The following is a 46,361-nucleotide window of genomic DNA, read 5'->3' on the forward strand; positions in this document are numbered from 1 at the left end:
TCGTCGAGCGTTCCCGGCATGTCCAGTTCGGTGCCGTCGGGGAAGCGGTAGCGCGCGGCGACGGGGAGTCGTTCGAGGGTCAGATGGTCGTGGATCGATGATCCGGTGGCGTCGAAGAGTTCTTCGAAGACGTGGGGCATCGTGACGAGCGACGGCCCGGTGTCGAACACGAACCCGTCGTGCTCGATGACCCCGAGTTTGCCGCCGACGTCGTCGAATTGCTCGAGAACGGTGACGTCGTGACCGGTCGCGGCGAGGCGCATCGCGACGGAGAGTCCGCCGACGCCCGCGCCGATCACCAGGACCCGCGTCATCGACGGACCTCGATGGGGCGTCCCTTCCAGTGCAGGTCTCCGCGCTGTCGGGCCAGCGTCGAATCGACTGCGAGACCGGTGAAGACGAGGATGGACAGCGGATGGGCGAAGGCGTCCGGCCATCCGCGACCGCCGGTGCAGCGCGCGGACACCACCCGTGAGGCCACCCCGGCCAGGTATCCGACGAGACCCGTCCGGGAGCCGAACAGTGCTGCCGCCGCGGGGAGTACATACATCAGGCACAGCATGCCGGTGACGCCCAGCGTCCCGCCCGGCGACCCGAAGGCCGACCACAGCGACTTGCGATAGCCCGCGCGGACCTCGTCCCAGCCGCGATACATACGGCAGGTGGCGACGTCGCTTCCCTCGGCCACGACGCCGCGACCGCCGGCCGCCTTGATGGCGCGCAACAGCGCGATGTCCTCGAGGACCACGTCGTGCACCGCCTCGTGGCCGCCGGCTCGGCGGTACGTCGCGGCATCGACCACCAGGAACTGACCGTTTGCGGCGGTGAGGGATTCGCGCGGTGAACGCTCGGCTAGACCGAGGGGCAGGGTGCTCAGCCAGGACCACTGCAGCAGCGGTTGCACCAGTCGCTCGCCCGCGCCGACCGCGATCTGCCGGGGATACGGGCTCACCAGATCGAGTCCGGCGTTGCGGAGCAAGGCGAACGATGAGGTGAACGCGTGGGGCTCGACCACGACGTCCGCGTCGAGAAAGACGTGGACCCCGCCGGGGGACGCCTTCTCCGCGAGTTGGGCGCAGGCCCAGGTCTTTCCGAGCCACCCGGGAGGGGGCGCCGAGCCGGGGTGGACACGAACCCGGTCGTCCATCGAGGCCAGGCGGGCGAGCACGGCGTCGGTTCCATCTGCCGAGCCGTCGTCGAGCACGTGGATCCGGGCCGGTCCTGGCCAGCGATCCGCCGCCTCGAGGACGGCCAGTAGGCAGCGTTCGGCGTTGTGCGCCTCGTCGCGCATCGGGATGAGAACCGACAGTGGTTCCGGCGCCGGGATGTCGGCGAGATCGGGCCGGCGGACCCGGCGGGCGTTGTCGAGGGTCAGGGCCAGCGACGCCAGCGACAGCGCGGTTCCCGTCGCGACCAGCGGCCGCAGCAGGTCAGACACCCGCACGGCGACCCCTGATCTCGACGACGAGCAGCGGGATGGCGATGACGCCCATGAGGAGACCGCCGGTGAGGGCGACGGACGGACGGCCGAAGAACACCGCGTGCGCCATCACCGAGGAGAAGTAGGTCCACAGGTACGCGGTGATGGGCACGGCGTCCATACCGGAAGACCCGGTCGGGGCCGGGTCGTCACGGCGCATGAGGAGGTCGAGCATGCCGACGATGAGAAACGAGACCAGCAGCCAGCCCGCGAAATTCGTCAGCGGGATGTCGGCGACCCCGGGCAGCGACGGCGTCGGGTACCGCCACACCCAGTTGCCCTGGTCGACCATCTGCGGGTCGAGGAACACATCCCACGCCGTGAGTGCATACGCACCCACGACGGCGGTGGCGGGCCGAACCCACCGTCCGGCGATGCCCATCGCACGGACGAGTCGTCGGGTCACGACCAGCGCGGGCCACGACATCATGATCCAGGCCAGCGGGACCAGGACCGGCACGCCGAGGACCTTCAGTCCCAGCCCGTCGGTGTACTCGTATGTGCCGAACGGGAACCCGGTGCTCACACCGACGGATTCGGCGATCAGCCCGCCGCCACCGGCCACCACCGCGAGGGCGACCGCGGCGGCGGCGCCGCGGGTTGCGGCAACGTGGACGAGCGAGGCCGACGCCAGGAGCAGCACGCTCGCGACGGTCAGCGGCAGGGTGCCGCCACCGGTCAGCGGAAACGCGATCTGGACGCCGATCGTCGCGGCCAGCAGGATCCACGCCAGGGTGACCAGGCCGCGGTTCCAGGGCGCGGTGCCGTCGGTTCGCCGCGATCGCGACGATTGGTCCGCTCGGTGCGAAGTGGAGCCGTCCAGGAGACTCACGCCGGTTTCCCCTCATACGTGCCGACGACCTCGGTGACGGCGAAACGGGCGAACAGTTCCTCGGCATACCAGCGCGACGGTGCGGTCCGCCGAACCGCCGACAGATGTGCGGGGGAGCGGTAGGCGAAGCCGGTGAGGTCCTGCGCCGAATCCCAGATCGAGAACGTGCCCTGCACCCCGAGCGGGAGCTCGCCGACGCCGAGGGCCAATCGATTGCCCTGTGCCCCGGCGAGTTCCGTTGCCACCGGCGGGACGGCACGCCAGAACGATGCCATCTTCGTGGGCCGGAGGCGTGCCCGGGTCAACGCGGCGACTGGGCCCGTCCAACCCGGTCCGGGCGCGTCGTGGTCCGTCGACGACCGCGCCGTCTCGAACGGGTCGACGCGCGACCAACGGCCTTTCGACCGGAGTGGTCGCATGGTGATCCGGAGTTCCTCCGTGCTGGACTCCCGCCATCGGCGGAACACGACGGAATCGCTTGCGGCCGAAGCAGCGTCGGCGTCGTGCCAGACCGTCAGCGCGGCCCAGTGTCTCAGGTCGGCGCTCTCGAGGGTGAAAGTGCGTGCGGTGCCGGTGCCCAGCAGTTTGGCGAAACGCAGACCGGGGGTACGGCGCAGCGCCCGTCGACCCGACGACATCCGGCCGAGCGCCGGTAGCACACGGTCGACACCCCAGACGCGGAGTTCGACCGTCGGCCCGGCGGGAGCGGTCATGCGCGCCGCCACACGCAACGTTCGATGAGGGCGGTCAGTGCGTGCCGGCTCGCCGGGTCCATCGGAGCGGCGTCGACGATGCCGAGCGCTTCCGCGTGCAGGTCGGCGATACGCTGTTCCACTCGTTCGACGGCGCCGGTGGAGTACAGGACCTCACGCATCCGCGCGGCACCGTCGGCGTCGAGGTCCGGATTGCCGAGACCGTCGGCGAGCACGCGGCGCTCCATTCGTCCCGCCGATTCCTCGGCCGCCGCGATGAGCATCGTGCGCTTGCCTTCCCGTAGGTCGTCGATGGCAGGTTTGCCGGTGACATTCTCGTCGCCGAAGACGCCCAGGATGTCGTCGCGGAGCTGAAATGCCTCGCCGGCGGTGAGACCGATCCGATCGTAGGCCTCGAGAAGCGCCGACGGCGCGCCGGCGAGCGTGCCGCCGAGTCGGAGCGGCTGGCCGATCGTGTACCGCGCACTCTTGTAGCGCAGGACGCGAGCCGTGCGATCGGCGTCGGTGGTGTCCTCGGTCTGACTCAGCATGTCCAGGTACTGGCCCGCGTAGGCCTCGTCGCGCATCAGCGACCAGGTGTCGCGGACCGCGCGTCGGGTGTCCGCGGACACGTCGTCCACCGCGGCAGCGGCGAGGTCGTCGGACCAGGACAGGCACATGTCGCCGACGAGGATCGCGACCGCGGTGCCATGGCGCTCGGCGTCCCCGCGGCGTTGCGCGCGCAGATGGTCGTCGGCGAAGTGCCGGTGCACGGTGGGGAGGCCGCGCCGGACGTCACTGTCGTCCATCACGTCGTCGTGCACGAGGGCGGCCAGATGGAACAGTTCGATGGCGGCCGCCATCTCGACGATGCCCGCGACGGTCCGGTCTCCGGCGGCGCCTCGGGCGCCCCAGAGGCAGAACGACGCGCGCAGGCGTTTACCTCCGCCGATCCGCGTCGAGACGACATCGATCGCCGGCGTCAGTTCCCCGCCGACCTGCTGCAAGGTGGTGGCGTGGCGGCGAAAGTGCGCTGCCAGCACCTCTTCGACGAGTTCGAGATCCGTCGTCGAGGTGCGGATCGGGTGCAGATCGGGAGCCGGGGATGCCGACTGTGCAGGCGGCGCCGACGAGTGGGTCATCTCGGCGGTCGGTGTCATGACGGAGCCCTTCGAAAGTCCGGGGGGGAGCGGTCGGTTACCCCGTCTTCGGAGCCGCGATCGCGAGCGGATGGGTGACGGCCGCGGTACCGGTAGCGTGAGACCCATGGCTGTGGATGCAACGGTGCCCGTGGTGGCAGTCGGTCTCGTCGGTGGTTTCGCGGTCGCGCGCTACAGCGGGCGACGCGAACTGGGCGGAGTCGTGCTCGGCACGGCCGGTGCCTGGTGCACGCGCCGGTGGGCGGTGACGAAGGGCCCCGTGGTCGCCGGCGGCCTGTTGGCCGGCTACCTGGCGGCATTCGGCGGATCTCATCCACTGGCGAAGAAGATCGGTGCGTGGCCGTCGGTCGCGGCCGTGACGGTCGCCGCGGCCGGCGCCACCGCCGTCGCCACACGCTGAGCGGCACGATCCGCCGTTGACGGCCGGTCACCGGACGCCGGCGTTACCATCTCCACCCATGACCGCAGGTTACGGGCGCGCACGGCAGAACGAGATCTACACGGCCGGGGTGCACCGGCGAAAGCCGCGTGTGCCAACGGATTTCGCCGAGCTCGAGCGACGTGCGAGACGTGCGATGTCGGCGCGTGCGTGGGCGTACATCGGCGGTGGCGCCGGTGAGGGACGCACCATGGCCGCCAACCGCGCGGCACTCGACCGCTGGGCGATCGTGCCGCGCATCCTGCGGGATGTCTCGCAGCGCAACCTCGAGGTCGAATTGTTCGGTCGCCGCATCCCGGCGCCGGTGCTGTTCGCGCCGGTCGGCGCCGGTTCGCTCGCCGCACCCGACGCCGACGCCCTCATCGGCCGTGCGGCCGCGGAACTCGGTGTCCCCTACATCTTGTCGAATCAGGCGAGCGTCTCGATGGAGGACGTCGCGGCCGCGATGGACGACACGAGCGCCGGGGCGCCGCGCTGGTTCCAGCTGTACTGGTCCACCGACGACGACCTCGTCGACAGCCTCCTGGAGCGCGCGGCGGCCATCCGCGCCGAAGCCGTCGTCGTCACCCTGGACACGACGATGCTCGGGTGGCGGCCGCAGGACCTGAACCTGGGTTCGCTGCCGTTCGCGCAGGGTGAGGGCATCGCCCAGTACACGTCCGACCGCAGGTTCGTCGACATCGTCGCCGAACGGCTACGTGGCGCTGCTGACGAACGTCCGGAGATCTCCCTCGGCGCAATCGCGACCCTCTTCTCCATCACCCGCAACGCCCCGGGCCGGTTTCTGCAGAACCTGCGGTCGCCGCAACCGCGTGCCGCGGTGCAGACCTTCCTCGACATCTACTCGCGACCGTCGCTGAATTGGGACGATCTTGCCGGCCTGCGCGCCCGCACCGCTCTTCCGATCATGCTGAAGGGCGTGCTGCACCCCGACGATGCGCGTCGTGCCGTGGACGCCGGGGTGGACGGCATCATCGTCTCCAACCACGGCGGTCGGCAGGTCGACGGCGCGATCAGCACGATCGACGCCCTCGACGCCATCGCGCCGGTCGTCGACGGTCGCATCAAGGTCCTCATCGACTCCGGGATCTACACCGGTTCCGACGTGTTCAAGGCGCTCGCCCTCGGGGCCGACGCCGCCTGCATCGGACGACCGCATATGTACGGCCTGGCGCTCGCGGGAGCCGACGGTGCCCGCGACGCGGTCGCCGACATCATCGCCGAACTGGACCTCACCCTCGGACTGTCCGGGCACACCGACGTCGCCGACCTCGACCGCGAGGCGCTGCGCCGGATGTAGGCCGTCTGGCGTCTGCCCGAGAGAGACCCACTGCTCCCTGAGGAGCGCCCGGAGCCTGCGGAGGGTGCGTCACGAAGGGTCTGCCCGCAACGCGCCAGGCCCCTTCGTGACGCTCGCAAGCTCGCTCCTCAGGGGGCGGGTCGTGACGCTCGTAAGCTCGCTCGTCAGGGGGCGGGGATGCTCAGACCAGCGGCCGCCCGGTGCGCATACGCCAGCGGACGTCGGCGAGCAGGACGTTGAACGGGAAGGCGCGCACCCACTTCGGGGCCCGCGTGATGATCGCGCGCAGGACCGCGTTGTGCTTGTCGAAGTACAGCTCCTGCCACGGCGAGAGTTGCACGCGCATCTTGCGGCGGAAGTTCTCCGGCAGGAAGCCGATGGCCATGATCTCGAAATGCCAGCCGAAGAGCCGCGAGATCACCGGGCCGAGGAACTCGGCGCGCGCGATCGACATCAGGTACTCGCGGATGGTGTCGTCGATCTCGAGCGTCTCGACCGTGTCGTTCCAGTAGGTCTCGAAATCCTCGCGGGTGGCGGGCCACATCTCGCGGGGGACCTGCAGCGTCGTGCCCAGAACGGCGCCGGCCTGATAGCGCTCGTCGGTCACCTCGGTGACCCCGCCGAAGATGCGATGGACGTCCTCGGTGCCTCGGTACAGACACGCGGCGACCCACAACTGCAGCTTCGGATCGAAGGCGTTGTACTTCACCGGGCTGTCGGCGGTCGAACGGACCTGCGCGTGGGCCTTGCCGATGGCCTTGCGGTAGGCCTTCCTGTCCTTTGCGCTACCGAGTCCGGCGACGGCGAGGTAACTCAGCGTGGTGCGACCACGCTTCATCGGATGCTTGAACAAGTTGCCCGAGTCGACGCGGCTCTCGTACACGCCGTAACCGACTGCGGGGAGGCTGAGCTGCATGATCACGTTTGCGGCGCCGGCGATCACGCCGATGCCGAGCGGATCGAGGTCGCTGGTGGGGAGCGCGTCGAGCTCTGCGCGGGACATACGGGCGGAGGAGGGGAGGAACTCGGTGTCGGGGCGCTCCGCGGTGAGAAACTCCTGCACTTCGGCGGTCACATCCGTCACCGGTTGTGCTGACAGTGCCGAACTTCCACTGGTGATAGGCTCCGTTGCCATCGAACACCCCTCCTGCTCGAATTCTGGAAACGTCTGTTTCCCGTTTTATGACACACCTAACTTACCGGGGTGTCAAGATTGGAATCATGGGACGAGCACCATCGACGCCGGACAGCCGTTCCGGTGCGGACTCCGACGCGGCCGGCACGCTTCGGGCCTATGGCGGCGAGGGCGGCGACACCCGGGTCGCGCGGCGTCGATCCGCCCTCATCGATGCAGGACTGGATCTGCTCGGCGCCGATGACGTGGGCGCGGTGACCGTGCGCGGCGTGTGCCGGCAGGCCGGACTCACCGCCCGTTACTTCTACGAGAGCTTCGAATCCGTCGATCAGCTGGTCGGCGTCATGTACGACGAGGTCATCGAAGAGATCGCGCAAGCCAGTCTGGCAGCCTTCTCCGAGGGGGCCAGCATGCGTGCAAAGGTCGCCGGTGCCGTGTCGGCGATCGTCGACGTCATCGACGCGGACCGCCGCAAAGGCAGGCTGCTCTTCTCGCAGGCGCTTCTGAGTCCGGTCATCGCGGCCAAGCGCATGGAGTCGACGACGTTGTTCGCCGGCCTCACCCTGCAGAGCACGTCGGCCATTCTCGACGTCCACGTCGGGCCGGCGGCAGCGGTCGGCGTTGCGCACTATCAGGTCGGCGGTCTGAGCCGGTTGCTCGCCGCGTGGCTCGAGGGCGAGGTCGAACTCGGCAAGGCCGACGTGGTGGATCTGAGCATCGCGCTGCTCGTCTCACCCGCCGAGATGCTCGAGAAGAGCCTCTCGCGTCGCACCGGCGATGCGGAGTAGGTCCGCATGTCGGGATATGTTTGATGGCATGAGTGGCGGAACCGGCGAAGCAGACATCCGTCCGGCGACGCGGCCACTGGGCGGCTGGCGGGATTACGGCGAGCCCGAACTGCCGGTCCCGTTGGCGGCGGCGCTGGCGGCGTTCGCCGAACAGGGCTATCACGGGACCTCGGTCCGGGAGATCGCCGCGCGGGCGAATCTGTCGGTGCCGGGCCTCTATCACCACTACCCGTCGAAGCAGTCGTTGCTGCAGGGTCTCCTCGAACGCACGATGACCGACCTTCTGGCACGCTCGGAGGCCGCGATCGTCGAGGCGGGGCCCGAGCCGATCCGGCAGTTCGATGCCGTCGTCGAGTCGCTCCTGCGGTTCCACATGTATCGCCGCGAGCAGGCGTTCGTCGGTTCCACCGAGATCCGCAGCCTCGACGACAACTACCGGCCCACCTACATCGGACACCGGGACCGCCAGCAGCGGATGGTCGACGTGATCGTCTTCGCCGGCGTCGAGGCGGGTGAGTTCACCACCGAGTATCCGAAAGATGCGGCGCGTGCCGTGGCCACCATGTGCGTCGGGGTGTCCACCTGGTTCAAGCTCGACGGGTTGCTGGGTCCGGATGAACTCATCGCCCGCAATCTCCAGATGGCCCGGGCGCTGGTCGGATATCGCGCGCCCTGACGTCCGTCGCGCAGAGCGCCCTCGCCTGGGGCGCTTGACCCGGCGGGTATCGCCTGGCAAGGTATGCAACGCCGAGCGATCGATCGGTCGGTGTTCGGGGATCCCCACCCTGCTCTCGCGTTAAGGAGTCACCATGTCCATAGACCTGCGGCACGACGACGACGTGCTCGACGTCGTCGCGAAGACCGAGGCCTTCGTCCGCGACTACGTCCTGCCCATCGAGGACGAGGCGGCCGGTGACATCACGGCGGCCGGTGGTGACGACATCCGTCGCGAGATGAACGCCAAGGCCAAGGAGGCAGGGGTGTTCGGCCCGCATGCCCCCGTCGAGTACGGCGGACTCGGTCTCAACATGTGCGACCGCGCGCCGGTGTTCGAGGCGGCCGGGTATTCGACGTTCGGTCCGATCGCCCTGCACATCGGCGCGCCGGACGAGGGCAACGTGCACATGCTCGCGCACATCGCGAGCGAGGATCAGCGGCAGAAGTACCTCGCCCCGCTGGCCGCCGGAGATCTCCGTTCGGCGTTCGCGATGACCGAACCCGCTCCGGGCGCCGGGTCGGATCCCAACGCGCTGCGCACGGAAGCCGTCCGCGTGGACGGTGGCTGGAAGATCAACGGCGAGAAGCACTTCATCACCGGCGCCGACGGTGCGGGCTTCTTCATCATCATGGCGCGGACCTCGGGCGCGCCCGGTGACCGCGGCGGGGCCACCATGTTCCTCGCGCCCGCCGATGCACCAGGGTTGACCGTCGGGCGTCACATCAACACTATCGACAAAGCGATGATCGGCGGTCACTGCGAGGTGACCTTCACCGACCTCTTCGTTCCCGACGAGGACATCCTCGGCGAGGTGAACGAGGGCTATCGCTACGCGCAGGTCCGGCTCGGGCCGGCTCGGATGACCCACGTGATGCGCTGGCTCGGCTCGGCGAAGCGCTGTCAGGACGTCGCAGTCGACTACGTCTCGCGCCGTGAGGGATTCGGTGGCCGCCTCGGAGATCTGGGCATGATCCAACAACTCGTCGCCGACAACGAGATCGACCTCGCCGCCACTCGCGCGTTGCTGCTGAAGGCCTGTCACGAGCTCGATCTGGGCAACCACGCCTCGGACGAGACATCGATCGCGAAGACCTTTGCTGCCGAGGCGTATTCGCGGATCGCCGATCGCAGCATCCAGATGTGTGGCGGTCTCGGCGTGTCGGCCGACCTCCCGCTGGCCCGTCTGTCGCAGGAACTCCGGCCCTTCCGCATCTACGACGGTCCGTCCGAGGTCCACCGGTGGGCGATCGCCCGTCGCGCCGTCGGGCGCGCGAAGAAGGCCCAGCAGGCGCTCGAGACGAAGGTATCGGCGGGTGCCCGATGACCGCCACGGACGCAGCGCTCGACCAGGATCGCCTGCGCCGGTTGTTGATCGACAACGGGGTCGAACCCGCAGGTGAGCTGACCATCGACCTCATCAGCGGCGGCAAGTCCAATCTCACCTACACGGTCACCGACGGCGTGACCACGTGGGTGGCGCGCCGGCCGCCGACTGGTGGACTCACCCCGTCGGCTCACGACATGGGCCGTGAATGGGCGGTCGCCAGTGCGCTGCAGTCGACGTCGGTCCCGGTCGCGCGGACCGTCGCTTTCGACGCCGACGGCTCGGTCATCGGTGCGCCGTGCACCGTGGTGGAGTTCGTGGACGGCCGCGTCGTCCGGACCGCGGCAGACCTCGACGCCTACTCCGACGACGAGGTCGCCCGCAATCTCGATGCCCTCGTCCAGACGCTCGCCGACCTGCACGCGGTGGACTATCGCGAGGTCGGGCTCGGCGAGTTCGGTCGGCCCGCGGGTTTCGCCGCCCGCCAGGTGAAGCTGTGGGCGCGGCAGTGGGGGCACGTGAAGACGCGTGAACTCCCCGACGTCGAGCGTCTCGTCGACGCGCTCGCCGCGCGAGTTCCGGAGCAGGCACGAGAGTCGGTGGTGCACGGTGACTTCCGGGTCGACAACACGATCATCGACGCCGACGATCCGGCCCGGATCGCGGCGGTCGTCGACTGGGAGATGTCGACCCTCGGAGATCCGCTCACCGATGTCGCGCTGATGTGCGTCTACCGCACCGGCGCCTTCGATCAGGTTCTCGGCTTCGCCGCGGCCTGGACCAGTGACCGTTATGCGTCGGTCGACGACATCGCCCAGAAGTATTCCACCGCAACGGGTGCCGACCTGGGCGACTGGGACTTCTACCTCGGCCTGGCGAACCTGAAGCTCGGCGTGATCGCCGAGGGGATCACCTACCGCGCACTCTCGGGGGCGTCGTCGGGCGAGGGCGCCGAGAAGGCGGGCGAGGCGACGGCGGCGTTCATCGCCGACGGTCTGCGCCACATCAGCTGATCGAGCAACGGCGTCAACAGAACACAGTCGCGCGGTGCGCGCATCCACAGGGGGTAGTTCAATGGGTGAATCGGCCAACAACCGTTCCGCGCTGGTGACCGGGGCGTCGAGGGGGATCGGTGCAGCCATCGCCGACCGGTTCGCCGTCGACGGCTGGGACCTGACCATCAGTGCACGTGGTCGAGAAGCGTTGGAGAAGAAGGCGGCTGAGCTTCTCGAGCGTGGCGCCGGGCGGGTGGAGGTCGTACCCGCGGACATGACCGACGCCGACGCCATCAGCGCGCTCGGTACGGCTCATGCGGAGGCATTCGGGCGGTTCGACGCGCTGATCGTCAACGCCGGGATGGGCTCGAAGGGTGCGATCGCCGACCTCCCGGTGAAGCGTTTCGACCGGCTCTACGAAGTGAATGTCCGCGCTCCCTACATCCTCCTGCAGTCCGCGCTGCCCGCCCTGCGCGCCACTGCAGAGGCTCACGGGGCCGCGAAAGTCATTGCCGTGGCCTCGATCACCGGCGTCTATCCGGAGCCGGAGTTGTCCGCCTACGGTGCCACCAAGGCGGCGCTCATCTCGTTGTGCGAGACGTTCAATCTCGAGGAGTCACGCAGCGGGGTCAGCGCGACGACGATCGCACCGGGCTACGTCAACACCGACATGACCGACTGGCTCAAAGACCGCATTCCCGCCGACGAGATGATCACGGCCGACGACATCGCGGTGATCGCCCACTCGATCACCCATTTGTCGCGGTACGCGGTCCTGCCGAACGTCGTCATCACCCGACCCGGCGAGAACCTGCACCGGGCCTAGGCTTCGAGCCTGGGGTCGCGATCCGGGATGAGCGACCCACCGTGCTCCCTGAGCTGAGGAGCGCGCGGAGGGTGACCCGCCCTGCTCCCTGAGGAGCGACCGGAGCTTGCGGAGGGGTTGACCCATCCTGCTCCCTGAGGAGCGCCCGGAGCTTGCGGAGGGGTTGACCCATCCTGCTCCCTGAGGAGCGCCCGGAGCTTGCGGAGGGGTTGACCCATCCTGCTCCCTGAGGAGCGCCCGGAGCTTGCGGAGGGCGCGTCACGAAGGGTCGAGTCACGCATCTCACCAGGACCCTTCGTGACGGCCTCCGCAAGCTCCGGCCTCCTCAGGGAGCAGTGGTTGGGCTCGCTCCGAGCACAACGGGTTCTGTCGTAGTCCTCGACGGCCGCCAGGCCGCAGACGCTGAGGCGCGCCCGGAGCTTGCGGAGGGCGCGTCATGAGGGGTCACCGGAAGGTCGCGATCCCGCCGTCGCGGTCCGACAGGTGACCGTGCTCGTTGAACGACACCACCGAGACGCCGCTGCGGCCGACGATCAGTTTGCTGATCGACGCGTTGACCATCGTGCGGGCCATCGCCGGCCAGGTCTCGTCGGGGATGCCCCACAACTGGGCGATCCACTGGGTGATGGTGCCGGCCGAGGACACCACGAGCACCGTCTGACCCGACCCGGCGAGCTCGGTGGCGCGGGCGGCCGCGTCGGAGACGCGCGCCTTGAACTGTGGGTAGCTCTCGGCGGGGCCGCCGTCGAGGCCGGGAGCTGCGTCGTGCTCGCCGGCCGCTATCCAGGCCGCGAGCCCCTTGTCCAGCTGTTCCTGGTAGCTGCGGCCGTCGCGATACATCTCCGGCGTGGCCTCGCCGACCAGTGCGGGCAGTGAGTACTCGTTCCACCCCGGGTCGACGTGCGGCTGAGGTTGATCGGTGTCGAAAGCTCCCAGCACGCCGCTCAGCGTCTGCCGCTGGCGCGGGAGGTCGCCACTGGCGGCTGCGGTGAAGGTGTCGATCTGCCCGGCAAGAAATCCACCGGACAGCGCGGCCTGTGTGGCCCCGGCCGTGGTGAGACCGCCGGGTCCGTTGCTCAGATCGTCGGTGGCGTCGGCGATGCCGTACGCCAATGCGTTCGCCTGACCGTGACGAACCAGATAGATCACACCCATTCCTGCACCCTATGTCGGCTTCGATGAGTTCGAGGCGTCGGGCGGGTCAGTATCAGCGACCCCGAGATGTCTGGAGTGCGCCCGTGACGCCGATGCTGTTCGTGAACCTGCCCGTTGTGGATGTGGCGAGGTCTCGTCGGTTCTTCGGGTCGCTCGGCTTCCACTTCGACGAGATCTTCTGCGACGCCGGGAGCGCGTGCATGATGATCAACGACTCGGCGATGGTCGTGCTCATGCAGCGACGACGATTCGCCGGCTACGCGGCCACCGCAGTCGCCGACCCACTGCAGGGCCGCGAGTCGTTGCTGGCCATCTCCGCTGACAGCCGCGCACACGCCGACCGGCTCGCCGAAGCGGCGCTCGGGTGCGGCGGCCGAGAACTCCGCGCAACCGAGGACCTGGGCTTCATGTACTGCCGCAGTTTCTGTGACCCGGACGGTCATGCCTGGGAGATCGTGTGGATGGACCCCGCGCAGATCCCGCAGACGTCGGACGACTGAGCGGCGCCCCGCGAGAACCGGACGGTCTCAGTGCCAGGGGCTGGGCGTCGTGCGTTCCGGTGCGTCGTACGGGGTCGCCGGCAGACCGAAGCGTGCGAAATCGCTCTCCATGTCGTCGCTGAAGAAGGCGACGACATGGCTGACCTTGGCTGTCTGCGGGTCGATCTCGAGCACCTGGAGCTGGAACGGTCGGTGGACACCGTCCGGTTCGCGCATGTACAGCCCGTAGGCCGGCTGCCCGTTGGCTGTCGTGGGCAGCATGATCTGATCGCCCGATTTCTCGGCCGGACAGTTGCGACGGATGAGCGTCGCGATGTTTTCTGCGCCCTGGTACCAGCCGGTGAACGGCGGCATCTCCCAGATCGCCTTGTCGGTGAAGAGCTCCACCATCGCGTCGACGTCGTAGCGTTCGAAGGCCGACACGTACCGGGCCAGCAGCTCGCGCTTGGCGTCGTCGTCGAGTGTCGTCGACGCTCCCGCACCGGCCGAATCCTCCTGTGGCCGAGCGTTCTTGAGCTGCTCGCGGGCTCGCTGCAGAAGGCTGTTGACGGTGGCGGTGGTGACGCCGATGGTGTCGGCGACCTCGGCGGCGCGCCACTGCAGCACGTCGCGGAGGATGAGGACGGCCCGCTGTCGTTCGGGAAGATGCTGCAATGCGGCGATGAAGGCCAGCCGTACCGACTCGCGGGCGCCGACCACGTACGCGGGGTCCGCGTCGTCGGCGGGTGCGATCTCGTCGGCCGTGCCGGAATACGGCTCGAGCCAGGGCACCTCGTGGTTCTGCAGCAGGTCGTCGGTGGGGTCGAAGGCGTCGCCACCGAGGCCGGAGGGGAGGGGGCGTCGCTGTGAACTCTGTAGAGCAGTCAGACACGTGTTGGTCGCGATCTTGTGCAGCCACGTGCGCACGGACGCCCGATGGTCGAACTTCCCGTAGCCCCTCCATGCGCGGAGGAAGGTTTCCTGGGCGAGATCCTCGGCGTCGTGGTGGGACCCCGTCATCCGGTAGCAGTGAGCGATGATCTCGCGGCGGAACGGCTCGCTGACCTCGAGGAACTCGGCGTCGGTCGCGGCGCTGGACTCAGCCGCGGGGCTGGTTGTGGTCATGCTCACAATCTACCGGGGTGCACCGACAGCCTCGACCCGAGTGGCCAAGCCGACCACGGTCCGCTTCTCCTTCGGTTCGCAGGTCGAGCGACCGGACGCCGAGCGACTTCGGATCAGGGTGAGTGCAACCCCTGTCCGCGTCGCGCCACGGGCCTATTCTCGCCGGTGGACGCGTGTGCGACCGGTCGTCGGTGCCCGTGACCAGGGGTCGGACGGGCTTGCCGGTACGGGGCCGCGTTGCTAGCTTGATCCGCATGACAAGTGCCGACCACAGGCTCACGGAGGTCACCTACGTGACCACCGCGCTGGGCTGTCGTCTGCCGCTTGCCCGCGTTCTCTGTTGTCGTCGAATGCGCTGACCGACCCCCGCCGAGTCAATCTCCTCCCCGGGGCGTCGCTTCTCGAGTCTCTGCTCAGAGCACCAGCTTCCGGCTTACGCCCCACGATCCGCGGGGTCTTTCGACGAGGACGATCATGACCGCCACACTGCCCGAACTCTCCACCCGTACCCTGCGCAACGCCCCCGCCTCTCCCGTCCGGCGTCAGCCGGTCACCCGCGCGGTGCGTCGTGCGCCACAGGGCACGCGCCAGCCCGTACCGTTGACATCCGTACCGTCGGCCCGGCCCAAGGGTCCGAATGCCGACCGACGCGGACCAGTGAAGGGGGACCAGCGGGTGCACGTCGCAACGCCGCGCCTGGAGTTGTCGACCAAACCCGCGGCGCTCGTCCTCCGGGCCGCCCGGTTGTCCGGCCCGCTGTTCCGCGACGATGCGGCCGAGCGCACCGGGCTCAGCATCTCCACTGTCAATCGCCAGGTCAGTGCGCTGTTGAAGGCGGGATTGATCCGCGAACGGGCCGACCTTGCGCCCTCGGGCGCCATCGGGCGGCCGCGGTTGCCCTTCGAGGTCAACATCTCCGAGTTCCTCACCCTCGGTATCCACATCGGATACAAGGTCACCGCGATCACCACCCATGACCTGCTGCATCGTGTCGTCGGGGCCATCCAGATCCCTACCCCGCATGCCGATTCACCGGAAGAAGCACTCACCGCCATCGGTGTCAGCGCACGGCGTTTCGCCGAGCGCTGGACGGGCCGGCGGGTGCTGTGGGTCGGTGTCGCGCTCGGTGGGCGCGTGGCCGAGGGCGGCATCGTCGACCACCCCCGACTCGGCTGGGAGGGCGCGCCGGTCGGCCGGACGATCGCCGAGGCCGTCGGGCTGCCGGTGTCGGTTGCGTCCCACGTCGAGGCCATGGCAGCCGCCGAACTCGTGCTCAACCCCGACGACCAGCAGTCGAGCTTCCTGTACTTCTACGCGCGCGAGATGCTCGGCATCGCGTTCAGCGTCGGCGGGACCGTGCACACGCCGACCGCGGGACCGCCGGTGATCGGTCACTTCCCGACCGGATCGACCACGTTGCTCGACCCGAACCGGACGGGGCGCCTGGAGCCCGCGGTGAGCGACACCGGTGTCGTGGAAGCTGCACGCGCACTGGGCCTCTCGGCGACCGATGTGGAAGATGTCCACGCCCTGGCCCGTAGCGGTGACCTCACGGCACGTCGTCTGCTCGAAGAGCGGGCGGAGGTGCTCGGACGTACGGTCGGACTGATCGCCGACATCTTCAATCCCGATCACATCATCCTCGGTGGACAGGCGTTCACCGATTACGCGGCCGGCCTGCCGACGGTCGCGAAGGCCGTGCGCGAGACCTCGATCGTGAGCAAACGGGATGTGCGCGTGTCACATTCGGGAGCGACCGTGCAGCAGCAGGCCGCCGGCGCGGTGTCTCTCGACGCGATATACAGCGACCCGCTGCAAGCAATCACGTTGACTGCCTGAGCGGGTCGCGTCGACGAACCTCGGTCGGGTGGTGGTCTAATCCGAGGTTCGCTTGTTGTAGGCGCGCAGCGCGAACGGCGCGAAGATGAGCGTCAGCGCGACCGTCCAGATCAGGGTGGCGAGGACCGGATATTGCAGCGGGAGAGCCGCATCCGGACCGAATGCCGGGCCGTTACCCCACAGCACACGCAATGCCTGGACCAGTGACGACATCGGGTTCCATTCGGCGATCGTCCGAAGCCAGGTGGGCATCGGCTCGGTCGGGACGAACGCGTTCGACAGGAACGTGATCGGGAACAGGACCGAGAACATGAAGCCGTTGACGGCCTCGACCGTCCGGAGCCACGAACCGATGAGGATGCCGAACCAGATCATCGCGAAGCCGAAGAGCAGGAGCAGCGCGAATGCGAGGACCGCCTCACCGAACGAGCCCCTGATTCGCCAGCCGATGGCCAGGCCGGTCACGGCCATGACGACGATGCCGATCGAACTGTGGAGCAGGCTGGCGATACTGCGTCCGATCAACACCGACGACCGTTGGATGGGCAGTGACCGGAACCGGTCGATGATGCCCTTCTCGAGATCGGCGGTGATACCTGTGGACACGATGAACGCGGTGAACACGATCGTCTGACCCATGATGCCCGGGAGCAGGAACTCCTTGTACGACGCCGAGTCGGTCTGGATCGACGCGCCGAACACGTACGCGAACAGCAGCACGAACATGATCGGCTGAATGGTCACGTCGGAGAGCATCTCCGGCATTCGTTTGGTGTGGATCATGTTGCGCTTCACCATGATCCAGGCCTGTTGCCAGATCGTGGTGGGGTGGATCCGCGGCTTGTCCGCGACCACAGCGTGGGTCTGTGCCGTGGTGGTCATCAGGAACGCTCCTCGTCGGTGGTGTTGTCGGTGTCGTCGGTGTTGCTCGACTCCTCGGCGCGGTGGCCGGTGAGGGAGAGGAAGACGTCGTCGAGGCTCGGCCGGGAGAGTCCGAAGTCGTCGACGGAGATGCCACTCTCGTCGAACCAGGCGGCGACGCGGGGCAGGTCGCCCAGGCCGGCTGCGGCTGTCGTGAGCCGGCGGGCCGCCACGTCGACGAACACCTCCGCCCCGTTCTTGCGCAACAGCGACTCGGCGGTCGTCAGGTCGTCGGCGTGCGAGACGGTCAGCACCAGGCTGGCCGAACCGGCCTGCTCCTTGAGCTGCAGTGACGTGCCGTGCGCGATGATGGTGCCCTTGTCGATGACGACGATGTCGTCGGCGAGTTGGTCGGCTTCCTCGAGATACTGCGTGGTGAGCAGCAACGTGGTTCCGTCGGCGACCAGATCGCGCAGGACGTCCCAGAGTTCGGAACGGCTGCGCGGGTCGAGGCCGGTGGTCGGCTCGTCGAGGAAGAGCACCGGTGGCGTGGCCAGCAGGCTGACCGCGAGGTCGAGTCTGCGGCGCATTCCGCCGGAGTAGGACTTGACCTGTTTGTCACCGGCCTCTGAGAGGGAGAACTGCTCGAGGAGTTCCTCCGATCGACGTGCGAGGGTCTTGCGTCCGATGCCGTACAGACCGCCGATCATGCGGAGGTTCTCGCGGCCGGTCAGGATCTCGTCGACCGTGGCCGCCTGGCCGGTGAGGCCCATGTTCTGGCGGACCATCCCGGGCTGTTCCCGCACGTCGTAGCCGGCGATGCGGGCTGTCCCGCTCGTGGGCGGCGACAGGGTGGTCATCATTCGGACGGTGGTGGTCTTGCCGGCGCCGTTGGGGCCCAGCAGGCCGAGCACGGAACCCCGCGGCACGGTGAAACTGACGCCGTCGACCGCCGTGAAATCGCCGAAGCGTTTCACCAGGTCGATGGCTTCGATGGCGACATCGGCCGTCGCGACTTCTCCCGGTGCGGTGGTGGGAACTGTGACTGAGCTCATGTTTCTCCACGGTATAGAGGGGGTGTGACAGCCGCGACCGAATTACGTGGCGCGCGGGTGACGTCAGGGAACAATTCAGGGCATGTTCGGGGTGTGGCGATCTCGTACTCGAAGTCAGACCGTCTGCCCGCACCGAATTCATCGGTTGCGGGGCTGCGAATCCGACGGTCGGACCGAAACCGAGCGTAAGACTTCAAGTTGAGTTGAAGTCAACCTTTTTGAGATCCGTGCCTGCGGACGCCGGAGACCGATATCTCCGCATCTGCGGATAAGATGTCGTCGTGACCGCTATTCGGATCAAAGACGCAGCCACTCTGCTCGGCGTCAGTGACGACACGGTTCGACGATGGGTGGCCACCGGCGTCTTGGAACAGTCCGATGGCGGACCGGTCGCCACCGTTGATGGCGCACGGCTCGCCGCGCTGGCCCGCGAGCGCGCGGTGGCACCGGACGACGGGGCATCGGTCGGACGCTCGGCGCGCAATCGGTTCACCGGTCTCGTCACCGATGTCCGCACGGACGCGGTGATGGCTCAGGTGACCCTGCAATGCGGTCCGTTCGAGGTGACGTCGTTGATGAGTGCGGACGCAGTGCACGAACTCGATCTACGACCCGGCGTCGTGGCCACGGCCGTCGTCAAGGCGACGACGGTGATCGTCGAGACCAACAGGGAGGCCAGATGAGGAGGTCCATCGTCGCAGTCGCCGCGGCCGGACTGCTGATCGTGGCAGGGTGCTCGTCTGCCGGCGGGTCTGCGGCCTCGACCCTCGACATCTCGGCGGCGGCGTCGCTGAAGACGACGTTCACGGCGATCGCCGATGAGTTCGAGGCACAGCACGACGGCGTCACGGTACGACTGTCGTTCGACGGATCGTCGACGCTGGCCAACCAGATCCAGCAGGGGGCGCCGGCCGATGTGTTCGCGAGCGCCGACGAGAAGAACATGCGCAAGCTGGGTGATCTCGCCGTCGAACCGGCGGTCTTCGCCACCAACACACTCGTGATCGTCACGGCGCCGGGCAATCCCCGCGGGATCCGGTCGTTCGCCGATCTGAACAAGCCTGACGTCACGACGGTCATCTGCCAGTCGGCTCAACCGTGCGGCGCCGCGACCGAGACCGTCGAGCGAAACACCGGTGTCACCATCGACGCCGCTTCGGAGGAACAGTCGGTGAGCGCGGTGCTGACCAAGGTGACGACCGGCCAAGCGGATGCGGGCGTGGTGTATGTGACCGACGCGCGCGGAGCCGGGGACAAGGTGGCCACCGTGACAGAGCCGGCATTCGCCGCCGTGGTCAACTCCTACCCGATCGCGGTCCTCGCCGGCGCCGGGGATGGCGAACTCGCCACGCAGTTCGTCGACCTCGTCCTGGGCGCGGACGGTCAGCGCATCCTGCGCGACGCCGGGTTCGGGGCGCCTTGAGCACGGTCCTTCGTTCCCGACGGGACCCGGCGGGGTTGCCCGGTTGGACGTACGGCTTGGCACTGATCGGCGTCGTCTTGATCGTGCTACCTCCGCTGGCGCTGCTCCTCCGTTCGCCGTGGGGCACCTTCGTCGATCAGATCTCGTCGCCCTCGTCGCTCGACGCGCTGCGGTTGTCACTGATCACCGCCGCGTGCAGCACCGTCATCTGCCTGATGGTCGGGGTGCCGATGGCACTGGTGTTCGCGCGATATGACGGTCCGCTGATCCGGGTGCTCCGCGCGCTCGTGTTGTTGCCCTTGGTCTTACCGCCCGTGGTCGGTGGTCTTGCCCTGTTGTACACCTTCGGCCGGCTCGGGATCGTCGGGGAACATCTGCACGCGGCCGGCATCGACATCGCTTTCACGACAACGGCGGTGGTACTGGCCCAGAGTTTCGTCGCACTGCCCTTCCTCGTGATCAGCGTCGAGGGCGCGGTGCGCGTCGTCGGGACGCGATACGAGGAGGTCGCCGCGACCCTGGGTGCGGGGCCGACTCGGACGCTCTGGCGGGTCACGCTCCCGTTGGTCCTGCCGTCTCTGTTCGCGGGTCTCGTGCTCGCGTTCGCGCGGGCGCTGGGCGAGTTCGGTGCGACGATCACGTTTGCCGGCAACGCGCCCGGGGTGACCCAGACCGCGCCACTGGCGATCTATGTGTCGGCCATCGACGACCCACAGGCCGCGATCCCGTTGTCGCTCATCCTGGTTGTCGTATCCCTGATCGTGGTCGTCGGAGTGCACAGCCGCCGTTCGCGCGTCGGGGGTGGTTTGTGACCGGCGCGGATCTGGAGGTGATCATCGACCTCGAGGTGCCCGCGTTGCGGGTCGAGCACCGGTTCGCCGCGGGCGCGACCACCGCGGTCGTCGGGCCCAACGGCGCCGGCAAGTCGACGATGCTGCGCGCGATCGCCGGGCTGGTGCGCGGCGACGATCGGTCCCGGATAGTGCTCGGCGACAGGGTGTTCTGTGACGCGACGACCTTCGTGCCGCCCAGTCGGCGCGGAATCGCATTACTGTCGCAGGACGCGCGGCTGTTCCCGCATCTGACGGTCGCCGACAACGTGGCGTTCGCGCCCTCGGCGCAGCGTCTCTCGAGGTCGGAGATCAGGGCACGAGTGGAACGCTGGCTGACGGCAACGGAGGTCACCGCCCTCGCCGACCGTAAACCGCACCAGCTCTCCGGCGGCCAGTCGCAGCGGGTTGCCATCGCCCGAGCGCTGGCGGCGCAGCCCCGAATCCTGCTGCTGGATGAACCGTTTCGGGCCCTGGACGTCGATGTCGCGAGCCGATTGCGGGCGCTGTTGCGCACACTTCTCGCCGATCGGGGCCGCACGACGATCATGGTCACCCACGACTCGGTGGACGCTCTCGGGTTGGCCGACGACATCCTGGTCTTCGAGGACGGTCGCGTCGTCGAATCCGGTTCGACGCGTGCGGTTCTGGCACGGCCCACCAGTCGTTTCGCGGCGTCGCTGTCCGGGCTCAACCTGTTCGTGGGCCTCCTGGACGCGGGCGACGCCGTCGTCGACGCCTCCGGCAATCGGGTCGTCGGCGGTGTCGAGGTCGATGGACCCTCACCGGGGGCCGGGGCAGCGGCCACGTTCTCGCCACGGGCCGTCGCCGTCTATCTCGAAGCGCCGCATGGCAGTCCGCGTACGACGCTGGCCGCGACCGTCCGTGACGTCGCGCCCCGGGGTGACCACGCCGTGATGACCGCCGAGGTGGGCGAGCAGATCGTCGCCGCCGAGGTGACCTGGGCGGCGGTCGCCGACCTCGGACTCGTCACCGGACTAGCGGTCTACCTGGTGGTCAAGGCGAGCGAGGTGCGGATCAGCGGCGTAGGGCCCGGTTCGCTCTGACCGGCGAACCTCATTTCGACCGATGGACTTCGATCGAAGTCTTTCGGTCGAGTTGAGGTCTGGGGGTTGGGCTTGGGTCAGGGCTCGTCCTTTCAACCGGCTATCGTGTGGCCGCAGAACAGGCCGGCGAAGAATGCGATGCCAGACGGAAGGCAGATCGCAGTGTTGACGAGGTAGCTGGTCGTGTCCGACACCGACCGTGAGAAGCGTGCTGAGAACGCTTCCGCCGGCTCGTGACCTTCGGCGTGCCTATGCCGTCCGACATACTGACGACTCATCGATCGGACTGTCCGTCCATCAGGGTTCCGGGCGAGGGACGTTGGCTTCTGACGTCGTGATTCGATTCCATACTGCTCCCTGCGATTTGACGATGCGCGCCGCGTCATCGTCGCGCCGAACACGAACTCCGACATAGGGCTCGACCGCCGGACTGCGATCGAAGTCGAAGAGTCGGCGTGAGGTTCACCGGTAGCTCTCGGCGCCGTGGTCAGGACGTGCTGGTGAAGTAGGCCAGGACCAATCCAAGTATGAAACAGAGGATCGGGTAGGTGACGAACATCGAGAACCTCCCACTGAAGTAGGTCCTCAGTTCCCGCCACTTGTTGTTGTCGTCGTCCGCAGCCAACGGTCCTCCATCTCGGTGATCTCGCTGATTACCCGGTCCCAATCGGCGATCGGGACGGTACCCGTGAACAGGGACAGCATCGAGTTCCCATCCGATCCGCGGTAGGCCAACTGCGATCGGCGAAGACGCAACTCGCGACCCTCGGCTGTGTAGTTTCCGTCGTCTACACAGAGATAGCCGTCTCGGTGCGCACTGTGGTTCAGCACTGTAGCGTTCTGCAGTGCTGCGATGTTCAGCGTGGTATCGAGCGTGTCCAACCGAAGGACGTCAATGGGGCCCAGGTCGAGATATTGGACCACTACGTTCGAGACGAACTCTGGAACCGGAGTCTCCGAACGTAGGAGGACTCGACTTGCGCTAGCTTCGTGAGCGGTCTCGGTGTCCATGTCATACCAGGCCGGTGCCGGCGAGAAATCCAGCGCCGGCGTCGAAGCGCGAAGCGTCGCCGTGCTGCCGAGGTTGGCGATTGCGTATTCGACCGTGGAGATCAAGAGTCGCCTCGAGCTGAATTCCTCAACTGGACAATGCGCCTCCGGCCAGCAACCCCACGAAAAATGCAATCCCGGATGGCATGCATACGAGCGGAGTTCGGATCATATAGCTCACTGTGCTATCTGATAGCCACGTGGATAGTCCTTTTCTTGCTACCGAGGTGTCGGGGTGCCACGCCGCCTCCGTGTCCGGTGCGCGATGTCTCGGACGGTGTCTCTTCCCCGAAGGTCGCAACGGCTCAGCCATCAGTCGAACCACCCTTTCATAACTTTTGCTGCATCTGCCCCGGCCTTGCTGCCGATCGCAGCCCCGATCCCGGCGCCGATCGCAGTGCCGACGGGACCTGCGAAAGTGCCGACCACCGCCCCGGCCGCAGCACCTGCGATAATCCCGCCGCCGACCGACCCCGCGACCGCGGCTGTCGCATCTCCGCCGTCCTGCTCGTCGCGAGCGTACTTGCTGTACTCGTCGTAGCCTGTGACTCCCAATCCCAGGAGAAACGAGCCCTTGGCCATCGCCTTGCCGATGGTATTCATGCGCGTGACTTCGGCAGGAGTCATCCCCGCTTGGCCGATTGCCCGTCGCGGCCGACTGTAGGCCTCTGCGATATCTTCACCGCGTCGTTGAATCGCTGAGATTGCGGCTGTTGCCGCCGGACCGGCAAGAGAGCTTCCCGGAGCGAGTCCCAACGCGTTCTTGAGATACTCGAGTCTTGACGGGTCGACGTCTGTGGGCTGCCCGGCCTTTAGCTCATCCAACTGTTTCGGGGTCAAGTCCATTGCGCGAAGGAAGCGCCCCCGCTGCTCCGGAGTTGCCGTGCCATTACGCACGGCGGCGGCGTCACTGGCCGCGAGACTCGCATCGACGATCCCGCGGTTGACCGCGTTCGCAGCGGGTGTCATGCCGCCGAGTTCACCGAGTGCGGAATTGATCGAGTCTCGGGTCGCGGTGACCGCGTTATCGGCCGCGGTGCCGAGACCGATCAGCGCGGCGTGGTGTTCGTAGGCTCGTCCCGCGTCGTACTCGGCACCCTCGGGTGCGCGACCGGCGTCGAAGTTGACGGTGTACTCGCGGCTTCCGCGGTCGAGGATGTAGCCGTCGGAGTCGGCAAGGGTGGTTCGGGTCTCGAGAGCCTTCATCGCGTCGCGGATGCTGCTCTGTCCGTTCGCGAGTACGGAAGTCAAATCACCGAACTCATCGGCCACACCGCGAATCCACCGGGTGAGGCCCTCGGCGCGATCATCGGCAGGACCCCGAGCCATCCCGGTCCACTGAGCACGCGTCAGGTTGAGAACGGGTTCTCCGGCCTTTGGTGCCTCGACTTCCAGGTGTGCCTGCAGTCGAGTGATCCCATTCGCGATCGACGTCATGACCTCGGGGTTCCAGGACATGACGTCGTTGTAGCTGGGTGGCACGGTCTACTGGACCGAAAGCAGGACGTTCAGCGGGACCACGTGATCTGTCTGCTGACCCCCGCGGGCGGGGTACGCCACGGCGTCCTTGATGGTGCTTGCACTCGCCTGATCGGTCTCGACGGTGGTGTCTTTGGCGCCGAGCACCAGTTCGGAGAACGAGGACACCGTGCCGGACACATTGGCCAGCGCGGATGCGATCCGTTCGTCGGCACCCGCCGCCACCGCGGACATGTCGCTCGAAGCTCCGCGGAACTGGCCGGCGAGCTGGCTGAAGGTCGCTGTCGTACCGTCCAGTCCGGCATGGGAGGTGAGCTCCAACGCCATCAGACGGGATGCGCATCTCGAGATCTCCGTCGCTGACGCCCCGACAGCCGCTGGATCGACGATCATGTCCGACAAAATTCCCCCTTTGACTTCGCGAACCACCATAAATGTTCGACGATGACGATAGCCGGGCAGGGCGCAAACAGCTCGCCACCGTCCACAGCCATGAGTCGCTGTGACCGGCGAACCTCAACTCGACCGATGGACTTCGATCGAAGTCCATCGGTCGAAATGAGGTTCGCCAGTGGGTCAGTCGTTCAGCGGCCCGTCGCGGTGTGCTTCGAGGACACGGGCCTTGAGGTGTTTGTACCCCCGAACGCGCAGTGTCGGTATCGATTTGAGGTAGAAGCGGTCGTCACCGCCGAGCTGGTCGGCGATCGCGTCGTCGATGAGTGTGGTTCCGGGACGGGCGGATCCGGCGAGGCGCGAGGCGATGTTCACCGGCTCGCCGAAGACGTCTCCGAGTCGGGCGAGGACTGAACCGCGCGCCATGCCGACCCGCAACGGCGGAAGACTGTCGTCCGTGGAGAGCTGATGGATCTCGAGCGCGGCACTCGCGGCGGCGGGGGCGTCGTCGAAGGTGAACATCACCGCGTCGCCGAGGGTCTTGATGACGCGGCCACCATGATCCACGACCACGTCGAAGGTGTCGTCCTCGAACGAGCCGAGCAGAGACTCCAGGTCATTCAGATCGATGCGCCGGGAAAGGCTTGTATAGCCGACGATGTCGGCGAATCCGACGATCAGATCGATCTCCTCGTCGTCGGAGTGATCGGTGTGACGCTCGATCGCCTGCGCCATGTGCCGACGCCAGATGAGTTGCTGGATCTGGCCGAGCGCGAGACTCATCTGGTCGAAGTCCCACGGCACCGCGGGGTCGTCGACGATGTCACGCAGCAGGTCGGCCTCCCACTCCGCGAGCCGGGACATCGTCTGTCCGATCGCCCGGGCCATCGCGATCTGGCTGGTCTCCGGCATCGCCGCCGAGGAGGATGCGAACATCCGGAGCGCGGCGAGGTCGCGATCGGAGAAAACCTTGTCCGAGGACGGTTGACGCACGAAACCGAATGCATTCCAAGCCTTCTCGGCGAAATCAGCGGACAGTCCGAGTTCGGCGACCAGTTCGTCGCGAGTGTAGCGGGGGCGGTCCCGCGCTTCCGAGGCGTCGTTCATCCGATCCGAGTCCCATCTCCGGCGTCGGCTCAGCATAGCGGGCAGACCGGTCCGGCAGGGTCGGTCTAACGCGCGGAGAGCATCCGCATCGTCGCGTCCGATACCGTGCGGATCACGTCGTCGAGAGACAACGGGCCACCCGGGCGGTACCAGCGCCACACACTCCCCAGGACGCCCAGTACGAGACGCGCCTGGAGCATGGCGTCTCCGTCGACGAAATCGCCGGCGTCCATTCCACGCTTGATCAGGTCTGCCCAGTTGCTCTCGATCTCTGCGACCAGTTCGCGCGACCGGACACGTTCGGCCTCTTCTCCGTTCGACCGGCGAGGAGTACCCAGGATGACCATCTGGTTCTGGACTATTCGCCGCTGCAGGACGTCTACGGGTTCGCCGCGCAGCGATGTTGCGACTGCTGAGCGGAGGGCTTCAACCGGGTCAGGAATACCGGCGGTCCCTGCTCGGAATCGCTCAATCGAATCGCCGAGTTGGTTGCGCATGATGGTCAGAAGACAGTGTGCCTTCGACTCGAAATAGTGGTAGAGCGCTGTCTGTCCGATGCCGACCTCGTCGGCGATGGATGCCCACTTCGTGTGTTCGTAACCGACTGTGCCGAAGTGCTCTGTCGCGACGGTCAGGATCTGCGCGCGCTTGGATCTGGGACCGTCATCCACAGTTACCGACATCGTGACCCTCCCTTGTGCCGGACGTTACAACGTGGACAGCGTCGGGTTCATCTGAGCCGCGACCCGATTCAGCGCACTCCCTCGGCGCGGATCAGAGCGCGAGCACGCCCTTCATGAGGTACGCCATCCGCGCGGCGAACTGCGGACTCTCCGAGCCGCGTCGCATGCGCACGGCGTCGTTGACGATCGAGAGCGCCGCGTGCACGGCGACCGCGCCTTGATCCCGCTTGATCTCCGGATCGACTTGCATGAGCAGATCCACCCAGCGCGCCACATAACGTCGCTGCACGTCGACGAGATCGGTGGCGCTCGCTTGTCCGGCGAGCGCGGGGGAGTTGTTGAAGCTCACCGACAGATCCGGGGTGCTGGTGATCACGTCGACATACGAATCGACGAGCGAGGCAAGCAATTTCGCGGGGTCCGAGGTGGCGCCGTAGGCCGCCATCACCCCCGCCTCCAGGCGCGCGCCGCTACGCTGTCCGATGGCGACGAGGATGGCCAGCTTCGACGGGAAATGTTTGTAGACACTGGGACCCGCGATGCCGACGGCGCCGCCGATCTCGTCGACGCCGACATCGGTGTAGCCGCGGTCGGCGAACAACTCGGCGGCGGCGTCGAGGATCTCGTCACGCCGCGAACCGGGCACAGAGGTGACCGTCGGCGACGTCGCGAACGGCGGTGCCGCGGTGGGGCTCAGGGCGAGAATCCGACGGATGAGCTTCTCGATCTCGCCTCGTGCACGCGCCCCGGACATGCGGGTGTGGTGCACGGTGAGGCTGCCGCTGACGCTCAGCACCGCCCACGCCAACTGCACGGCCTCACGGTCGGTCAGATCCGTGCGCCGGGCGGCGAGCGCCGACGCCCAGTGGCCGATCACCTCGCGGGTGCGGACTGCCACCAGTTTGTTCTGTTCGGTGGTGAGGTAGTTGCTGGTCCACCGCCACAGCGATGCCGCTTGGGGACGCTGGACGGCCAGGTCGCAGACCGTCGAGATCAGCGAGTTCGCGTCGACGCCGTCGGCGAGCGCCCGGTCGGTGCAAGACTCGAGATCGTCGACGCCGGCCAGGACCGCCGCGGCCAGCAGCGACTGCTTGTCGTCGAAATGCCGGTACACCGACGGCGCGGTGACCCCCGCCGAGCGCGCGATGTCGGCCAGCGAGACCTGCGCATACCCACGCTGGAGGAAGAGCGCGGCCGCGGAGTCGACGAGCTGTCGTTTGCGGTCGGCGCCCCTGGTGCGGGTGGCGGGTTTGCGGTCAGGCATGGTGAACAGACCATAGCGCACATTCGACAGAACGCCAGAGCTCTTGACCACCGGGTATAGCCAAACTAGTTATTCCGCGTTAGCCTCGGTGGGTAACCAACCAGTGGTTCGTGTGAAAGGAACACTTTCGTGCCTGATCAAGCATTCATCTACGAGGCGATCCGTACGCCTCGTGGCAAGCAGCGCGGCGGTTCGCTGCACAGCGTGAAGCCGGTCGACCTGGTCTCCGGTCTCATCAACGAGGTCCTGTCGCGTCACGGCGGCCTCGATCCGGCCGACGTCAACGACGTCATCCTCGGTGTCGTCTCCCCGGTCGGCGAGCAGGGCGCGGTCATCTCGCGCACCGCCGCCCTCAACAGCGGTCTCCCCGAGACCGTCCCGGGAACCCAGATCAACCGCTTCTGCGCCTCGGGTCTGGAGGCCGTCAACCTGGCCTCGGCCAAGGTCGCCTCCGGCTTCGACGACCTGGTTCTGGCCGGTGGCGTCGAGTCGATGTCGCGCGTCCCGATGGGCAGCGACGGCGGTGCGCTGTTCACCGACCCGGCCACTGCATACGACCACTACATCGTCCCGCAGGGCATCGGTGCCGACCTGATCGCCACCATCGAGGGCTTCTCGCGCGAGGATGTCGACGCCTACGCGGCCGAGTCGCAGGCTCGTGCCGAAAAGGCATGGAACAGCGGCTACTTCACCAAGTCCGTGGTTCCGGTCAAGGACATCAACGGCGTCACCGTCCTCGATCACGACGAGCACCGTCGACCCGGCAGCACCGTCGAGAGCCTCGGCAAGCTGAAGGCCGCCTTCGCCGCCCTGGCCGACATGGCCGGCTTCGACGACGTGGCACTGCAGAAGTACCCGAGCGTCGAGAAGATCAACCACGTCCACACCGGCGGCAACAGCTCCGGCATCGTCGACGGTTCGGGCCTCGTGCTCGTCGGCAGCGAGGAGGCGGGCAAGCGCAACGGCCTGGCCCCGCGCGCCCGCGTCGTGTCCTTCGCCGAGATCGGCAGCGAGCCCACCATCATGCTCACCGGCCCGACTCCGGCCACCGAGCTGGCGCTGAAGAAGGCCGGCCTGACGGTCGACGACATCGACGTGTTCGAGCTGAACGAGGCCTTCGCCTCGGTCGTCATGAAGTGGATGAAGGATCTGAAGATCCCGCACGAGAAGGTCAACGTGAACGGTGGCGCGATCGCCATGGGTCACCCGCTCGGTGCAACCGGCGCGATGATCTACGGCACCTGCCTCGACGAGCTCGAGCGCACCGGCGGCCGCTACGGCCTGATCACCCTCTGCATCGGTGGCGGCATGGGCGTCGCGACCGTCATCGAGCGTCTCTGACTCTCCCGGCGACCACCACTTCACGAGAAAGAACTCTGCGAATCACCATGAGTGACAACATGATCAACTGGGAGAAGGACGCCGACGGCGTCGTCATCCTGACCATGGACGACCCGAACCAGGGCGCCAACACGATGAACGCGCTCTACCAGGAGTCGATGGCCGCGACCGTCGATCGCCTGGAGGCCGAGAAGGACGACATCACCGGTGTCGTCCTCACCTCCGCGAAGAAGACCTTCTTCGCCGGTGGCGACCTCAAGGACATGACGAGCGATCGCAGCGGTGTCTCCAAGGAGGAGATCGCCACGCAGATCACCGAGACCACCAACGCCATGAAGAAGGTGCTGCGTCGTCTCGAGACCCTGGGCAAGCCGGTCGTCGCGGCCATCAACGGTGCCGCGCTCGGCGGCGGCCTGGAGATCGCGCTGCACACCCACTACCGCATCGCCGCGGACGTCAAGGGTGTTCAGATCGGCCTGCCCGAGGCGACCCTCGGCCTGCTGCCCGGCGGCGGTGGCGTCGTGCGTACCGTCCGTCTGCTCGGTATCCAGAACGCCCTCATGGGTGTCCTGCTCCAGGGCCAGCGCTTCAACCCGACCAAGGCCAAGGAGACCGGCCTGGTCAACGAGGTCGTCGGCTCCATCGAGGAACTGATCCCCGCCGCGAAGGCATGGATCAAGGAGAACCCCGAGGCTCAGCAGCCGTTCGACGTCAAGGGTTACAAGATCCCGGGCGGTGCCCCCACCAACCCGGCGTTCGCCGCCAACCTCCCGGCGCTGCCGGCCCTGCTGCGCAAGCAGATCAAGGGCGCCAACATGCCGGCTCCGCGTGCCATCCTGGCCGCCGCGGTCGAGGGCGCCTACGTCGATGTCGACACCGCCGACATCATCGAGACCCGCTACTTCGTCTCGCTGGTCACCGGCCAGGTCGCACAGAACATGATCAAGGCGTTCTTCTTCGATCTGCAGCACATCAACGGCGGCGGCTCGCGCCCCGAGGGTTACGACAAGTTCACCCCCAAGAAGGTCGGCGTCATCGGCGCCGGAATGATGGGCGCCGCAATCGCTTACGTGTCGGCGAAGGCCGGCATCGAGGTGGTCCTCAAGGACATCGACCTCGACGCTGCCAAGCGCGGCAAGGGCTACTCGGAGAAGCTCGAGGAGAAGGCTCTCGCCAAGGGCAAGACCACCCAGGAGAAGAGCGACGCACTGCTCGCCCGCATCCACCCGACCGTCGACGCCGCCGACTTCAAGGGTGTCGACCTCGTCATCGAGGCCGCCTTCGAGTCGGTCGAGGTCAAGCACAAGGTGTTCCAGGAGATCGAGGACATCGTCGAGCCCGACGCCGTCCTGGGGTCCAACACCTCGACCCTGCCGATCACCATCCTCGCCGAGGGTGTGAAGCGGTCCGAGGACTTCATCGGAATCCACTTCTTCTCGCCGGTCGACAAGATGCCGCTGGTGGAGATCATCAAGGGCGAGAAGACCTCGGATGCCGTGCTGGCCAAGGTCATCGACTACACCCTGGCGATCCGCAAGACCCCGATCGTCGTCAACGACAGCCGTGGCTTCTTCACCAGCCGCGTCATCGGCACCTTCGTCAACGAGGCCATCGCGGCTGTCGGCGAGGGCGTCGAGCCGGCGTTCATCGAGCATGCGGGCACCCAGGCCGGCTACCCGGCCGCGCCGCTGCAGCTCATGGACGAGCTGACCCTGACGCTGCCGCAGAAGATCCGCAAGGAGACCGAGGCAGCGGCCAAGGCCGAGGGCAAGGACTTCCCGCAGCACGGCTCGAACGCCGTCGTCGACTGGATGGTCGAGAACGGCCGTACCGCCAAGAAGGACGGCAAGGGCTTCTACGACTACGACGAGAACGGCAAGCGCACCCAGCTCTGGCCGGGCCTGCGTGAGCAGTTCAAGTCGGGCACCACGGAGATCCCGCTCGAGGACATGAAGGAGCGCATGCTCTTCGCCGAGTCCCTCGAGACCGTCAAGTGCTTCGACGAAGGTGTGCTCACCTCGGTCGAGGACGCCAACATCGGTTCGATCTTCGGCATCGGCTTCCCCGCCTGGACCGGTGGTGTCATCCAGTACATCAACGGTTACGAGGGTGGCGTGCCCGGCTTCGTCGCGCGTGCCAAGGACCTCGCCGGCAAGTACGGCAAGCACTTCGAGCCGCCGGCCTCGCTGGTCGAGAAGGCCGAGCAGGGTGTCACCAAGCTGACCAACGAGAACCTCGCTGCGAAGTAGGGCTTTCGCTGGGTGACCGGCAGACAACAAGGGCCCCGGCCGGATTCGTTCCGGCCGGGGCTTTGTTGTGTCAAAACCGTTCCCGCGTCGCCATTTCCATGCCGCTGATCTGATCTGATCAGCGGGATGGAAACGGGACCGCGGGAAGTCAGTCGTCGTCCGACGGGACCTCGGCACCGCCGACGCTGAGGACGACGCGGGCGCCATACGGCACCGACTCGACGAGGCGCAGCTGGGCCAGTGCCGGGTGGGCATCGAGCAACCGACCGGCGTTGGCCAGCGCGCGCAGCGCGGCGGTCTCCGCGCGTGCCGCCTCGAGCTTGGCCTGCCCGCGGGTCTTCGCCGTGATCACCTCGAGGGCCGCGGTGCGGACCTCGGCCGGGACGATGACGTCGCGAATGACGACCTCGAGAACCTCCAGACCGACGGTGCCGGCTACCTCGGCAGCCGCGGCGCGGATCGGCGTGACGTCGACGGTGTCGCCGCGACGGACGAGGTCGTCCGAACCCACGCCGGCGCAGACCTCGCGCAGCGCGACCTGCGCGGCCAGGTAGACCGCGCCGATCGGGTCGGCAGACCTCTCGACGAAGGCCACCGCGTCGATCACGCAGGCGCGCAACGTCATCGAGACACGGACCGACATGGAGTCGGCGGTGAGTACCTCCTGCGGCGCGACGGGGATCAGTCGCTCGCGCAGGTCGATGTCGAACGTGGCGTCGGGCTTGCGCACACGGTGGCGGCCGGCGGGCAGCGCCTGGACGGCGGTACCCCGGTAGGCCAGCACCGTGTGACCCGGCGAGACGGCGATTCGGTTGTGGAACAGCATGGCGATCCTCCTTCCGTTGCGTCGCAATGCTTGTCGGGTCGGGTGTGGGTTCGGATGGCGACACCGCTCGCGGGTGGGCGAGCCGGTGGGGTGCGCCGCGGAGTCGCGGACGACTCGGACGACGACCACAGGACCGGCCCGGCCCGTGCTCCCGGGAGCGGTGCCGTGTCAGGACTCGAACCTGCTCGGGATGTATCCCTTGCCATCTGAAGGCGGACGAGAATTCCGACGCGCAGAAACACTTCGCGGTACCCCGCTCCGGTCTGCTGGTCCTCGTGCCGAACGGGAACTATGCCAGCGTTGGATGGTGTGGCGCAACGGAATAACGGCGAGTGGCGGGGGTGACCCTTCGTGACGCGCCCTCCGCAAGCTCCGGGCGCTCCTCAGTCTCTGCGGTCCGGCAGCCGTCGTGGACTTCGAAAGAACTGTTGTGCTCGGAGCGGGCCCGAATACTGCTCCCTGAGGAGACCGGAGCTTGCGGAGGCCGTCACGAAGGGTCCTGGCGAGATGCGTCGCCAGAGCCTTCGTGGCTCGTCGCTGGAGCTCCTCGCACCTCAGGGATCAATGGTTGTGTCGTTCTTCGGATCAGGGACCAGGATGAGTCGGTGATTCTTTCGGGCCAGGGGGGCGGGGATGGAACCGTAGGGGGTCGTCGCACGTCCAAGTGCGCGTGATCCCGATACCCACTGATCGTTCAGGCCTCATCCTGCGCGAGCACGCGGTGCGCGCCGGACTCTCCGACGCCGACCTCGACGAGGCGGTGACCCGCGACCACCTGGTGTGCCTCGGACCCGGCGTGTTCGCGCTCGCGGTCGGGTATCTGCTGTGGGCGCGTGCGTGACAGCTGGGCCTGGCATCGGCCCAACGGTCAATGGATCACCGGGCGAGGAAGGCCCCCACCGTCGCCTCGAACGCAGCCTTGGCCTCGATCATCACCCAGTGCCCGCACCTCGGGAAGATGTGCAGCTCGGCGTCGGGGATCAGACGCATCGGGACCATCGCCATGTCGGGTGGGCTGACACGGTCGTCGCGGCCCCAGGTCAGCAGCGTCGGGCAGGCGACCTTGTGCATCGACGCCCAGTACGGCGGGTTGTCGGACGCGGCCATGAACTGCTGCTGCATCTCGAATGCGGCCGAGCCGTACATCATCTGCGCCGTCTTCTGCGCGTCGGGGTTGATGGCGGCCTCCCAGCGCTCGGCGATCAGTTCCTCGGTGACCAGGGCGCGATCGAAGACCATCGAGGTGAGCCAGCGGACGAGCTTGTCCTTGTCCGGGGCGTCGGTGAACTCCTGCAGGAGTCGGAGGCCCTCACTGGGGCTGGGGCTGAACACATTCGGGCCGATGCCGCCGATCGTCACGAGCTTCTCGACGCGCTCGGGCTTCTTGATCGCCAGGTTGACGCCGACGACGCCGCCCATCGAGTTGCCGATCATCGCGGCCTTGTCGATGCCGAGCGCGTCCATGAACCGGATGACCGAACCGCCGGCGGTCAGCACCGGGTGGCCTTCGACGGCGTCGCTGACGCCGAAGCCGGGGAACTCGAGAACGAAACAATGGTGCGTCTGTGCGAAGTGTCCGAGGTTCCCGCGGTAGTTGCGCCAGCCGGTCACGCCGGGGCCGGACCCGTGCAACAGGATCAACGGCGGCGCGTCGGCGTCACCGGCCTCGTGATAGCGCAGCGTGCCCTGGTCGGTCGTCAGTTCCCGTTTGGTCGCATCGAAGGTGACATCCACGTCGACCAGACTAGAACGTGTTCTAATCCGTTGTCACCGGGTGGGCGTGATCCGGCCGATCCGCTGAGGTCAGATGCCCGACCCCGATGATGTCGTGCAGGATGCGGTGCACGATCGCGTCGCCGACCACCTCGTAGTGGACCATCCGGCCGGCCTTCTCCGAGCGGACCCACCCCTGGTCGCGCAGTTTGCGGATCGACTGCGACGCGGCGTTCTCGGTGATGCCGATGCGGGTGGCGAGCTCGGCCACGGTCGACCCTGGGTGGGCATGCATCTCCGCGACGAGCCGGAGCCGATTGGGATCGCTGAGCAGCATGAACCGTGCAGCCCAGGAGTCCGCGTCAAACGAGTCTGGGTCGAAGTCGGTCACCGGCTCTCCTCGTCCTCTCGGTGTTGCTGCAGGTATACCGCCCATCGTTCACCGCCGCCCCCGGTGGCGGCAAATGTGTGTCTGGGAGAACATATGTCCGTGCGCACAGATGTAGGGGGAGCGTCGTCGGTCGTTCGCGGAGTCGCCACGGCCGGAGCTGCTGTGCTGCTCGCGACTGTCGTACTCGCCGGCTGCTCGGCGTCGGATCAGCCCAGGGTGGCCGATCAGATCGTGCTCGGGGAGGGCCAGGCGCTCGGCGACTTCAACCCGATGCTGGGCTACGCGCAGCTCGGTGTCTCACCCGTCTACGACAGCTTGCTCGTCCCCGCCGCGGACGGCGACGACCGTGTTCCCGACCTCGTCCCGGCCTTGGCCGAGTCCCGGCCGGAGCGCCTCGCGCCGCGGACGTGGCGGGTGCCGCTCAAGAGTGGCATCTCGTTCTCCGACGGCACCGATTTCGACGCCGCCGACGTCGTCGCGACGTACCGGGCGGTCGTCGATCCGCGGGTGGCGTCGTCGATCTCCACCGACTTCGCGCCGATCGTCGCGGTCGAGGCCGACGGGCCGCGGGCGGTGACGGTCCGGATGAACACCGACGCCGATCCGTCGCCCTACCTCCTGGTGGGCGTCGTACCGTCGGAACGGGTGGAGGACGCGCCGGCCGCGGAGTGGGCGCTGAACACCGAGCCGGTGGGCACCGGGGCCTACCGGCTGGAATCGCTCGAACCGGACCAGGCCGTTTTCGTTGCGCGTGAGGATCATTGGGGCAATCGGCCCGCGGTGCAGCGCCTCGTCTACACCCACGTGCCCGACGACAACACCCGCGCACAGCGGATCGCGGCCGGCGAGATCGACGGCGCGAATCTGCCGCCGAGACTCGCCGAGGGCCTCGAGGGCCGTGACGGCATCGACGTGATCTCGGTGAAATCCGCCGACTGGCGAGGCATCTCGATGCCGAGCGCGAACCCCTTCACCGCCGATCCGGCGGCGCGCCTCGCCATGAACCTGGGGGTCGACCGGCAGGCCGTCGTCGACGATGTGCTCACCGGCGACGGCGAACCCGCGAGCACCCCGGTCGCTCCGGTGTACGGGGCGAGCGTCTACGACGAGGGCGCGCAGTTCGAGTTCGACGCCGACGGTGCGAGGGCGGCACTCGACGCCGCGGGGTGGCGGACGGGCGCCGACGGCGTACGTGTCCGCGGCGCCGATCGCGCATCGTTCCCGCTTCTCTACAACGCCCAGGACACCCTTCGCCGCGACCTCGCGGTGGCGTTCGCGGCGGCGATGAAACCGATCGGCATCGAGGTGCTCACCCGCGGTACCAGCTGGGACGACATCGACTCCGAATTGGGCACGGCAGCTGTGGTTCTGGGTGGCGGAGCGACGCCTTACAGCATCGACGCGCAGATCTACGACACGCTGCACACCCGGTTTCCGGACTCGTCGCCGTACTCAAACCCCGGTGACCTCACCGCCCCCGGGCTGGACGCCCTGCTCGACGAGGCCCGCGCGAGCGCGCCCGGGCCGGACAACGACCTGCGCTACCAACGCATTCAGCAGGCCTATGCGGCCCAGCCGTCTTACGTCTTCCTGGCCTTTCTCCACCACACCTATGCCGTCCGCGGCGAGGGCTGGCGGCACGACGCACCGATCCTGGAGCCCCATTCGCACGGGGTGACCTGGGGTCCGTGGTGGAACATGCCGTCCTGGCAGCCGGTCTCGTGACCGCGCTCACCTCGTCGGTAGGGTCTGCACGCGACGTCGACGCGGACGATCGCTCCCGGCTCGACCGGCCTCGGCGTGAGCGATCGCGTGGACGCGACTCGCGGGCGCGCCGCGCCGGCCGGCTCCTGCTCCGGCGCGTCCTGCTGATGATCCCCACGACGATCCTGGTGTCGCTGGGCATCTTCGCCGTCGCCGCGGCGTCGCCCTTCGATCCGCTCACCGCTCATCTCGGTGACGACTACCAGTCGGCGACCCCCGCCCAGCGGGAGGCGATCGCGGCCGCCTACGACCTGGACCAGCACTGGCTGAGCGCCTGGTGGAACTGGTGGGTCGCGCTCGTCCATGGCGATCTGGGCTGGTCGTCGACCCAGGGCCAGGCGGTGGGAGATGTGATCGCGCAACGACTTCCGTTCACCCTCGGGATGTCGGCGGCCGCGCTGGTGTCCGCCGCGCTGATCGCCGTCGTCGGCGGTGCCGTCATCGGCATGCGGCGGGGAGGGCTGTTGGATCGGGCGTGTACGGCGCTGGCGGCAGTGCTGGCCGCGACCCCACCGTTCGTGGTGTCGCTCGTGCTGGTCAGCACCTTCGCGGTCGCGCTCGGCTGGTTCCCGACCTCCGGCGCCCGACGCCCCGGCGACGACTACTCGCTCGACGGGCTGGTCACCCATGCCGTGCTGCCGTACCTGGCCCTGACGGTGTCGATGGTTCCGTGGTTGCTGCTGACCATGCGCGCGGCCGTCGTCGAGGCCACCGGTTCGGACGCGGTGCGGGCCGCTCGGGCCCGTGGCGTGAACGGGTGGACGCTGCTGCGAGGACACGTGGTTCCGGTGTCGGTGCTGCCCACCCTCGCACTCCTCGGTACCCGACTGCCCGAACTCATCGCCGGGGCGGCCATCGTCGAGACCGTCTTCGGGTGGCCGGGTCTCGCCGAAGCCCTGGTCGATTCGGCCGTCGCCCTGGACTTCTCGTTGCTCGCTGCACTCGCCGTCGGTTCGGCCGTGCTCGTCCTCCTCGGGTCGGCGCTGTCCGACGCGGCGGCGGTGGCGATCGATCCGCGGATCGGACTGACCGCGTGACGACGATCGGTGGCGCGTCGACGATGCAGCTGACGAGCCGTCGGGCGACGGTCGGTCACCGCGTGGCCCTCGTCGCGCCGTGGGTGATGCTGGCAGTTCTGGTCGTGACGGCGGTCGGGTGGCCCGTGGTCGCAGGCGACCAGACCGCCGATTTCGCTCGATCACTGCTGTCCCCGGGTTCCGGGGCGGTACTCGGGACCGATCATTCCGGGTACGACCTCGGTGTCAGAACCGCCGAGGGACTGCGGATCTCGCTGCTGATCGCCGCGGCGTGCGCGGTCCTGGCGACCGCCATCGGCGTCATCGTCGGGCTGACCGCGGTGACGGTCGGCGGGTGGTTCGACGCCGTGGTCATGCGCGTCGTCGACGGCGTCAACGCGTTGCCCCACCTGGTCGTCGGAGTCGTCATCGCCGCGATGTGGCGAGGCGAGCCGGTCGCGATCATCGCGTCGATAGCCCTGACCCACTGGCCCGCCGTGGCGCGGGTGGTGCGCGCCGAACTACTGGAGGCGATGTCGTCGGGCTGGGTGGAATCGGCCCGCCTGGCCGGTGCATCCCGCACGTTCATCGCCGTACGCCATCTCTCGCCTGCGGTGAGCGGACAGGTACTGGTGGCGATGACCGTGCTGCTGCCCCACGCGGTCTGGCACGAGACCACGCTGTCGTTCCTGGGCGTCGGGCTCTCCCCGGATGCCGCGAGTCTGGGCACGCTCCTCGGTCAGGCGCGCGGTGACATCCTCACCGGTGCGTGGTGGACGCTGGTGGTGCCGGGCGTCGCCCTGATGGTCACCGCCCTGGCGTGTGCGGCTGCGGCGTCGTCGCTGCGCCGCGCCACGTCGCCACCTGCCGGTGAGGTGTGGCGATGAGCACCGGGCTCGACGGGGTCACGGTCGACATCGTGACGGGAAGTGGATGGAACCGGTCGGCGGTCCGGGTCCTCGACGACGTCACGTTGCCGTTGCCCGCGGGGACGCTGACCGCTCTCGTGGGAGAGTCCGGCTGCGGTAAGTCGATGGTCGCGGCGGTGCTGTCCGGTCTGCTCCCGCCGGGCGCTGCGGTGACCGGACGGCTGCGGGTGGGCGGCCAGGAGTTCACCGACCACCAAATGCTCGGTGACGACCGTCGGTGGCGCGAGGTCCGCGGGCGTCGCGTCGGTTTCGTGCCCCAATCGGTGGCCACCTCCTTCACCCCGGTGCGCAGCGTCGGAGCCCAGCTCGACGAGGTGATCGGCATCCTGGGCGGTACGCGTAACGCCGTCGAGCTGTGCCGGCTCGTACAGCTCGACCCCGAGGCGCTGCGGTTGTATCCGCACGAGCTCTCCGGCGGGATGGCCCAACGTGCCGCGATCGCCGCGGCCCTGGCCGGTGACCCGGACACGATCGTCGCCGACGAGCCCACCTCCGCACTCGACGCCGAACTCGCCGGCGACATCTGGGAACTCCTCGCCGACACCGCACGGCGCGGTGCCGCGGTCCTCGTGATCACGCACGACGTCGAGACCATGTGCCGCGGGTGCGATGCGGTGGCCGTCATGCGTGCGGGGCGGATCGTCGACCATCGTCGTCTCGATCAGATCGCCGACTCCGACGACGCCTATGTCGCCGGGTTCTTCGAGAGGGTGCCGTGACCACGGGAGACCTCCTCGTCGGGAGGGGGCTCACGGCGCGCTTCGGGGACGCGGTGGTGTTCGACGCGCTCGACGTCGGCGTGGCAGCCGGGTCGGTGACCGGCGTGGTCGGGCGATCGGGAAGTGGCAAGACGACGCTGCTGCGCATCCTCGCCGGGCTCACCGCACCGGCCGAGGGATCGGTCCAGTGGCATGGCGACCGGCGGCGCCCCGGGGACGTCGGCCTGCTCGCCCAGCATCCGCGGCTGGTGACCAATCCGCGGTGGACGCTCCGCCGGATCGTCACCGAACCCGCGACGATCGCGCGACGCGACTGTGATGTCGAGAGTGCCGCGATGCGCGTCGGGCTGGACCCGGCGCTGCTCGACCGCTACCCCGCTCAGGTCAGTGACGGCCAACTGCAGCGCGCGTGCCTCGGACGGCTCGTGGTGCAGGAGCCGCGGATCGTTCTCTGTGACGAACCGACCGCGATGCTCGATCCGCTCGCGTCACGCGCCGTTGCCTCGCTGCTCGACGACCTCGTCGCCGCCGGGGCCGGTCTGCTGCTGGTGAGCCACGACCGGCGGCTGGTGGAGTCGCGCAGCCGGGATGTCGTCGACCTCGACCGGCGCTGATCACATCTGCAGGCGGATGGCGTCGTCCTCGCCGAATTGGTCCTCGAGGACCTCGGGGGAGTAGTCGAGGTCGATCTCGGCGACCGGGCGCCCCCGGGCGGACTCGATGGCGGAGAGCCGGCGCTGGGCGCGGTCGGCGGCATAGGCCAGGAACTCGTCGTTGTCGAGGCCGAACGGTTGGACCTCGAACTGCTGGTTGACCCACTCGATCATGCCCAGGGCGAGCGGCAGCAGCTCGTTCATGCGTTCGCCGACGGCGTCCCAGAGCGAGTCATCGGCGGCCACGTGCCGGCGGCATGTGAAGGTTCCCCACGCCATGTGCCGGCGCTCGTCGTCGCCGATGAACCGGATCAGCTTCTGCATCCCGGGGAAGATCCCGTGCTGGGTACAGACCTTCTGCCACGCGTGGTAGCCGGTGAGTGCCAGGCTGCCCTCGATCACGTGGTTGTAGGTGACGCTGGCGCGGATCTGGTTCCGCGGCGACGGGTCGTGGTCGAGGATGTGCAGGGATGCCGGCAGCTCCTCGTAGAACAGCTGGTGGTAGTACGGATTCGCGCTGACGAAGTTCTGTAGGTCGCCGGTGAGGCCGACGGCGTCCATCCATCGCCGGAACACCTGCGTGTGCTTGGCCTCCTCGAAGCAGAACTGCGACAGGTACATCTCGTCGCCGAAGCGGCCCTCGGTCGCCATCGCCTTCATGAACGGCTGGATGTCCTGGGTGACCGCCTCCTCGCCCGCGATGAACTGACTCACCAGATAGGTGGCGCTCCGGCGCTGCTCGTCGGTGAGCTCGGCCCAGTCCTGAGCGTCTTGCGAGAAGTCGATGGCGACCGGGTCCCAGAACCGGGCATTGCCTTTCACGAAGAGCCGCAACGGAAACGAGTCCCAGTTGAGACCGCCTTGTCGCAATGACGAGAAGTCCTGCCGGCCCTCCGCTTTGTGTTCGATGAGAGTCATGAGATCACCAGCCAGACACTTCGGAAGTGGAATACCCCGACGCTAACCCGTTCCTCTATCCGGAGACATGAGATCGGCCAACTCTGTTGTGGTGGTTGGTTTTCTCGGTGCGGCGTCGACCTGCGGCCACCCCCGCTGGAACGTCACCCCCAATCCAGTGCCATGGATTGTGTGAAACGCCTGCGAAGGTGTCATCGGTGGACCACCATGTGATCTACGTCGCATAAGCAGACGGCGATATCTGACGCCCCGATTCGGGGTAGCACGAGCGAGGAGCACGAATGAAGACCAAAGGTGCAGTTCTGCGCAATCCGGGCGAAGAGTGGAAGATCGAGGAGTTCGAGCTCGGTGATCCGGTCGCGGGAGAAGTCCAGGTCAAACTCGTCAGCTCGGGTCTGTGCCACTCGGATCACCACCTGCGGACCGGCGACAGCCCGGCACCCATGCCGGTGCTCGGTGGTCACGAGGGCGCCGGCATCGTCACCAAGGTGGGCCCGGGTGTCACCCGCCTCAAGGAGGGTGACCACGTCGTCACCGCCTTCATCCCCGCGTGCGGCACGTGCGAGCCGTGCTCACGCGGTCAGCAGAACATCTGCGACGAGGGCGCGCGACTCCTGACCGGCCTGTCCATCGCCGACGACACGAACCGCGCGTACACCCACGACGGGGTGCCCCTGGTGCAGATGTGCATGCTCGGCACCTTCGCCCCGTACATCACGGTCAACCAGGCGTCGCTGGTCAAGATCGAGGACGACATCCCCCTTCAGACGGCTGCGCTGCTCGGTTGCGGTGTGGCGACCGGCTGGGGTTCGGCCGTCGAGATCGGCGGCACCCACGCCGGTGACACCGTGGTGGTCGTGGGCATCGGTGGTGTCGGTATCAACTCGGTGCAGGGTGCCGCGGCGGCCGGTGCACGCAACGTCATCGCCGTCGATCCGGTGCCGTTCAAGTTGCAGATGGCCGAGAAGCTGGGTGCGACACACACGTTCCCGTCGATGGAGGCCGCGCTCGAGGCGATCGGTGACATCACCTGGGGCAAGATGGCCAACACGACCATCCTCACGGTGGGTGAGATCGACGGGTCGATGATCGCCCCGGCCCTTGCTCTCACCGGCAAGGCGGGACAGGTCGTCGTCGTGGGCATGGGCAACTTCGCCTCGATGGACGCCCAGATGAACCTCTTCGATCTCACCCTCATGCAGAAGCGCGTGCAGGGCGCCATCTTCGGCGGTGCGAGCCCCCGCACGCAGGTCCCGGCGCTCCTGAACGAGTATCGGGCCGGCAAGCTCAACCTCGACGACCTGGTGACCAACACCTACCGACTCGACCAGATCAACGAGGCCTACGACGACATGCTGGCGGGCAACAACATCCGCGGCATGATCGTCTACGGCGACGACGACTACTGAGCCTGACCGATCAGCGACGCCAGGTCACCGTCCGGTGGCCTGGCGTCGCTGGTTCACCAGCAGATTGAGGAAGCGCACGCCCAGGCCGAGAAGCAGCAGGGTGCTCGCCATCTGGATCGACACCGCGACGCGCGCACCCTGCGAATCCGGCGCGATGTCGCCGAAACCCGTCGTGGTGAACACGGTGAGGCAGAAGTACAGGGCGTCGACCCGGGTGAGCGACTCGTTGAAACTGCCGGGATCGTACTCGGAGAACAGGAAGTACGTCGTCGCGAATGCGACGATGTAGAACCCGGCCAGCGCCACCAGCATCTCCATCGCGGTCGCGACGGGTCGGTCGGAACCGGCGAACTTGCGGACCTCCCAGACACAGAACGCGATCAGCAACGCGGCCCCGACGACGAGCCCGAGATAGTTCAGGTCGCTCTCTTTGTCGATGGGCAGCAGGAAGTATCCGGCGAGTAGGACGACAGCGGCTCCGATCGGTCGCAGCAGGGCGACCGTGAGTTCGCGTCCCCGGACCAGACCCAGTGATGCGGCCGTACCCGGCGGACCCTCGTCGCGCGGACCGGGTCCGCCGGGCGCGTCGTTCACCAGATCCGCACGCGTTCGGCCGGGTCCAGGTACAGCGAGTCCCCGGGCTCCACGTCGAAGGCCTCGTAGAACGCGTCCATGTTGCGGACGACGCCGTTGCATCGGAACTCCGGCGGCGAATGCGGGTCGATCGAGAGGCGCCGGATGGCTTCGGCATCCCGGGTCTTGGTCCGCCAGATCTGCGCCCAGCTGTAGAACACGCGCTGCGTTCCGGTCAGGCCGTCGATGATCGGCGGTTCGGCCCCGCCTGCCTCGTTCGCGATCTGGTACGCGACGAGCCCGATCGACAACCCGCCGAGGTCACCGATGTTCTCACCGATGGTGAAGTCGCCGTTGACCTTGTGCTCGGGATCGAGTCCGGTCGGCGTGAACTCACCGTACTGGTCGATGAGTTTGCGTGTCCGCGACGAGAACTCGGTACGGTCGGTGTCGGTCCACCAGTCGACGAGGTTGCCGTCGCCGTCGTACTTCGCGCCCTGATCGTCGAATCCGTGCCCGATCTCGTGACCGATGACCGCGCCGATGCCGCCGTAGTTGACCGCGTCGTCGGCGTCGGGGTCGAAGAACGGCGGCTGCAGGATCGCGGCCGGGAACACGATCTCGTTCATGCCGGGGTTGTAGTAGGCGTTGACCGTCTGCGGGGTCATGAACCATTCGTCGTGGTCGACCGGTGAGCCGATCTTGGCGAACTCGCGGTCCTGCTCGAACGACGCGGACCGGGCGACGTTCCCGATGAGGTCGCCGCGGTCGACGCTCAGCGAGCTGTAGTCGCGCCACTTGGCCGGATAGCCGATCTTGGGGGTGAACTTGCCGAGTTTGACCAGCGCCTTCTCCCGGGTCTCCGGGGTCATCCACGGCAGGTCGGAGATGTTGCGGCGATAGGCCTCGACCAGGTTGGCGATCAGCTCGTCCATCCGTGCCTTGGCCTCGGGCGGGAAGTGCTTGGCCACATAGAGTTTGCCGACCGCGAATCCCATCGCGGCCTCGACGAACCCGACGCCCCGCTTCCACCGGTCGCGGTTGGCCTCCGCGCCGGTCAGGATCCGACCGTAGAAGTCGAAGTTCTCGTCGACGAACGGTGCGGACAGGTACGACGCGGCCGAATGCACGAGCCGCCAGGTCAGCCAGGTCTTCCACTCGTCGAGGGGGCGATCCGTGAGGAGGCCGGCGACGCCCGACAGGAACGACGGCTGCGCGACGACGACCTCGGCGAAGGTCGCGTCACCGCTGGTGCCCAGTCCACCGAACCACTCGGTGAAGGGGAATCCGTCTGCGGTGGTGGTCAACTCGTCGAGCGACATGAGGTTGTACGTGAGCTCGGCGTCGCGCCGCCGGACCACGTCCCAGTGCTGAGCGGCGATGGACGTCTCGAGGTCGAGGACCGTCGCGGCCCGGGCTGCGGCGTCGTCGAATTCGGCGAGAGCGAACATGCGCTCGACGTGCGCGACGTACGCAGTCCTGGTCTCGGCGTGCTTGTCCTCCCGGTAGTAGGACTCGTCGGGAAGTCCGAGACCGGACTGCGTCAGGTGCACGAGGTATCGGTCGGACTGCTTCGCATCCGTGTCCACGTAGTAACCGATGAGGCCACCGGTGCCGTGGCGCTGTAACCGTCCGATCCGGCGGGCGAGCGACTCGAGCGAGTCGATGGCCGCGATCTTCTCCAGTTCCCCGGTGATCGGGCCGATCCCGAGGGCCTCGATGTGGTCGGTATCCATGAACGACGCGTAGAGGTCGCCGATCTTCTGCTCGTCGGAACCACTCTCCGGGTTCGACGAGGCGCAGTCGGTGATGATGTCGCGCACGTTTTCCTCGGAGTTGTCGCGCAGCACGTGGAAGGCGCCGTCGACGGAACGGTCGTCGGGGATGACGTGCGACTCGAGCCACTTGCCGTTGACGTGAGCGAACAGGTCGTCCTGGACGCGGACGGAATCGTCGACCCACTCGAGGTCGAGTCCGGAGCTGAGGTCGGTATTCGATGCAGTCACGCGCTCCATCCTGTCACCGGATCGTCCATTCGTCAGCCGCCTCCGCCGTGGGCGAAATCGGAGAGTCCCTGGTCTCGCCGGGCGAGACCTTCGTGACGGCCTCGAGCGTGTCGCCCCGCCGCCTTAGGAGCGAGCTTGCGAGCGTCTCACCCCGCCCCCTGAGGAGCGAGCTTGCGAGCGTCTCACCCCGCCCCCTGAGGAGCGAGCTTGCGAGCGTCTCACCCCGCCCCCTGAGGAGCGAGCTTGCGAGCGTCACGAAGGGTCCTGGTGAGATGCGTGGCAGACCCTTCGTGACGCGCTCTCCGCAAGCTCCGGGCGCTCCTCAGGGAGGGGGGTTGGTCGTGCTCTCTGCAAGCTCGGGGCGCCCCGATTGTGACCGACAGACTTCAACTCGACTCCTAGACGTCGATCGAAGTCTGCCGGTCGAGTTGAAGTCTGCCGGTCGCCGGACCAACGCCCTCTGGCTCTTTCGGGTTAGAGGGAGCGGGATGCTCCCTGCTCCCGAACATGCGTCGTCCGATCATCCCGGGACGGCAGTGGCGGGTGGAATCACCATGGAGTTGTCAAGGAACACATGCAGTCCCGGACATGAGTCGGGTGCGGAAGGTGCTGCGCGAAAGAGTGCGGTCGGGGTGTCGGTCAGGTGGCTGTTCAGGCGGCGTCGTCGAGTCGCATGGTGCGGCGGTTGTAGGCGGGTAGTGGTCGGCGCTGCGGGTCAATGCTGGCGGGTGGGACGAGCCAGGGGTGTCGGTCGAAACCCATGACGATGTCCCAGCCGTGGTGGTGGACCTGTGTGTGGCAGCGCTGGCACAGCAGACACCCGTTGTCGAGGTCGGTGGGTCCGCCGTCGGCCCACGACTCGATGTGATGCACCTGCGTATGGGACGGCGGTGCACCACATTTGACGCAACACGCGTCGCGCACGATGACCGCTTTGCGTAAGTGTGCCGGATACAACCGACGGGTGTGACCCATCTGCAGCGGTACGCCCTCACGGTCGAGGATGATCTCGGTCAGGGATCCGTCGCAGGAGACCTGTTTCGCGGTGGCATGGCTGACCGATCCGGTCCACGGCAGCTTCGCCGGGTCTCCGGTCGCAGGGATCGTCAGTATCAGTTGCGTGCGTGGGCTTCCGGCGGTGTCGAGGGTGGCGCCGATCGCGGCTTGGTCGAGGATCAGTTCGAAAGCGTCGGCGCGGCGTTGCTCGGCGGTACGGCGGTCCTCGGCACCGTCGGGTTCGGGCCGCGGACAGGACCGTTCGTCGATCATGGTCAAGAACTTCTCACCGACCACCTGGGTGAGGTCGGCGCGCACCTCGACGCGGCCGTCGTCGGTGGTGTGGGCGGTGACCGCGTTCAGCGATGGGTCGTCGGCCGCGGGAAGGCCGGTGTCGGAGTCGTCGGCGAGAGCTTTGGCGATCGCGCGGGCGTGTTCTAGGACCTGTGTCGGGGTCGCGCCGGACAACGCTTGTGCGATGAGTTCGCTTTCGTGTTGGGAGCGGTCACCGTCGGAAAGCGCCTCACCACAACGCTTGTCGATCTGGTGCATGCCTCGGACGATAGCGTCGACGACCTCACCGGACAGCCGCCCGTCAGCGGCATGACGAGACAGCGCGGGCAACCCCGGCAGGGCATCGACACCTCGCATGGTGCGGTGGGCAGCGGCGGGTGCGTGGCCGCTTTCGATCAGTAACTTCTTGGTGGTGCTGCCTGCTTTCTGCGCGACGCGGAGGCCATCGAGTTGTGCTGCGTGGGTGACGATCTGGTGGTCGACGATGTTGCGGATCAGGCGCAGCGCGTCGATGGCGTCGAATGTTGCTCTGCCTGTTGGGTCGTCGGAGGGTGGGGTGGTCTCGATGAGTTGATCGAGGAGAGTGGCTAGCTCTGGCATGACTCCAAGGTACCGGAACATGCGTTCGATTACGAGGAGTTTCCACAGGCTCCGAACACCAATTTTTCGACTGTGCAGTGCTTTTCGCCGACTCTGCGTCGATTGGCGTTGACTGTGCAACCCCCGTCGACCGAGGTGCACTCCAGTCGCATCCCTGTCCGTTCGGGGGGAAATGTGTTGTGTCCTCAGTGGATCGGGGGTCTGAGAACTCTCCCGGGCCGCATCCGCAACCCGCCGTGGCTGGGGCGCTGCGTCCGTCGGGGTCACTCAGCGGCGGCGGGTCACCAAGTGGTTTCGACTCGGCGCCTCGCTTCGCTCGGTGCCGGCTCAACCAGCGGGGGGCGAGTGCCGGCTCGTGAACGGTTGGGGCGCTGCGTCCGTCGGGGTCACTCAGCGGCGGCGGGTCACCAAGTGGTTTCGACTCGGCGCCTCGCTTCGCTCGGTGCCGGCTCAACCAGCGGGGGG

46 protein-coding genes (1 of these 46 only partly in view) are annotated in these 46,361 nt (G+C 67.5%); 22 read left to right on the top strand and 24 right to left on the bottom strand.

Annotated features, from left to right (window positions below):
* The 5 genes in view from ACFVHY_RS06645 to ACFVHY_RS06665 are tightly spaced (each overlapping or abutting the next) and all read right to left on the bottom strand, a layout consistent with a single transcriptional unit that may run on beyond the window.
* A protein-coding gene (locus ACFVHY_RS06645) for a phytoene desaturase family protein (RefSeq protein WP_390269908.1) crosses the window boundary here: on the bottom strand, positions 1–314 show its start. The gene continues 1,183 nt to the left of window position 1, outside the view; the window shows 314 of its 1,497 coding nt (coding positions 1–314); the start codon lies at positions 312–314; the stop codon falls past the left edge of the window.
* The gene (locus ACFVHY_RS06650; protein WP_390269911.1) at positions 311–1,444 is read right to left on the bottom strand and encodes a glycosyltransferase; all 1,134 of its coding nucleotides are present in this window, start codon (positions 1,442–1,444) and stop codon (positions 311–313) included. The genes ACFVHY_RS06645 and ACFVHY_RS06650 overlap by 4 nt, the downstream gene beginning before the upstream one ends.
* Positions 1,431–2,312 carry a carotenoid biosynthesis protein gene (locus ACFVHY_RS06655; protein ID WP_390269914.1) on the bottom strand — a complete coding sequence of 294 codons (882 nt, stop codon included), beginning with the start codon at positions 2,310–2,312 and terminating at the stop codon, positions 1,431–1,433. Before ACFVHY_RS06655 ends, ACFVHY_RS06650 begins: the two co-directional genes overlap by 14 nt.
* Positions 2,309–3,025 carry a monooxygenase gene (locus tag ACFVHY_RS06660; RefSeq protein WP_390269917.1) on the bottom strand — a complete coding sequence of 239 codons (717 nt, stop codon included), beginning with the start codon at positions 3,023–3,025 and terminating at the stop codon, positions 2,309–2,311. The genes ACFVHY_RS06655 and ACFVHY_RS06660 overlap by 4 nt, the downstream gene beginning before the upstream one ends.
* Positions 3,022–4,164, bottom strand: a complete 1,143-nt coding sequence (locus tag ACFVHY_RS06665; RefSeq protein WP_390269920.1) for a polyprenyl synthetase family protein — start codon at positions 4,162–4,164, stop codon at positions 3,022–3,024. Before ACFVHY_RS06665 ends, ACFVHY_RS06660 begins: the two co-directional genes overlap by 4 nt.
* A 106-nt stretch (positions 4,165–4,270) precedes the next feature.
* On the opposite strand from ACFVHY_RS06665, the gene ACFVHY_RS06670 reads away from it, so the two are divergent.
* Entirely contained in the window at positions 4,271–4,564 is a 294-nt protein-coding gene (locus ACFVHY_RS06670; RefSeq protein WP_175401103.1) for a hypothetical protein, read from the top strand.
* A gap of 58 nt (positions 4,565–4,622) precedes the next feature.
* Positions 4,623–5,903, top strand: coding sequence for an alpha-hydroxy-acid oxidizing protein (locus ACFVHY_RS06675; RefSeq protein WP_390269923.1), 1,281 nt, complete (start codon positions 4,623–4,625; stop codon positions 5,901–5,903).
* Between the two features lie 181 nt (positions 5,904–6,084).
* Here the strand turns inward: ACFVHY_RS06675 and ACFVHY_RS06680 are convergent, their stop codons facing one another.
* Positions 6,085–7,038 carry an oxygenase MpaB family protein gene (locus ACFVHY_RS06680; RefSeq protein ID WP_078113284.1) on the bottom strand — a complete coding sequence of 318 codons (954 nt, stop codon included), beginning with the start codon at positions 7,036–7,038 and terminating at the stop codon, positions 6,085–6,087.
* A gap of 86 nt (positions 7,039–7,124) precedes the next feature.
* Here ACFVHY_RS06680 and ACFVHY_RS06685 point away from each other — a divergent pair, with 86 nt between their 5' ends.
* The 5 genes from ACFVHY_RS06685 (at position 7,125) to ACFVHY_RS06705 (ending at position 11,689) form a co-directional block, all read left to right on the top strand.
* Positions 7,125–7,826, top strand: a complete 702-nt coding sequence (locus ACFVHY_RS06685) for a TetR/AcrR family transcriptional regulator (RefSeq protein ID WP_058252281.1) — start codon at positions 7,125–7,127, stop codon at positions 7,824–7,826.
* Positions 7,827–7,854: 28 nt separating this feature from the next.
* The gene (locus ACFVHY_RS06690; RefSeq protein WP_390269926.1) at positions 7,855–8,502 is read left to right on the top strand and encodes a TetR/AcrR family transcriptional regulator; all 648 of its coding nucleotides are present in this window, start codon (positions 7,855–7,857) and stop codon (positions 8,500–8,502) included.
* A 133-nt stretch (positions 8,503–8,635) separates the two neighbouring features.
* Positions 8,636–9,868 carry an acyl-CoA dehydrogenase family protein gene (locus tag ACFVHY_RS06695; RefSeq protein WP_390269929.1) on the top strand — a complete coding sequence of 411 codons (1,233 nt, stop codon included), beginning with the start codon at positions 8,636–8,638 and terminating at the stop codon, positions 9,866–9,868.
* Positions 9,865–10,881, top strand: coding sequence for a phosphotransferase family protein (locus ACFVHY_RS06700; RefSeq protein WP_390269932.1), 1,017 nt, complete (start codon positions 9,865–9,867; stop codon positions 10,879–10,881). The genes ACFVHY_RS06695 and ACFVHY_RS06700 overlap by 4 nt, the downstream gene beginning before the upstream one ends.
* 61 nt (positions 10,882–10,942) lie before the next feature.
* Entirely contained in the window at positions 10,943–11,689 is a 747-nt protein-coding gene (locus tag ACFVHY_RS06705; protein ID WP_390269935.1) for an SDR family NAD(P)-dependent oxidoreductase, read from the top strand.
* A gap of 444 nt (positions 11,690–12,133) precedes the next feature.
* Here ACFVHY_RS06705 and ACFVHY_RS06710 read toward each other — a convergent pair whose 3' ends face one another.
* Positions 12,134–12,844 (bottom strand): histidine phosphatase family protein, encoded by a 711-nt coding sequence (locus ACFVHY_RS06710; protein WP_390269938.1) that lies wholly within the window; start codon positions 12,842–12,844, stop codon positions 12,134–12,136.
* 83 nt (positions 12,845–12,927) lie between these two features.
* On the opposite strand from ACFVHY_RS06710, the gene ACFVHY_RS06715 reads away from it, so the two are divergent.
* Positions 12,928–13,344 (top strand): VOC family protein, encoded by a 417-nt coding sequence (locus ACFVHY_RS06715; RefSeq protein ID WP_390269941.1) that lies wholly within the window; start codon positions 12,928–12,930, stop codon positions 13,342–13,344.
* 27 nt (positions 13,345–13,371) lie between these two features.
* On the opposite strand, the gene ACFVHY_RS06720 is transcribed toward ACFVHY_RS06715, so the two are convergent.
* Positions 13,372–14,448 (bottom strand): sigma-70 family RNA polymerase sigma factor, encoded by a 1,077-nt coding sequence (locus tag ACFVHY_RS06720; protein WP_390269944.1) that lies wholly within the window; start codon positions 14,446–14,448, stop codon positions 13,372–13,374.
* A gap of 675 nt (positions 14,449–15,123) precedes the next feature.
* Here ACFVHY_RS06720 and ACFVHY_RS06725 point away from each other — a divergent pair.
* Entirely contained in the window at positions 15,124–16,287 is a 1,164-nt protein-coding gene (locus tag ACFVHY_RS06725; protein WP_137810916.1) for an ROK family protein, read from the top strand.
* Between the two features lie 36 nt (positions 16,288–16,323).
* Here the strand turns inward: ACFVHY_RS06725 and ACFVHY_RS06730 are convergent, their stop codons facing one another.
* Together ACFVHY_RS06730 and ACFVHY_RS06735 are read right to left on the bottom strand one after the other, a co-directional pair.
* On the bottom strand, positions 16,324–17,169 hold the full coding sequence (locus tag ACFVHY_RS06730; protein ID WP_058252273.1) for an ABC transporter permease: 846 nt from the start codon (positions 17,167–17,169) through the stop codon (positions 16,324–16,326).
* Positions 17,169–18,203, bottom strand: coding sequence for an ATP-binding cassette domain-containing protein (locus ACFVHY_RS06735; protein ID WP_058252272.1), 1,035 nt, complete (start codon positions 18,201–18,203; stop codon positions 17,169–17,171). The genes ACFVHY_RS06730 and ACFVHY_RS06735 overlap by 1 nt, the downstream gene beginning before the upstream one ends.
* A gap of 281 nt (positions 18,204–18,484) precedes the next feature.
* Here ACFVHY_RS06735 and ACFVHY_RS06740 point away from each other — a divergent pair, with 281 nt between their 5' ends.
* The 4 genes from ACFVHY_RS06740 to ACFVHY_RS06755 are packed head-to-tail and all read left to right on the top strand — an operon-like array spanning position 18,485 to position 21,523.
* Positions 18,485–18,886, top strand: a complete 402-nt coding sequence (locus ACFVHY_RS06740; protein ID WP_137810905.1) for a molybdopterin-binding protein — start codon at positions 18,485–18,487, stop codon at positions 18,884–18,886.
* On the top strand, positions 18,883–19,626 hold the full coding sequence (gene modA / locus ACFVHY_RS06745) for a molybdate ABC transporter substrate-binding protein (protein ID WP_390269949.1): 744 nt from the start codon (positions 18,883–18,885) through the stop codon (positions 19,624–19,626). The genes ACFVHY_RS06740 and modA overlap by 4 nt, the downstream gene beginning before the upstream one ends.
* A complete protein-coding gene (locus ACFVHY_RS06750) occupies positions 19,623–20,438 on the top strand; it encodes an ABC transporter permease (RefSeq protein ID WP_390269952.1) in 816 nt (271 codons plus the stop codon). The genes modA and ACFVHY_RS06750 overlap by 4 nt, the downstream gene beginning before the upstream one ends.
* Positions 20,435–21,523 carry a sulfate/molybdate ABC transporter ATP-binding protein gene (locus ACFVHY_RS06755; RefSeq protein WP_390269955.1) on the top strand — a complete coding sequence of 363 codons (1,089 nt, stop codon included), beginning with the start codon at positions 20,435–20,437 and terminating at the stop codon, positions 21,521–21,523. The genes ACFVHY_RS06750 and ACFVHY_RS06755 overlap by 4 nt, the downstream gene beginning before the upstream one ends.
* A 585-nt stretch (positions 21,524–22,108) precedes the next feature.
* Here ACFVHY_RS06755 and ACFVHY_RS06760 read toward each other — a convergent pair.
* From ACFVHY_RS06760 to ACFVHY_RS06785, 6 genes are all read right to left on the bottom strand, one after another.
* Positions 22,109–22,639, bottom strand: coding sequence for an acetyltransferase (locus ACFVHY_RS06760; RefSeq protein ID WP_390269958.1), 531 nt, complete (start codon positions 22,637–22,639; stop codon positions 22,109–22,111).
* 246 nt (positions 22,640–22,885) lie between these two features.
* Entirely contained in the window at positions 22,886–24,031 is a 1,146-nt protein-coding gene (locus ACFVHY_RS06765) for a hypothetical protein (RefSeq protein WP_390269960.1), read from the bottom strand.
* A 27-nt stretch (positions 24,032–24,058) separates the two neighbouring features.
* Positions 24,059–24,445 carry a hypothetical protein gene (locus ACFVHY_RS06770; protein ID WP_390269963.1) on the bottom strand — a complete coding sequence of 129 codons (387 nt, stop codon included), beginning with the start codon at positions 24,443–24,445 and terminating at the stop codon, positions 24,059–24,061.
* Positions 24,446–24,628: 183 nt separating this feature from the next.
* Entirely contained in the window at positions 24,629–25,552 is a 924-nt protein-coding gene (locus ACFVHY_RS06775) for an adenylate/guanylate cyclase domain-containing protein (protein WP_065630310.1), read from the bottom strand.
* A 65-nt stretch (positions 25,553–25,617) separates the two neighbouring features.
* A complete protein-coding gene (locus tag ACFVHY_RS06780) occupies positions 25,618–26,235 on the bottom strand; it encodes a TetR/AcrR family transcriptional regulator (protein WP_390269967.1) in 618 nt (205 codons plus the stop codon).
* Positions 26,236–26,326: 91 nt separating this feature from the next.
* Positions 26,327–27,499, bottom strand: a complete 1,173-nt coding sequence (locus ACFVHY_RS06785; protein WP_390269970.1) for a TetR/AcrR family transcriptional regulator — start codon at positions 27,497–27,499, stop codon at positions 26,327–26,329.
* A 129-nt stretch (positions 27,500–27,628) separates the two neighbouring features.
* On the opposite strand from ACFVHY_RS06785, the gene ACFVHY_RS06790 reads away from it, so the two are divergent.
* Together ACFVHY_RS06790 and ACFVHY_RS06795 are read left to right on the top strand one after the other, a co-directional pair.
* Positions 27,629–28,840, top strand: coding sequence for an acetyl-CoA C-acetyltransferase (locus tag ACFVHY_RS06790; RefSeq protein WP_390269973.1), 1,212 nt, complete (start codon positions 27,629–27,631; stop codon positions 28,838–28,840).
* Positions 28,841–28,887: 47 nt separating this feature from the next.
* Positions 28,888–31,089: a 3-hydroxyacyl-CoA dehydrogenase NAD-binding domain-containing protein gene (locus ACFVHY_RS06795; RefSeq protein ID WP_390269976.1), complete on the top strand. Its 2,202-nt coding sequence runs from the start codon at positions 28,888–28,890 to the stop codon at positions 31,087–31,089.
* A gap of 148 nt (positions 31,090–31,237) precedes the next feature.
* Here the strand turns inward: ACFVHY_RS06795 and ACFVHY_RS06800 are convergent, their stop codons facing one another.
* Positions 31,238–31,915 (bottom strand): slipin family protein, encoded by a 678-nt coding sequence (locus ACFVHY_RS06800; protein WP_390269979.1) that lies wholly within the window; start codon positions 31,913–31,915, stop codon positions 31,238–31,240.
* A 670-nt stretch (positions 31,916–32,585) separates the two neighbouring features.
* Here ACFVHY_RS06800 and ACFVHY_RS06805 point away from each other — a divergent pair.
* Positions 32,586–32,756, top strand: coding sequence for a hypothetical protein (locus tag ACFVHY_RS06805; RefSeq protein WP_388026843.1), 171 nt, complete (start codon positions 32,586–32,588; stop codon positions 32,754–32,756).
* Between the two features lie 35 nt (positions 32,757–32,791).
* Here the strand turns inward: ACFVHY_RS06805 and ACFVHY_RS06810 are convergent, their stop codons facing one another.
* Together ACFVHY_RS06810 and ACFVHY_RS06815 are read right to left on the bottom strand one after the other, a co-directional pair.
* The gene (locus ACFVHY_RS06810; protein WP_390269982.1) at positions 32,792–33,649 is read right to left on the bottom strand and encodes an alpha/beta fold hydrolase; all 858 of its coding nucleotides are present in this window, start codon (positions 33,647–33,649) and stop codon (positions 32,792–32,794) included.
* A 22-nt stretch (positions 33,650–33,671) separates the two neighbouring features.
* Positions 33,672–33,965, bottom strand: coding sequence for a helix-turn-helix transcriptional regulator (locus ACFVHY_RS06815; protein ID WP_065630439.1), 294 nt, complete (start codon positions 33,963–33,965; stop codon positions 33,672–33,674).
* Positions 33,966–34,112: 147 nt separating this feature from the next.
* On the opposite strand from ACFVHY_RS06815, the gene ACFVHY_RS06820 reads away from it, so the two are divergent.
* Genes ACFVHY_RS06820 through ACFVHY_RS06840 form a run of 5 tightly spaced genes read left to right on the top strand, consistent with a single transcriptional unit; the run spans position 34,113 to position 39,061 of the window.
* Positions 34,113–35,744, top strand: coding sequence for an ABC transporter substrate-binding protein (locus tag ACFVHY_RS06820; RefSeq protein ID WP_390269985.1), 1,632 nt, complete (start codon positions 34,113–34,115; stop codon positions 35,742–35,744).
* A complete protein-coding gene (locus ACFVHY_RS06825; RefSeq protein WP_390270370.1) occupies positions 35,726–36,820 on the top strand; it encodes an ABC transporter permease in 1,095 nt (364 codons plus the stop codon). Before ACFVHY_RS06820 ends, ACFVHY_RS06825 begins: the two co-directional genes overlap by 19 nt.
* A 23-nt stretch (positions 36,821–36,843) precedes the next feature.
* Complete coding sequence (locus tag ACFVHY_RS06830) at positions 36,844–37,686, top strand: ABC transporter permease (protein ID WP_390270373.1); 843 nt, start codon at positions 36,844–36,846, stop codon at positions 37,684–37,686.
* Complete coding sequence (locus tag ACFVHY_RS06835; protein WP_390269987.1) at positions 37,683–38,447, top strand: ATP-binding cassette domain-containing protein; 765 nt, start codon at positions 37,683–37,685, stop codon at positions 38,445–38,447. The genes ACFVHY_RS06830 and ACFVHY_RS06835 overlap by 4 nt, the downstream gene beginning before the upstream one ends.
* Positions 38,444–39,061, top strand: coding sequence for an ABC transporter ATP-binding protein (locus tag ACFVHY_RS06840; RefSeq protein WP_390269990.1), 618 nt, complete (start codon positions 38,444–38,446; stop codon positions 39,059–39,061). Before ACFVHY_RS06835 ends, ACFVHY_RS06840 begins: the two co-directional genes overlap by 4 nt.
* On the opposite strand, the gene ACFVHY_RS06845 is transcribed toward ACFVHY_RS06840, so the two are convergent.
* Positions 39,062–40,018, bottom strand: coding sequence for a R2-like ligand-binding oxidase (locus ACFVHY_RS06845; RefSeq protein WP_068971393.1), 957 nt, complete (start codon positions 40,016–40,018; stop codon positions 39,062–39,064). It abuts the gene before it with no gap.
* Between the two features lie 281 nt (positions 40,019–40,299).
* On the opposite strand from ACFVHY_RS06845, the gene ACFVHY_RS06850 reads away from it, so the two are divergent.
* Positions 40,300–41,427 carry an NDMA-dependent alcohol dehydrogenase gene (locus tag ACFVHY_RS06850; protein ID WP_065630320.1) on the top strand — a complete coding sequence of 376 codons (1,128 nt, stop codon included), beginning with the start codon at positions 40,300–40,302 and terminating at the stop codon, positions 41,425–41,427.
* Between the two features lie 24 nt (positions 41,428–41,451).
* Here the strand turns inward: ACFVHY_RS06850 and ACFVHY_RS06855 are convergent, their stop codons facing one another.
* The 4 genes from ACFVHY_RS06855 to ACFVHY_RS06870 form a co-directional block, all read right to left on the bottom strand.
* The gene (locus tag ACFVHY_RS06855; protein ID WP_390269994.1) at positions 41,452–42,021 is read right to left on the bottom strand and encodes a potassium channel family protein; all 570 of its coding nucleotides are present in this window, start codon (positions 42,019–42,021) and stop codon (positions 41,452–41,454) included.
* Entirely contained in the window at positions 42,018–44,015 is a 1,998-nt protein-coding gene (locus ACFVHY_RS06860) for a M13 family metallopeptidase (RefSeq protein WP_390269997.1), read from the bottom strand. The genes ACFVHY_RS06855 and ACFVHY_RS06860 overlap by 4 nt, the downstream gene beginning before the upstream one ends.
* A 4-nt stretch (positions 44,016–44,019) precedes the next feature.
* Complete coding sequence (locus ACFVHY_RS06865) at positions 44,020–44,262, bottom strand: hypothetical protein (RefSeq protein WP_390270000.1); 243 nt, start codon at positions 44,260–44,262, stop codon at positions 44,020–44,022.
* Positions 44,263–44,657: 395 nt separating this feature from the next.
* Complete coding sequence (locus ACFVHY_RS06870) at positions 44,658–45,917, bottom strand: DUF222 domain-containing protein (RefSeq protein ID WP_390270003.1); 1,260 nt, start codon at positions 45,915–45,917, stop codon at positions 44,658–44,660.
* Positions 45,918–46,361: the final 444 nt, after the last annotated feature.

Source organism: Gordonia sp. NPDC127522 (genome assembly GCF_042672305.1).
Lineage (GTDB): Bacteria > Actinomycetota > Actinomycetes > Mycobacteriales > Mycobacteriaceae > Gordonia > Gordonia hongkongensis.

Excerpts from the sequence above, each read along its gene's own strand:
- ACFVHY_RS06660 (WP_390269917.1), bottom strand. The coding sequence starts at position 3,025 with ATGACCGCTCCCGCCGGGCCGACGGTCGAACTCCGCGTCTGGGGTGTC.
- ACFVHY_RS06665 (WP_390269920.1), bottom strand. The coding sequence starts at position 4,164 with ATGACACCGACCGCCGAGATGACCCACTCGTCGGCGCCGCCTGCACAG.
- ACFVHY_RS06670 (WP_175401103.1), top strand. The coding sequence starts at position 4,271 with ATGGCTGTGGATGCAACGGTGCCCGTGGTGGCAGTCGGTCTCGTCGGT.
- ACFVHY_RS06675 (WP_390269923.1), top strand. The coding sequence starts at position 4,623 with ATGACCGCAGGTTACGGGCGCGCACGGCAGAACGAGATCTACACGGCC.
- ACFVHY_RS06680 (WP_078113284.1), bottom strand. The coding sequence starts at position 7,038 with ATGGCAACGGAGCCTATCACCAGTGGAAGTTCGGCACTGTCAGCACAA.
- ACFVHY_RS06685 (WP_058252281.1), top strand. The coding sequence starts at position 7,125 with ATGGGACGAGCACCATCGACGCCGGACAGCCGTTCCGGTGCGGACTCC.
- ACFVHY_RS06690 (WP_390269926.1), top strand. The coding sequence starts at position 7,855 with ATGAGTGGCGGAACCGGCGAAGCAGACATCCGTCCGGCGACGCGGCCA.
- ACFVHY_RS06695 (WP_390269929.1), top strand. The coding sequence starts at position 8,636 with ATGTCCATAGACCTGCGGCACGACGACGACGTGCTCGACGTCGTCGCG.
- ACFVHY_RS06700 (WP_390269932.1), top strand. The coding sequence starts at position 9,865 with ATGACCGCCACGGACGCAGCGCTCGACCAGGATCGCCTGCGCCGGTTG.
- ACFVHY_RS06705 (WP_390269935.1), top strand. The coding sequence starts at position 10,943 with ATGGGTGAATCGGCCAACAACCGTTCCGCGCTGGTGACCGGGGCGTCG.
- ACFVHY_RS06710 (WP_390269938.1), bottom strand. The coding sequence starts at position 12,844 with ATGGGTGTGATCTATCTGGTTCGTCACGGTCAGGCGAACGCATTGGCG.
- ACFVHY_RS06720 (WP_390269944.1), bottom strand. The coding sequence starts at position 14,448 with ATGACCACAACCAGCCCCGCGGCTGAGTCCAGCGCCGCGACCGACGCC.
- ACFVHY_RS06730 (WP_058252273.1), bottom strand. The coding sequence starts at position 17,169 with ATGACCACCACGGCACAGACCCACGCTGTGGTCGCGGACAAGCCGCGG.
- ACFVHY_RS06735 (WP_058252272.1), bottom strand. The coding sequence starts at position 18,203 with ATGAGCTCAGTCACAGTTCCCACCACCGCACCGGGAGAAGTCGCGACG.
- modA (WP_390269949.1), top strand. The coding sequence starts at position 18,883 with ATGAGGAGGTCCATCGTCGCAGTCGCCGCGGCCGGACTGCTGATCGTG.
- ACFVHY_RS06765 (WP_390269960.1), bottom strand. The coding sequence starts at position 24,031 with ATGTCCTGGAACCCCGAGGTCATGACGTCGATCGCGAATGGGATCACT.
- ACFVHY_RS06770 (WP_390269963.1), bottom strand. The coding sequence starts at position 24,445 with ATGATCGTCGATCCAGCGGCTGTCGGGGCGTCAGCGACGGAGATCTCG.
- ACFVHY_RS06775 (WP_065630310.1), bottom strand. The coding sequence starts at position 25,552 with ATGAACGACGCCTCGGAAGCGCGGGACCGCCCCCGCTACACTCGCGAC.
- ACFVHY_RS06780 (WP_390269967.1), bottom strand. The coding sequence starts at position 26,235 with ATGTCGGTAACTGTGGATGACGGTCCCAGATCCAAGCGCGCGCAGATC.
- ACFVHY_RS06785 (WP_390269970.1), bottom strand. The coding sequence starts at position 27,499 with ATGCCTGACCGCAAACCCGCCACCCGCACCAGGGGCGCCGACCGCAAA.
- ACFVHY_RS06795 (WP_390269976.1), top strand. The coding sequence starts at position 28,888 with ATGAGTGACAACATGATCAACTGGGAGAAGGACGCCGACGGCGTCGTC.
- ACFVHY_RS06800 (WP_390269979.1), bottom strand. The coding sequence starts at position 31,915 with ATGCTGTTCCACAACCGAATCGCCGTCTCGCCGGGTCACACGGTGCTG.
- ACFVHY_RS06815 (WP_065630439.1), bottom strand. The coding sequence starts at position 33,965 with ATGCTGCTCAGCGATCCCAATCGGCTCCGGCTCGTCGCGGAGATGCAT.
- ACFVHY_RS06820 (WP_390269985.1), top strand. The coding sequence starts at position 34,113 with ATGTCCGTGCGCACAGATGTAGGGGGAGCGTCGTCGGTCGTTCGCGGA.
- ACFVHY_RS06830 (WP_390270373.1), top strand. The coding sequence starts at position 36,844 with ATGCAGCTGACGAGCCGTCGGGCGACGGTCGGTCACCGCGTGGCCCTC.
- ACFVHY_RS06835 (WP_390269987.1), top strand. The coding sequence starts at position 37,683 with ATGAGCACCGGGCTCGACGGGGTCACGGTCGACATCGTGACGGGAAGT.
- ACFVHY_RS06845 (WP_068971393.1), bottom strand. The coding sequence starts at position 40,018 with ATGACTCTCATCGAACACAAAGCGGAGGGCCGGCAGGACTTCTCGTCA.
- ACFVHY_RS06850 (WP_065630320.1), top strand. The coding sequence starts at position 40,300 with ATGAAGACCAAAGGTGCAGTTCTGCGCAATCCGGGCGAAGAGTGGAAG.
- ACFVHY_RS06860 (WP_390269997.1), bottom strand. The coding sequence starts at position 44,015 with ATGGAGCGCGTGACTGCATCGAATACCGACCTCAGCTCCGGACTCGAC.
- ACFVHY_RS06870 (WP_390270003.1), bottom strand. The coding sequence starts at position 45,917 with ATGTTCCGGTACCTTGGAGTCATGCCAGAGCTAGCCACTCTCCTCGAT.